The 56,351-nt window shown below is 70.7% G+C and carries 51 protein-coding genes (1 of these 51 running past the window's edge); 20 read left to right on the forward strand and 31 right to left on the reverse strand.

Features of this window, described 5'->3' with window-relative positions:
• Positions 1–52 precede the first annotated feature (52 nt).
• The 4 genes from AB0I71_RS23770 to AB0I71_RS23785 form a co-directional block, all read right to left on the reverse strand.
• Entirely contained in the window at positions 53–1,150 is a 1,098-nt protein-coding gene (locus AB0I71_RS23770) for a lytic polysaccharide monooxygenase (RefSeq protein ID WP_357588093.1), read from the reverse strand.
• Positions 1,151–1,426: 276 nt separating this feature from the next.
• Entirely contained in the window at positions 1,427–2,524 is a 1,098-nt protein-coding gene (locus AB0I71_RS23775) for a lytic polysaccharide monooxygenase (RefSeq protein ID WP_357588096.1), read from the reverse strand.
• 208 nt (positions 2,525–2,732) lie between these two features.
• Positions 2,733–3,173 (reverse strand): GNAT family N-acetyltransferase, encoded by a 441-nt coding sequence (locus tag AB0I71_RS23780; protein WP_357588098.1) that lies wholly within the window; start codon positions 3,171–3,173, stop codon positions 2,733–2,735.
• 98 nt (positions 3,174–3,271) lie between these two features.
• A complete protein-coding gene (locus AB0I71_RS23785) occupies positions 3,272–3,532 on the reverse strand; it encodes a Prokaryotic metallothionein (protein ID WP_357588274.1) in 261 nt (86 codons plus the stop codon).
• Between the two features lie 152 nt (positions 3,533–3,684).
• Here AB0I71_RS23785 and AB0I71_RS23790 point away from each other — a divergent pair, with 152 nt between their 5' ends.
• Both AB0I71_RS23790 and AB0I71_RS23795 read left to right on the forward strand, forming a co-directional pair.
• Complete coding sequence (locus tag AB0I71_RS23790; protein ID WP_357588100.1) at positions 3,685–4,434, forward strand: lytic polysaccharide monooxygenase; 750 nt, start codon at positions 3,685–3,687, stop codon at positions 4,432–4,434.
• 128 nt (positions 4,435–4,562) lie between these two features.
• Positions 4,563–5,222: a DUF305 domain-containing protein gene (locus AB0I71_RS23795; protein WP_357588102.1), complete on the forward strand. Its 660-nt coding sequence runs from the start codon at positions 4,563–4,565 to the stop codon at positions 5,220–5,222.
• A 6-nt stretch (positions 5,223–5,228) separates the two neighbouring features.
• On the opposite strand, the gene msrB is transcribed toward AB0I71_RS23795, so the two are convergent.
• Positions 5,229–5,639, reverse strand: a complete 411-nt coding sequence (gene msrB / locus AB0I71_RS23800) for a peptide-methionine (R)-S-oxide reductase MsrB (protein WP_204011836.1) — start codon at positions 5,637–5,639, stop codon at positions 5,229–5,231.
• A 47-nt stretch (positions 5,640–5,686) separates the two neighbouring features.
• On the opposite strand from msrB, the gene ligD reads away from it, so the two are divergent.
• Positions 5,687–6,712, forward strand: a complete 1,026-nt coding sequence (gene ligD / locus AB0I71_RS23805) for a non-homologous end-joining DNA ligase (RefSeq protein ID WP_357588105.1) — start codon at positions 5,687–5,689, stop codon at positions 6,710–6,712.
• Between the two features lie 3 nt (positions 6,713–6,715).
• On the opposite strand, the gene AB0I71_RS23810 is transcribed toward ligD, so the two are convergent.
• From AB0I71_RS23810 to AB0I71_RS23820, 3 genes are read right to left on the reverse strand one after another with little or no spacing between them, the layout of a single operon-like run.
• Positions 6,716–7,009 carry a hypothetical protein gene (locus tag AB0I71_RS23810; RefSeq protein WP_357588107.1) on the reverse strand — a complete coding sequence of 98 codons (294 nt, stop codon included), beginning with the start codon at positions 7,007–7,009 and terminating at the stop codon, positions 6,716–6,718.
• Positions 7,010–7,067: 58 nt separating this feature from the next.
• On the reverse strand, positions 7,068–7,265 hold the full coding sequence (locus tag AB0I71_RS23815) for a DUF397 domain-containing protein (protein ID WP_357588109.1): 198 nt from the start codon (positions 7,263–7,265) through the stop codon (positions 7,068–7,070).
• Positions 7,258–8,124 carry a helix-turn-helix transcriptional regulator gene (locus AB0I71_RS23820; protein WP_357588111.1) on the reverse strand — a complete coding sequence of 289 codons (867 nt, stop codon included), beginning with the start codon at positions 8,122–8,124 and terminating at the stop codon, positions 7,258–7,260. Before AB0I71_RS23820 ends, AB0I71_RS23815 begins: the two co-directional genes overlap by 8 nt.
• A gap of 178 nt (positions 8,125–8,302) precedes the next feature.
• Between AB0I71_RS23820 and AB0I71_RS23825 the strand changes: the two genes are divergently transcribed.
• On the forward strand, positions 8,303–8,518 hold the full coding sequence (locus tag AB0I71_RS23825) for a hypothetical protein (protein WP_203994452.1): 216 nt from the start codon (positions 8,303–8,305) through the stop codon (positions 8,516–8,518).
• Positions 8,515–8,799 (forward strand): hypothetical protein, encoded by a 285-nt coding sequence (locus AB0I71_RS23830; RefSeq protein ID WP_357588113.1) that lies wholly within the window; start codon positions 8,515–8,517, stop codon positions 8,797–8,799. Before AB0I71_RS23825 ends, AB0I71_RS23830 begins: the two co-directional genes overlap by 4 nt.
• On the opposite strand, the gene AB0I71_RS23835 is transcribed toward AB0I71_RS23830, so the two are convergent.
• On the reverse strand, positions 8,789–9,241 hold the full coding sequence (locus tag AB0I71_RS23835) for a GNAT family N-acetyltransferase (RefSeq protein WP_357588115.1): 453 nt from the start codon (positions 9,239–9,241) through the stop codon (positions 8,789–8,791). The two genes, AB0I71_RS23830 and AB0I71_RS23835, sit on opposite strands and share 11 nt — an antisense overlap.
• 227 nt (positions 9,242–9,468) lie before the next feature.
• Entirely contained in the window at positions 9,469–10,194 is a 726-nt protein-coding gene (locus tag AB0I71_RS23840) for a DUF899 family protein (protein WP_357588117.1), read from the reverse strand.
• 62 nt (positions 10,195–10,256) lie between these two features.
• Between AB0I71_RS23840 and AB0I71_RS23845 the strand changes: the two genes are divergently transcribed.
• Positions 10,257–10,931 (forward strand): helix-turn-helix domain-containing protein, encoded by a 675-nt coding sequence (locus AB0I71_RS23845; RefSeq protein ID WP_357588119.1) that lies wholly within the window; start codon positions 10,257–10,259, stop codon positions 10,929–10,931.
• A gap of 42 nt (positions 10,932–10,973) precedes the next feature.
• Here the strand turns inward: AB0I71_RS23845 and AB0I71_RS23850 are convergent, their stop codons facing one another.
• Positions 10,974–12,536 carry an alpha/beta hydrolase gene (locus AB0I71_RS23850; RefSeq protein WP_357588276.1) on the reverse strand — a complete coding sequence of 521 codons (1,563 nt, stop codon included), beginning with the start codon at positions 12,534–12,536 and terminating at the stop codon, positions 10,974–10,976.
• Between the two features lie 54 nt (positions 12,537–12,590).
• Positions 12,591–13,691: an ATP-dependent DNA ligase gene (locus AB0I71_RS23855; RefSeq protein ID WP_357588121.1), complete on the reverse strand. Its 1,101-nt coding sequence runs from the start codon at positions 13,689–13,691 to the stop codon at positions 12,591–12,593.
• A gap of 136 nt (positions 13,692–13,827) precedes the next feature.
• Between AB0I71_RS23855 and AB0I71_RS23860 the strand changes: the two genes are divergently transcribed.
• Positions 13,828–14,040 carry a hypothetical protein gene (locus AB0I71_RS23860; RefSeq protein ID WP_204011798.1) on the forward strand — a complete coding sequence of 71 codons (213 nt, stop codon included), beginning with the start codon at positions 13,828–13,830 and terminating at the stop codon, positions 14,038–14,040.
• A gap of 9 nt (positions 14,041–14,049) precedes the next feature.
• Here the strand turns inward: AB0I71_RS23860 and AB0I71_RS23865 are convergent, their stop codons facing one another.
• Positions 14,050–14,967: a DNA-3-methyladenine glycosylase 2 family protein gene (locus AB0I71_RS23865; protein WP_357588123.1), complete on the reverse strand. Its 918-nt coding sequence runs from the start codon at positions 14,965–14,967 to the stop codon at positions 14,050–14,052.
• A 450-nt stretch (positions 14,968–15,417) separates the two neighbouring features.
• Here AB0I71_RS23865 and AB0I71_RS23870 point away from each other — a divergent pair, with 450 nt between their 5' ends.
• The 3 genes from AB0I71_RS23870 to AB0I71_RS23880 all read left to right on the forward strand — a co-directional run bounded on the left by AB0I71_RS23870 (position 15,418) and on the right by AB0I71_RS23880 (position 21,856).
• On the forward strand, positions 15,418–17,232 hold the full coding sequence (locus AB0I71_RS23870; protein WP_357588125.1) for a stealth family protein: 1,815 nt from the start codon (positions 15,418–15,420) through the stop codon (positions 17,230–17,232).
• 66 nt (positions 17,233–17,298) lie between these two features.
• Complete coding sequence (locus AB0I71_RS23875) at positions 17,299–20,028, forward strand: CDP-glycerol glycerophosphotransferase family protein (protein ID WP_357588127.1); 2,730 nt, start codon at positions 17,299–17,301, stop codon at positions 20,026–20,028.
• A gap of 61 nt (positions 20,029–20,089) precedes the next feature.
• On the forward strand, positions 20,090–21,856 hold the full coding sequence (locus tag AB0I71_RS23880) for a stealth family protein (RefSeq protein ID WP_357588129.1): 1,767 nt from the start codon (positions 20,090–20,092) through the stop codon (positions 21,854–21,856).
• A gap of 62 nt (positions 21,857–21,918) precedes the next feature.
• Here the strand turns inward: AB0I71_RS23880 and AB0I71_RS23885 are convergent, their stop codons facing one another.
• The 8 genes from AB0I71_RS23885 to AB0I71_RS23920 form a co-directional block, all read right to left on the reverse strand.
• Positions 21,919–22,578: a hypothetical protein gene (locus AB0I71_RS23885; protein WP_357588278.1), complete on the reverse strand. Its 660-nt coding sequence runs from the start codon at positions 22,576–22,578 to the stop codon at positions 21,919–21,921.
• 226 nt (positions 22,579–22,804) lie between these two features.
• The gene (locus AB0I71_RS23890) at positions 22,805–23,581 is read right to left on the reverse strand and encodes a zf-HC2 domain-containing protein (RefSeq protein ID WP_357588131.1); all 777 of its coding nucleotides are present in this window, start codon (positions 23,579–23,581) and stop codon (positions 22,805–22,807) included.
• On the reverse strand, positions 23,578–24,270 hold the full coding sequence (locus tag AB0I71_RS23895; RefSeq protein ID WP_099846938.1) for a sigma-70 family RNA polymerase sigma factor: 693 nt from the start codon (positions 24,268–24,270) through the stop codon (positions 23,578–23,580). Before AB0I71_RS23895 ends, AB0I71_RS23890 begins: the two co-directional genes overlap by 4 nt.
• Positions 24,271–24,353: 83 nt before the next feature.
• Positions 24,354–25,211 carry a fused MFS/spermidine synthase gene (locus AB0I71_RS23900; protein ID WP_357588134.1) on the reverse strand — a complete coding sequence of 286 codons (858 nt, stop codon included), beginning with the start codon at positions 25,209–25,211 and terminating at the stop codon, positions 24,354–24,356.
• Entirely contained in the window at positions 25,211–26,179 is a 969-nt protein-coding gene (locus tag AB0I71_RS23905) for a hypothetical protein (protein ID WP_357588136.1), read from the reverse strand. The genes AB0I71_RS23900 and AB0I71_RS23905 overlap by 1 nt, the downstream gene beginning before the upstream one ends.
• 25 nt (positions 26,180–26,204) lie before the next feature.
• A complete protein-coding gene (locus AB0I71_RS23910) occupies positions 26,205–28,679 on the reverse strand; it encodes an SMC family ATPase (RefSeq protein WP_357588138.1) in 2,475 nt (824 codons plus the stop codon).
• Positions 28,679–29,827, reverse strand: a complete 1,149-nt coding sequence (locus tag AB0I71_RS23915) for an exonuclease SbcCD subunit D (protein ID WP_357588140.1) — start codon at positions 29,825–29,827, stop codon at positions 28,679–28,681. The genes AB0I71_RS23910 and AB0I71_RS23915 overlap by 1 nt, the downstream gene beginning before the upstream one ends.
• Positions 29,828–29,847: 20 nt before the next feature.
• Complete coding sequence (locus AB0I71_RS23920; protein ID WP_357588142.1) at positions 29,848–31,599, reverse strand: ATP-binding protein; 1,752 nt, start codon at positions 31,597–31,599, stop codon at positions 29,848–29,850.
• 224 nt (positions 31,600–31,823) lie between these two features.
• On the opposite strand from AB0I71_RS23920, the gene AB0I71_RS23925 reads away from it, so the two are divergent.
• A complete protein-coding gene (locus AB0I71_RS23925; protein ID WP_357588144.1) occupies positions 31,824–33,473 on the forward strand; it encodes a hypothetical protein in 1,650 nt (549 codons plus the stop codon).
• On the opposite strand, the gene AB0I71_RS23930 is transcribed toward AB0I71_RS23925, so the two are convergent.
• From AB0I71_RS23930 to AB0I71_RS23940, 3 genes are all read right to left on the reverse strand, one after another.
• Positions 33,457–33,912, reverse strand: coding sequence for a hypothetical protein (locus tag AB0I71_RS23930; protein ID WP_357588146.1), 456 nt, complete (start codon positions 33,910–33,912; stop codon positions 33,457–33,459). The genes AB0I71_RS23925 and AB0I71_RS23930 overlap by 17 nt on opposite strands.
• Positions 33,905–36,109: a hypothetical protein gene (locus AB0I71_RS23935; protein WP_357588148.1), complete on the reverse strand. Its 2,205-nt coding sequence runs from the start codon at positions 36,107–36,109 to the stop codon at positions 33,905–33,907. Before AB0I71_RS23935 ends, AB0I71_RS23930 begins: the two co-directional genes overlap by 8 nt.
• 245 nt (positions 36,110–36,354) lie before the next feature.
• Complete coding sequence (locus tag AB0I71_RS23940; protein ID WP_357588150.1) at positions 36,355–37,104, reverse strand: pyrimidine reductase family protein; 750 nt, start codon at positions 37,102–37,104, stop codon at positions 36,355–36,357.
• Between the two features lie 151 nt (positions 37,105–37,255).
• On the opposite strand from AB0I71_RS23940, the gene AB0I71_RS23945 reads away from it, so the two are divergent.
• The 6 genes from AB0I71_RS23945 to AB0I71_RS23970 all read left to right on the forward strand — a co-directional run bounded on the left by AB0I71_RS23945 (position 37,256) and on the right by AB0I71_RS23970 (position 43,865).
• Entirely contained in the window at positions 37,256–37,801 is a 546-nt protein-coding gene (locus AB0I71_RS23945) for a plasmid pRiA4b ORF-3 family protein (RefSeq protein ID WP_357588152.1), read from the forward strand.
• 285 nt (positions 37,802–38,086) lie between these two features.
• Positions 38,087–39,376, forward strand: a complete 1,290-nt coding sequence (locus tag AB0I71_RS23950) for an extracellular solute-binding protein (protein WP_357588154.1) — start codon at positions 38,087–38,089, stop codon at positions 39,374–39,376.
• Positions 39,377–39,485: 109 nt separating this feature from the next.
• The gene (locus tag AB0I71_RS23955; RefSeq protein ID WP_357588156.1) at positions 39,486–40,454 is read left to right on the forward strand and encodes a sugar ABC transporter permease; all 969 of its coding nucleotides are present in this window, start codon (positions 39,486–39,488) and stop codon (positions 40,452–40,454) included.
• 10 nt (positions 40,455–40,464) lie between these two features.
• Complete coding sequence (locus AB0I71_RS23960) at positions 40,465–41,307, forward strand: carbohydrate ABC transporter permease (RefSeq protein ID WP_093402872.1); 843 nt, start codon at positions 40,465–40,467, stop codon at positions 41,305–41,307.
• The gene (locus AB0I71_RS23965; protein WP_357588159.1) at positions 41,304–42,737 is read left to right on the forward strand and encodes a GH1 family beta-glucosidase; all 1,434 of its coding nucleotides are present in this window, start codon (positions 41,304–41,306) and stop codon (positions 42,735–42,737) included. The genes AB0I71_RS23960 and AB0I71_RS23965 overlap by 4 nt, the downstream gene beginning before the upstream one ends.
• Before the next feature lie 81 nt (positions 42,738–42,818).
• Positions 42,819–43,865, forward strand: a complete 1,047-nt coding sequence (locus AB0I71_RS23970) for a LacI family DNA-binding transcriptional regulator (RefSeq protein ID WP_357588161.1) — start codon at positions 42,819–42,821, stop codon at positions 43,863–43,865.
• A 540-nt stretch (positions 43,866–44,405) separates the two neighbouring features.
• Here the strand turns inward: AB0I71_RS23970 and AB0I71_RS23975 are convergent.
• Both AB0I71_RS23975 and AB0I71_RS23980 read right to left on the reverse strand, forming a co-directional pair.
• Entirely contained in the window at positions 44,406–45,626 is a 1,221-nt protein-coding gene (locus tag AB0I71_RS23975) for an acyl-CoA dehydrogenase family protein (RefSeq protein ID WP_357588163.1), read from the reverse strand.
• A complete protein-coding gene (locus AB0I71_RS23980) occupies positions 45,626–46,678 on the reverse strand; it encodes a phosphotransferase family protein (protein ID WP_357588165.1) in 1,053 nt (350 codons plus the stop codon). Before AB0I71_RS23980 ends, AB0I71_RS23975 begins: the two co-directional genes overlap by 1 nt.
• 148 nt (positions 46,679–46,826) lie before the next feature.
• On the opposite strand from AB0I71_RS23980, the gene AB0I71_RS23985 reads away from it, so the two are divergent.
• Together AB0I71_RS23985 and AB0I71_RS23990 are read left to right on the forward strand one after the other, a co-directional pair.
• Positions 46,827–47,528 carry an amino acid-binding protein gene (locus AB0I71_RS23985; RefSeq protein ID WP_357588167.1) on the forward strand — a complete coding sequence of 234 codons (702 nt, stop codon included), beginning with the start codon at positions 46,827–46,829 and terminating at the stop codon, positions 47,526–47,528.
• Between the two features lie 105 nt (positions 47,529–47,633).
• On the forward strand, positions 47,634–48,695 hold the full coding sequence (locus AB0I71_RS23990; protein WP_357588169.1) for a GNAT family N-acetyltransferase: 1,062 nt from the start codon (positions 47,634–47,636) through the stop codon (positions 48,693–48,695).
• Between the two features lie 99 nt (positions 48,696–48,794).
• Here the strand turns inward: AB0I71_RS23990 and AB0I71_RS23995 are convergent, their stop codons facing one another.
• Positions 48,795–50,363 (reverse strand): aldehyde dehydrogenase family protein, encoded by a 1,569-nt coding sequence (locus AB0I71_RS23995; protein WP_357588171.1) that lies wholly within the window; start codon positions 50,361–50,363, stop codon positions 48,795–48,797.
• 341 nt (positions 50,364–50,704) lie between these two features.
• Positions 50,705–51,490, reverse strand: a complete 786-nt coding sequence (locus AB0I71_RS24000; RefSeq protein WP_357588173.1) for an LPXTG cell wall anchor domain-containing protein — start codon at positions 51,488–51,490, stop codon at positions 50,705–50,707.
• Positions 51,491–51,946: 456 nt separating this feature from the next.
• Here AB0I71_RS24000 and AB0I71_RS24005 point away from each other — a divergent pair, with 456 nt between their 5' ends.
• Complete coding sequence (locus AB0I71_RS24005; protein ID WP_357588280.1) at positions 51,947–54,796, forward strand: glycoside hydrolase family 9 protein; 2,850 nt, start codon at positions 51,947–51,949, stop codon at positions 54,794–54,796.
• 487 nt (positions 54,797–55,283) lie between these two features.
• On the opposite strand, the gene AB0I71_RS24010 is transcribed toward AB0I71_RS24005, so the two are convergent.
• The 3 genes in view from AB0I71_RS24010 to bioB are tightly spaced (at most 4 nt apart) and all read right to left on the reverse strand, a layout consistent with a single transcriptional unit that may run on beyond the window.
• Positions 55,284–55,787 (reverse strand): GNAT family protein, encoded by a 504-nt coding sequence (locus tag AB0I71_RS24010; protein ID WP_357588175.1) that lies wholly within the window; start codon positions 55,785–55,787, stop codon positions 55,284–55,286.
• 4 nt (positions 55,788–55,791) lie between these two features.
• Complete coding sequence (locus AB0I71_RS24015; protein WP_357588177.1) at positions 55,792–55,992, reverse strand: hypothetical protein; 201 nt, start codon at positions 55,990–55,992, stop codon at positions 55,792–55,794.
• On the reverse strand, positions 55,989–56,351 hold the 3' end of the coding sequence (gene bioB / locus AB0I71_RS24020) for a biotin synthase BioB (protein WP_357588179.1). 633 nt of this gene lie beyond the right edge of the window; the window shows 363 of its 996 coding nt (coding positions 634–996); its start codon lies beyond the right edge, outside the window — the gene reads right to left on this strand; the stop codon is at positions 55,989–55,991. The genes AB0I71_RS24015 and bioB overlap by 4 nt, the downstream gene beginning before the upstream one ends.

Below are 56,351 nucleotides of genomic sequence, written 5' to 3' on the forward strand. Positions count from 1 at the left end.
CCGAGCCGGGCGGGGCCGCGCCTGAGGGAGTGTGGCGCGGCCCCGGCCGGGGTCAGGTGGTGGCGGTGCAGGTGACCGTCGGTGTGTTGGTGCTGCTGCCGGAGGCCAGGAAGCCGAAGCTGGTGCTGGCGCCGGCACCGAGGTTGCCGTTGTAGCTGACGTTCGTGGCGGTCACCGTGGAGCCGCTGGAGGTCACTGTGGCGTTCCAGGCCTGGCTGACCTGTTGGCCGCTGGCGTTCGTCCAGGTCACCCGCCAGCTGCGGATGGCCGCGTTGCCGGCGGTCACCTGTACCTCGCCCTGGAATCCGCCGGACCAGGTCGAGGTGACCCGGTACGTCGCCGAGCAGGCACCCGTCACCGGCGGGTTGGTGGTGGGCGGGGTAGTGGTCGGCGGGGTGGTGGTGGGTGGCGTGGTGGTCGGCGGCGTGGTCGTGGGCGGCGTGGTGGTCGGCGGGGTGGTGCCGCCACCGAACTGGACGTCGCTGCAGTGGTAGTACGACTGGTCGAAGTGGCTGGCCTGCCAGACGGTGAAGATGATGTGCCGGCCGGTGCGGCCGGGCGCGTTCACCGGAATCTGGATCGACACCCCGTCGACCTCCCGTTGCCACTGCGACGCCGGCGTGTAGCCGATCTGGCCGACCAGTTCCAGGTCGGACCAGGCCAGTGGCTTGGTGAGGGTGTCAACACCCTGCCGGGTGGCGTACACCCGGAGGTAGTCGGCACCATGGCTGGCCTGGTCGAAGAACTTCAACTGGAAGCTGTTGGGGACCGGGGTGGTCCGCCAGGCACCCAGGGTGTCGAGGGCGTTGTAGCGACCGCCCTCGGCACGCCCGCCCGAGCAGAGCTGGCCGTTCGGTACGGCCGCCTGGTGGTTGCCGCCCACCCCCTCGCGGAGTTGGCCGTTCCAGTTCCACATGGCGTTCGGGTTGGCCTGCCAGGCCTGCCAACACATCGGGTCCTCGGTGGCCATCCGCGGGTTCATGTGGTCACCACCCCAGCGCTCCCAGCAGCCGTAGGCGCGGGACCCGGGGTTGACCGTGGCGCCGTGCGCGGAGACGGGGTTTGTCAGCGCGGTGGTGAGCAGCAACAGGGCGACGGCCGCGACGGCCAGCAGCCAGGCAGCGCGTGGTGATCTGAGTACGTTCGACATGGAGCTCCCCAAGGGAATTGTCAGTTCGCGAAAGCGCCCGGACGCTCGGGAGTTGCCTCTCCCGTGCCGACCTGCGTTGCCCCTGTGGTGTTGGCTCCGAGGGAAGCGTGCCACGAAGCATCGGCGTACGTCAACGCGGGAAGCGCTCTCCGGAGCGCGCCTCCGGCAGCACCACCAGACGGGGTGCTGGTGGTGCTGCCGGGTGGCCTGCCGGCTGCCGCTCGCCGAGCCGGGCGGGGCCGCGCCTGAGGGAGTGTGGCGCGGCCCCGGCCGGGGTCAGGTGGTGGCGGTGCAGGTGACCGTCGGTGTGTTCGTGCTGCTGCCGGAGGCCAGGAAGCCGAAGCTGGTGCTGGCACCGGCACCGAGGTTGCCGTTGTAGCTGACGTTCGTGGCGGTCACCGTGGAGCCGCTGGAGGTCACTGTGGCGTTCCAGGCCTGGCTGACCTGTTGGCCGCTGGCGTTCGTCCAGGTCACCCGCCAGCTGCGGATGGCCGCGTTGCCTGCGGTCACCTGTACCTCGCCCTGGAATCCGCCGGACCAGGTCGAGGTGACCCGGTACGTCGCCGAGCAGGCACCCGTCACCGGCGGGTTGGTGGGCGGCGCCGTGGTCGGCGGGGCAGTGGTGGGCGGGGGAGTGGTCGGCGGCGGCGTGGTGGGCGGCGGCGTGGTGGGCGGCGGGGTGGATCCGCCGCCGAACTGCACGTCGCTACAGATGTAGTACGACTGGTCGGAGTGACTGGCCTGCCAGATCGTGTAGATGACGTGCCGGCCGGTGCGGCCCGGGGCGTTGACCGGGATCTCGATGGAGACCCCGCCCGGCTCCTGCTGCCACTGCGAGGCCGGGGTGTTGCCGATCTGACCGACAAGTTCCAGGTGCGACCAGGCCAGCGGCGTGTTCAGCGCGTCGTAGCCCTGGCGGGTGGCGTACACCCGGATGTAGTCGGCACCGTGGCTGGCCTGGTCGTAGAACTTCAGCCGGAAGTTGTTGCCGACCGAGGTGGTCCGCCAGGCGCCCGGCACGTCCATCGCCCGGTAGCGCCCGTTCTCGGTGCGCCCGCCGGAGCAGAGCTGGCCGTTCGGGATGGCGGCCTGGTGGTTACCGGCCACGCCCTCGCGGTAGAGGCCGTTCCAGTTCCACATGGCGTTGGTGTCGGTCTGCCACGCCTGCCAACACATCGGGTCCTCGGTGGCCATCCGCGGGTTCTGGAAGTCACCGCCCCAGCGCTGCCAGCAGCCGTAGTTGCGGGAGACCGGGTTGGCCACCGAGCCGTGCGCGGAGGCGGGTGGCACAAATGCCGTGGTGAGCAGCAGCGTGGCGACGGCCGCGACGGCCAGTAGCCACAGCGCCCTCGATGATCTGAGCGAATTGGACATGGAGCCCCCCAGGGGGAGTCGTCGGATCTATCTCGACATCGCCCGGACGCTCGGGAGTTGCCCTCTCCCGTGCTGTCAGCGTCGCCCTCGTGTACCGGCTCGACCGGAAGGATGGCACGTTCGATCGTCACACGTCAATGAGGAAAGCGATTTCCAGCACGGGGTGCGAGGCGTCGTCGAAGCGCTTCCAACAGTGGATTCAGGTCGTTCACCCGGTCCGGCGCATCGGTGTGTGCGGGATGCCGTCCTCGACGTACTCCGGTCCGCTGACGGTGAAGCCGTGCCGGGTGTAGAAGTCGACCAGATGCGACTGCGCGTCCAGCACGCACGGCCGGTTACCGATCTCCGCGAGCGCCGCCGTCATCAGATGTCCCGCGTGCCCGGCACTGCGGGCCTCCGGCGCCACCACCACCCGCCCGATCCTGGCCACCCCGTCGGGGTCGGCCAGGATCCGCAGGTACGCCACCGGAGCGCCGCCCTGCGCCAGCCACAGGTGTCGGGTGCCGGGTTCGATGTCGCGGCCGTCGAGTTCCGGGTACGCGCACTCCTGCTCGACCACGAAGACGTCCACGCGGAGCCGTGCCAGGTCGTGGAAGGTGCGGGCGTCCAACTCGGCGAAACTGGCGACCCGCAACTGCGTGCTAGACATCCCGCCAGGCTAGTGCGGTGCCCAGGAACCTTGTGCCGGTGCCGGTGCCGGTGCCGGTGCCGGTGCTGCTCGCGCCGCAGTCTGACGGTGCGGGGCGGTCAGGCGGGACGGGCACCTACCGCGTCGCGGATCTCGGCGCCGCGCTCGGCTTCCACCGAGCGGGCGCAGTGCCCGCAGCAGAAGAACCGACCGGAGACCTCGACCCCGTGGCCCGAGATCTTGATGCCGCAGTGCTCGCAGATCGGTGCCAGCTTGTGGATCGCGCACTCGAAGCTGTCGAAGGTGTGCACGTCGCCGCTGACCGTACGCACCTCGAACGCCAGCCAGTAGTCGTTGCCGCAGACCTCGCAGGTAGCCACGCCCCGTACCTCCATCGGTAGACCTTTTGTCCTATCTTGCGGCAAGGTGCCGGGTGGCTCGTCTTTTATCGACAGTGGTCTTTACTGTTAACAAGGTTTAAATTATGTTGGTGGCACCTCACCAGGCATCACGCCGACAAGGAGCTGCCGCCATGCGCCGAAGAATCACCCTTCCGCTCGTCGCGACGGGCGCCATGGTCTCCACCCTGGCCGTCGCCGCCCCTGCCCAGGCCCACGGCTACGTCTCGTCACCACCGAGTCGCCAGGCACTCTGCGCCCAGAACCGGGTGCCCGACTGCGGGCAGATCAGGTGGGAACCGCAGAGCGTCGAAGGCCCCAAGGGGCTGCGCAACTGCCACGCCAACATCTCGCACTTCGCCGTCCTCAACGACGACAACCGTGGCTGGCCGGCCACCTCGGTCGGCACCACCGTGACGTTCACCTGGGTCAACACGGCGATGCACGCCACCCGGGACTGGGAGTACTTCATCGGCAACACCCGCGTCGCGGTCTTCTCCGGCGGTGGACGCCAGCCCGGCGCGACCGTCTCGCACACCGTCAACCTGTCCGGCTACTCGGGCCGGCAGAAGCTGCTGGCGGTGTGGAACATCTCGGACACCGCAAACGCCTTCTACTCCTGCGTGGACCTGCAGATCGGCGGTGGCGGCGGCAACCCGACGCCCAGCCCGAGCCCGACCACGAACCCGCCCGCCCCGTCGCCCACCCCGACTGTCGCCCCGACCACCAACCCGCCGGTCGGCGGCACCTGGACAGCCGGTCGGGCGTACGCCGTCGGGGACCAGGTCACCTACGGCGGCCGTAGCTACCGCTGCCGGCAGGCGCACACCGCCATCGCCGGTTGGGAGCCGCCGAACGTACCGGCGCTGTGGAGCCAGATCTGACCGGCGGGAGGTGCGGCCGGAGCTGGCCGCACCTCCCGCCCGCCGAGCCGTCGCACCCGCCCGCCGTGCTGTGGGCGGGAGCTGGTGTGCTGTCGGCCGGGGCCGGCGTGTCGCGGGTCGGAGCCGGCGTGCTGGGGGCCCGAGTCGTCGTGTCGTCGGCCCGGCCGCCCGAAGGGCGCGCCGTGGTGCGGGCGCGGCGTGCCACGCTGCGGGTGCTGCCGCTGCACCTGCTCGCGGTGCTGCTGGTTGCTGGCTGCGGCGGCTCGCCCGCGCCGTCCGGGCAGCCCGCGCCCAGCGACGCCCCACCGCCGGTGGCCGCCGCCCCCGCCGCGACGCCTGGCGTCACCAGCGAGATGACCGGCATCGACCTGCTGTTCCTGTCGATGATGGCCGGACACACCGAGCAGACCCTCCAGATCGTCCGGCTCGTCCGGGACCGGCTGACCGACAGCGACCTGCGCACCCTGGTCGCCGCCGTCGAGGCGACCGAGTCCGACGAACTGGCCACCGCACGCGGCTGGTTGGCACAGGCCGGGCGCAGCGCCCGCGCCGACGACCACGCCGGACACGGCACCGGCCCCGAACAGTTGGCGCGACTGCGAGATGCTCCGGACGCCGAGGTCGACGCGGTGCTGATCGAGGTGTTCAGCGCGCACCAGCAGGCCGCCGCCGACCTGGCCCGGGCACACCTGGCCGCGGGTACCGACGCACGGGTGCTCGACCTGGCCCGGCGCGTCGAACAGTCGCGTACCGCTCAGGTTGCGCTGATGGCCGCCCGGCCGAGGTGAACCGGGTCAGGCGTCGTTCGGGTCCAGCCGGATGGAGAGCGAGTTCACGCAGTGTCGGGTGTCCTTCGGCGTGAAGCCTTCACCACGGAAGACATGCCCGAGGTGGCTGTCGCAGCGGGCGCAGCGGATCTCGGTGCGGCTCATGCCGAGGGAGTTGTCCTCGATCTCCTTGATCGCGCCCGGGATGGCGTCGTCGAAGCTCGGCCAGCCGCAGTGCGAGTCGAACTTGGTGTCGCTCGGGTACAACTCGGCACCGCAGGCCCGACACCTGTACATGCCGGGCGTCTTGGTGTCGACGTACTCGCCGGTCCACGCCGGTTCGGTGCCGTGCTCGCGCAGCACCCGGAACTCGGCGGGGCTGAGCCGGACCCGCCACTCGTCCTCGGTGCGGGGCAGTTCACTGTCGGGAAGACTCACGGGTCAACGGTACGCCGAAGGTCGGACCCGTCGCATATGGTCGCGCAATGGGTGGCACGAAGGCTGCGGCCGAGCAGATCGAGGTGGCCGGGCACACCGTACGACTGTCGAGCCCCGATCGGGTGATCTTCCCGGAGCGGGGCTTCACCAAGGCCGACGTCTTCCACTACTACGTGAGCGTCGGCGACGGCATCATGCGCGCGCTCGGCGACCGACCGACGACCTTGCAGCGCTTCCCCGACGGCATCGAGGGGGAGATGTTCTTCCAGAAGCGGGTGCCGACCCGGGGCGTGCCGCCCTGGGTGCAGACTGCCGAGATCAGCTTTCCCAGCGGCCGCAAGGCCGCCGAGCTGTGCCCGGCGGACCTGGCCCACGTGGCCTGGGCAGCGCAGATGGGCACCGTGGTGTTCCACCCCTGGCCGGTGCGCGCCGCCGACGTCGACCAGCCCGACGAGCTGCGGGTCGACCTCGATCCGCAGCCCGGCACCGACTTCGCCCACGCCGCGACGGCCGCCGCCGAGCTGCGCGCGATCCTCGACGAGCTGGGGGTGCCGGGCTGGCCGAAGACCTCCGGCGGTCGGGGTGTACACGTCTACCTGCGCATCCAACCGCGCTGGACGTTCGTCGAGGTACGCCGGGCCACAATCGCGCTGGCCCGGGAACTGGCCCGCCGTCGACCCGACCTGGTCACCACCGCCTGGTGGAAGGAGGAGCGCGGCGAGCGGGTCTTCGTGGACTACAACCAGATGGCGCGGGACCGCACCATCGCCTGCGCGTACTCGCTGCGCGCCAACGCCCGGGCGACCGTCTCCACCCCGGTCGCCTGGGACGAGCTGCCCGACGTCGAGCCTGACGACTTCGACCTGCGTACCGTGCCGGAACGGCTGGCCCAGCGCGGCGACCCGCACGCCGGCATCGACGACGCCGGGTGGGACATCACGCCGCTGCTCGAATGGGCCGAGCGGGACGCCGCCGCCGGCGAGGGCGACCTGCCCTACCCGCCGGACCACCCGAAGATGCCCGGCGAGCCGAAGCGCGTACAGCCCTCCAAGGATCGCGACCGCCCCCGCTGACCGTCACCGGCGCGTGTCGCCCGCCTCCACCACGGTCTTGGCGGTCAGCAGGTCCGCACCGGTGATCTTCCGGTACTCCGCGATCGCCTTGATCTTGTTACCTCGGGCGAGGTGCTCCCGGACGACCGGGGGCAGCGGGTCGGTGTCGGCCACGCCGAGGTGATCCATCACCAGGGTCAGCCGCCGCTCCAGCTCGGTCAGCCGGTATGCGGTGCGGGCCACCTCGCGACGGCTCGGCGCCTGCGCGAGCAGAAGGCCGACGACCAGGGCGAGGAGTGTGGCCAGAAGAATCTCCATGCCGGTGATCGAACCAGCCCTGCGCTACGGCGGGCAACGCGCCCGCGCCGATCGAGCGTCAGCTCGGGGCGCCACCCTTCACACCGTTCACGAAGGAGCGCCACTGGCAGGCGTCGAACCGCAGCACCGGCCCGCCGACGTCCTTGCTGTCCCGCACCCCGACCGCGTCGGCCAGATTGTCCGCCACCTCCACGCAGTTGCCTTGATCGCTGCTGCGGCTGGCCTTTCGCCAGATTGCACCGGTCAGATCAGTCATGCTGCCTCTCCTTGATTTGCCGCATCAGCGTCTGGGACGCCTCGACGCTCAACGCTTCGGCGCTGATGTGGTTCCAGAGTTCGGCATACGCGCGGACCTCTTCCAGCCGGTCAAGGTACAGCGCGCCGGTGAGTCCCTCGCAGTACACGGTGGTCGGCTCGGCTGACCGAGCACCCTGTGTGGGAAAGTCCAGGATGACGAAGCTCCCAGCCACGGCAGCACGAGTCAGCTTGCTGCCAAGCGGAGAGATCCTGATCGACACGTTGGGTTTCTCGCTGGCCGCAATCAGTCGGTCAATCTGCTCAGCCATGCCGGTCACGCTCCTGTGCAGAATGCCCTCGTCCAAGATTGCGTCAAGGGTGGGCGCAGCGGGACGCCGCCTGGCGAGAACGCGTTGACGCTCCAACCGCAGCTCAACAAGTTTTGCGACCTCCTCGTCCGTGATGCCCGGTCGAGATCGCGCGACTGCTGCCGTGTACTCGGGAGTCTGTAGGAGTCCGGGAACCAAACCGTGCTCGTAGGTGCGAATGTGGCTTGCGGCCGACTCAAGCCCGACGTACAGCTGGAACCACCGAGGGATCACCGCTCCGTAGGCGTGGTACCAGCCCTTGCCCTTGGACTCCTTGGCGAGGCTGATCAGGACCTCCGATGTCTCTGGCGAGGCACCGTAAAGCCGGCACATCTGTTCGACGTCCAGTGCGCGGATCGGAGTCTGACCAGATTCGATCCGGTACATCTTCGCCCGCGACCATTCAAGATCTGAGGCGGCGGCTTCCAAGCCGATCCCGGCCTGTTCTCGGGTTTGGCGGAGCAGACGGCCCAGTTCCCGACGAGGCACCGTGGAGCCAACTTCAGCCACTGCCGTCCTTCCTGTCTCATCCCGACACGTCATCAGGCTTGCCGTGAGACGGCCCTTGCATCAACAGACGAGATGCGCATCCCTAGATGACTGTCTCACGATGAGTGTTGCGCGGTCCATCGAACCTCCCGGATTGTGGCGATTGAAGGAACTGGCTCCTGGCGTTGGGAGGTCTGAGGTGGCTCGGTGGAAATGGTTTCAGCGGCAGGACGCACCGATCGACGTGGTGCAACGGTCCGCGTACCAAGAGCGGGCCGGTGCGTACCGCGCCCGTCAACCCGAGCGGAACGCGCCGACTGCGGTCCTGCGGCGGCAGCTGCCGTTGCTGCGGCTGGCCCGGCTGTGGCGGTCCCGCCACGCCGTGCGGCGATGCCACCGGCGGAGCTACCGGTGAGCGGGGAGCAGGGGATCGGGTCCGTCGACGTGGCGGACCTGCCCGAGATCGAGGTCGACAGCAAGCCGGAACTGCTGGTGCTCGTGGCGGAGAAGGACATCCCGATCGGCTGGGCGATCGTCCTGCCCGAGGGTGACTTCTGGCTGATCCGGAAGTCCACCCGGTCCTTGACCCACGGGTCGAGTCTGGCGACGCTGACGACCTTCTGGGCCACAATCCTCGGTTGCGACGTGGGGCGACCCAGGCTGGCCGGGCCCTCGTCCGCCGGTGTCAGAGACTGAGCTTCATCCCCTCGTGGCTGGCGACGAAGCCGAGACCGAGATAGAAGCGGTGCGCGTCGTGGCGGGTCTTGTCGGTGGTGAGCTGCACCAGGCCGCAGCCGCGCTGCCGTGCCTGGTCGATCGCCCAGGTCATCATCTGCCGGCCCAGGCCATGTCCGCGCTGGTCCGAGCGGACCCGTACCGATTCGACCAACTGCCGCTCGGTGCCGTGCCGGCCCAGCCCCGGGATGTAGGTGAGCTGCATGCAGCCCAGCAGTTCACCCCCCGCCTCGGCGACGACGAGTTGGTTACGCGGGTCGGCGGTGATGTCCGCGAACGCCTTCTCGTACGTGGCGTCGACCTCGCCGACGTCACGGGTACGCCCCAGCATGTCGTCGGCGAGCAGATCGAGGATGGCCGGCAGGTCGGCCCGGACCGCCTCACGGAAGATCACCTCACTCATCCCGCGAGCGTCCCACAGCGGCGCACCCCGATGTGCGGCAGAGCACCGTCAACTGTCGCTGTGCCGGGTGACGCTTCCGATCACCGCTACGGCGGTGCCAGCGGATCCGCACCCGACGGGCATGGGCGGCAGGTGTCCCGGCGTCCCTGGGCGCACCGTAGGCGGCCCAGGGACGTCGTTGAGGCCCAGTTGGCCTCAGGCGGGCGGCAACCGCTCGACTGTGGTGTTCAGTGGCAGTGGTGCTGGTCCGACTGGACGGGCGTGGCGCCGGGGCGGGTCCACTGGGCTACTGGGCGGCCGTCCTTGCGCCACCAGCTGTACGTCGGGTCGGCCTGCGGCCAGCCGTCGGGGGAGTCCTCCCAGGCTTCCTGCCGTCCGTAGGCCGTCATGTCGAGCAGCTTGAGCGATCCCATGATCGCCTCGACGCCGCGTCCGGTCGTCTCGTAGGTGAGGAACACCTGGTCACCCCGGCGCAGGTAGCAGGCGATGTTGCCGCCGCCGGCCACTGCGGGCTCGTCGATGCCGTACGTCGAGTACCACGGGTGGAGGTAGCCCATGAACTCGCGGAACGGTGCGATCTCCTCGTATGGTCCCTCGGCGAAGACCGCGAACCTGATGCCCCGTGCCTCCAGGTAGCTAGCCTCGTGGAAGTTCCAGATGCTGATGGTGCAGCCCTCGCACTGCTCCTCGAACGGCTTGCCGAGGTGCCACATGTGCTTGTAGACCACGAGTTGGTCTCGTCCGTCGAAGATGTCGACCAATGAGATCGAGCCCTGCTCGCCGATCAGCTTGACCGGGTTGACCTCGGTCATCGGCAGGCGGCGGCGGGCGGCCGCGATGGCATCACCCGCCCGGGTGTGCTCCTTTTCCCGTACGAGCAGTGCGTTGCGTTCCCGGAGCCAGGTGTCGCGGTCGACCACTGGAGGTGCTGGCTGGGTATCCATACTCGACATGCCGCTACTATAAGCATAGCGTCTACTCGTGTGAAAGAAGTTGATGAGGATTGCCTGCCAAGTTGACCTACGCGCACCACGGTGACGCCTGCCGGGCCGCCAACGCCCTCGACCTGGTGGGCGACAGGTGGACGCTCATCGTCGTCCGCGAACTGCTCCTCGGCCCCAAACGCTTCGCCGACCTCCAGGAGTCCGTCCGTGGCATCACCCCGGCCGTCCTCAGTGACCGGCTCAGATCCCTGCGTCAGGCCGGCATCGTCGACCAGGTGACGCTTACCGACCTGGCGCGCACCCGCGCGTACGCCGTCACCGAGTGGGGCCGCGGCCTGGAGTCGGTCCTCGCGTCGCTGGGCCGGTGGTACTCGTCCGGGCCGGACCCCCGCACCAGCGGTGGCATGACCCCCGACGCCATGGCCCTCGCCATGCGCACCATGGCGCCCCCCGTCCCCGAGGGCCTGCCGCCGACCGCCCTGCGCTTCTACGACGCCCGCCAGCCCGATCCAGCGGTCCGCGACTACCGGCTGACCACCGTCGACGGGCTGCTGGACGTCCGGCCCGGTGCCGCCGTCGACCCGGTGGCGACCGTGACCGCCGAGTCGACGGCCTGGAGCGGGGTGCTATTCGGCGGCCTGCCGCTCACCGACGCTGAACGCGCCGGGACCGTACGCGTCGAGGGCGACCGCGACACCGTCACCCGCGTCGTACGCCTTTACCTCGGCGCGAGCCTGAGCCGTTGACCGGACGCCCCGCCGCCAGCACGGCGAACGACCGCCGCCCGGTCAACGGGCTGGGCAGCGCTTGCCCTCGGGCGGGACGGTCAAATCGATCAGGTATGCGTCGACCGCCTCGGTGACGCAGGTCGTCTGCGGGTAGGCGGTGTGGCCCTCGCCCTCCCAGGTGAGCACCCGTCCCACGCCCAGCATCTCGGCCAGCGCCGGGGTCTGTTCGTACGGCGTGGCGGGGTCGCCTGTGGTGCCGACGACAAGGATCGGCGGGGCGCCCTCGGCGCGGCCGGTCGGGTAGGGGTCACTTCCGCCTGGCCATTCGGTGCAGGAGACCAGACCGGAGGCGAGCGGTGCGCCGAAGAGCGGGTACCGGGTCCGCCACTCGGACTGGAGCTGGCGGATCCGCTCCAGGCCGGGGCGTTCCTCCTCGTCGGCGCAGTTGATGGCCAGGTTCGCGTCGAACAGGTTGCTGTAACGGCCGTCGTCGTCGCGGTCGGTGTAGTTGTCGGCGAGCCGGAACACGTCTGTCGGGTTGCCCTCGTTCAGCCTGTCGATGGCCTGGGCGAGCTGCTGCCAGCCGGACTCCGAGTACAGCGACGAGACGATCGCGTAGAAGATCCAGCCGGCGGTGGCTTCCCGCCCGTCGGCCGAGCGGACGGGGGAGACCTCTGCCTTGTCGATCGCCGAGGTGACAGCCGCCCGGGCATCCGGGGCGATCGGGCACCGACCCGCGTTTGCCGCGCACCACCTGGTGAAGTTGTCGAAGGCCCGTTCGAAGCCCTTCGCCTGGCTCTCCGAACCCTCGATCAACCCCTGCCGTGGGTCGACCGCGCCGTCGAGCACAAGCGCCCGCACCCGCTGCGGGAACAACTGGGCGTACGTGGCCCCCAGCAGGGTGCCGTAGGAGTAGCCGAGGTAGGTCAGCTTCTCGTCGCCGACGGCGGCCCGGATCGCGTCGATGTCGCGGGCGGCCTGCTCGGTGCCGTACAGCGGCAGTTGGTCGCCGTACTTGGCGCCGCAGCCCTGGCCGATGCGCTTGTTGAGCGCGACGAAGTCGTCGAACGACGCCTGGCTCTCCGGGTCGGGGTTGTAACCGAAGACGGCGTCGAGGTCGGCGTCCGGGATGCACTCGACAGGGCTGGACCGGGCCACGCCGCGCGGGTCGAAACCGACGATGTCGAAGCGTTCGAGGATCGCGTCGGGCAGGCCGCCGTACTGCTCGCCGAAGGTGAGGTAGACGGCGGTGTCGACGCCCGAGCCGCCGGGGCCGCCCGGGTTGAGCAGCAGGGACCCGATCCGGTCGCGCTGGTTCGTGGAGCGGGCCCGGAGCAGCGCGATCTCGAAGGTCTCACCGGCACCGGGGCCGGTCGTGGCGGCGCTGCCGCCCGTCCAGTCCCGGGGCACCTGGATGCGGGTGCACTCGTACCTGATGTCCGGAGCGCGCCGCCCGACCACCTCGTCGGCCACCTCCGGGCAGGACCGCCAGGTGGGTGCGGCTCCCGGCGCCGCAGCCTGGCCGTCGACGTCGGTGCGCGGCGCGAACGCCGGTAGCGTGCAGCCGGCGGTGACCACGACGGCGGCGGTCAGGCCGGCCACGGTGAGCCGGAAACGGCGGATCCGGTCGGGCGTACGGGTCACGAACGAGCCTCCGTGATCAGATCGACGGCCAAGCTACGCGGGCCCGGCCGACACCGCCGGGTCACCCCGCAGCACCTGGTCCACGTCGAACCGGACCGGCCGGTCAAGTTGATCGTATCGGCAGGAGAGCGGGTCACGGTCGGGTCGCCAGCGGACGAAGCGCGCGGTGTGCCGGAACCGGTCACCCTCCATCGCGTCGTACGCCACCTCGACCACCAGCTGCGGGCGCAGCGGCTCCCATTCCAGGTTCTTCGTGCCGGTCCACCGGCTGACCCCGCCCGGGATGCGTTGTCCACGCTCGTGGTCACCGTGCACCCAGGGGTGCTCGGGCCCGGCGTCCCGGTAGGGGGCCAGCTCCTCCAGCAGCTCGGCGCGGCGGGCCATGGTGAACGAGGCGCTTACCCCGACGTGGTGCAGCACCCCGGCGTCGTCGTAGAGGCCGAGCAGCAGCGACCCGACCACCGGGCCGGACTTGTGCCAGCGGAACCCGGCCACCACCACGTCGGCGGTGCGGGCGTGCTTGACCTTGGCCATGAGCCGTTTGCCCGGCTCGTACGGCAGGTCGGCGGGCTTGGCGATCAGACCGTCCAGGCCGGCGCCCTCGAAAACGTCGAACCAGCGACGCGCCACCTCGGCGTCGGTGGTGATCTGGGTGACGTGCACCGGGGGTCGCACCCCGGCCAACGCCTGCTCCAGCCGGGCCCGACGGGTCGGGTAGGGGGCGTCGAGCAGGCTCTCGTCGCCGAGTGCGAGCAGGTCGAAGGCGACGAAGTCGGCGGGGGTCGTCTCGGCGAGCAGCTTCACCCGGGAGGCCGCCGGGTGGATGCGCTGGGCCAGCAGCTCGAAGTCGAGCCGGGGTTGCCCGTCCGGGCCGTCGCGGCGGATCACGATCAGCTCGCCGTCGACCGCGCAGCGTGGCGGCAGTTGCCGGCGGGCCTGCTCGACCACCTCGGGGAAGTAGCGGGTCATCGTCTTGCCGCCCCGGCTGGCCAGCTCCACCTCGTCACCGTCGCGGAAGACGATGCAGCGGAAGCCGTCCCACTTGGGCTCGTAGGTCATCCCCGGGCTGGTGGGGATCGAGCTGACACTGCGGGCGAGCATCGGCTCCACCGGCGGGTTGATCGGCAGGTCCACGGCGATCAGTCAACCAGACGGCACCGACAGTGGTGAGCCGGATCACGGCGGCCCGGTGGGCGGCGTGTCCGCCTCAGGCCCGTCACGTCCCACCCGGGCGAATCGTAAAAGCGCAGGTCAGAGCTACTTTCGCGAGGTGGTGGAGTGGGTGTGCGGGTGCTGCGGACGGTGGCGGGTGAGCGTCGAGCTGATCCACGGCCGGTACGTGTACCGGCTGGTGCACCACTACCCCCGGCGCTTCGGTGGCGGCAAGAACGTGCTCGGCGAGGTGGGCTCGGTGGACGAGCTGGCGGAGCTGCTACGTCGGCGTACCCCTGTCGACCTGGCCGACCTGCGCGAGGCCGCCTGATACCGGCGGTCAGTAGTGGGCGAAGGAGCGGATCGGGGCGCGCGGGCCGAACTTCGGTGCCTGCACGGCGGCGGCCTCCAGCAGCCGGCAGACCCGGCCCCGGTGGCCCCGGAACGGCTCCAGCAGCTCCAGCATCCGGGCGTCGTCGCCGCGCGACTCGCCGGCCAGGGCCCAGGCGACCGTGTTGGGTACGTGATAGTCGCCGACGCTCACCGCGTCCGCGTCGCCGTAGGCGACCCGGACCACCTCGGCGGCGGTCCACGGCCCGACGCCCGGGATCGACCGCAGCAACCGGGTGGCCTGGGCCGAGTCGGCGCATCGTTGCAGGCGGTCGGCCACCCGCGCGGCCCGCGTCAACGTCTCGGCCCGGCGCTGCTCCACCCCGAACGGATGGAAGACCCAGTACGGCGCGGCCGCGACAGCCGCCGGGTCGGGTGGCAGCAGCAGCCGCACCGGCCCGGGCGCCGGCTCGGCGAAATGGCGCACTGTCGCCGCGTACCCCCGGTAGGCCTCCTTGCCGGTGACCTTCTGTTCCAGCACGGCCCGCAGCACCCGGGGGAAGATCAGCCCGGTGGCCGGCATCCGCAGCCCCGCCTGCTGACTGGCCAGTTGGGCGACCACGGGGTGGGAGGCGGCGAGGTCCGCGAATCCGGTCAGGTCGTCGCGGAGCCCGGCCACCGAGTCGGCGTGCTCGACCACCCAGCCGGCGCCCGGGCCGTGACCCTCGGCGACCAGATCACCGCCCTCGGGCCGCAGGGCGAGGGTGGCCGGTCCGTCGGGCGTGCGCGCCGCCCACCAGAAGACGCCCGCGACGATGCGCGCACACGGGTCGTACGGGCTGAAGCTGAGCGGGCGCACCGAAGCGGCGAAGCGGTAGCCGGGCGGTGTGCGCAGCACCCGGCGCAGGTTCGGTTCCGTCCCGGTCACCACGTCACTGTGTCACCTCGCCCGGGCAGGTCGTCGCGGACCCACCCGGACGTGATGGATAGACGTTGCTCGGTCAATTCTCGGCAGCCGTCCGTGCGGTCTTCGGGCCACCTGATCGGCCAGGATTCTTAGGGCAAATCCCACATCAGCGGACCTATCCGGCTTGCTGCCTGTCGACACGGTGGCCATCCGGCGGAGCGCAACTGTCCCGCAGGTGAACACGCTGCTATGGTCCGACCTGCGCAGGGTCAGATCCGTCCGGAAACGGCACGGTGCGCCGGATGCACGATCGACCGGTTGCCCTTCGCGTGCCACGGGGAGCTGTGCAGAAGGGTAACGGGGATGGTTGCCGCAGCGGTTGTTCATACAGGGCGCCTGGCGCACGGGTTTCGCTTCGGCGTCCCTCGGCGCTGATCGTGCCGTGACCGTCCATACTGAACGGCCGGCCGAATGATTGCGCTGCGCGCCTACCGTCTCCTGCCGCCCGCTCTCCGGCGGCGGCTGCTCCACCTGCTTCCCGAGCATCGGCGGCTCGGCCTGGTGCGTACCTTCACCCGGCCGCGCGGCAGTGACGCCCTGCACCCGGTGGGCGCGCGGGTGACGGTGACCGACGACGGTTCCCGTACCGAGGCCGAGGTGGTGGCCGCGGCGACGCCACTGGAGATGTGGCACCGCAACCTGACGGCGGTCACCGCAGCCCTGGAGGCCGCCGGCATCGAGTACCACTGCCTGCGGAACGACGACTACCTGCGCAGTTCCGTGGCGATTCTGGTGGACCAGCGGGACGCGGTCCGCCGGCTGGTCCGGTCGGCACCGGCGCTGTCCGGCGCGCACGTACGCACCGTCGAGGTACGCCCCGGGCGCAACCAGCCGGACCTGGCGCCCACCGAGGTGATCCAGGTGTGGTTCCCGGTGACCGATGTCCGGGCCGGTGTGGTGCTCGGTGCCCAGTTCGCCTGCGAGATCGAGTTCTGGAGCCGGGTGGGCGACGTCGTCCGCGCCCCCCGGCACAACGCGGTGATCGACGAGGCGCCGGCCCGGGCCGAGCCGGTCCGGGTCGCCGCGGCGCTGCTCAGCCACTTCGTACCGGAGGCCGACGACCACACCTACGGCACCCGTCGCGACCTCACGGTCCGCGCCCCGGACCGGGTGGGGTTCCCGATCGACGCGGTCTACACCTGGGTGGACGGTTCGGATCCGGAATGGCTGGAGCGCAAGCGGGCCGCGCTGGGCAGCCCGGGCGGTGAGCTGCACGCGATCGCGGCCAACTCGTCGCGCTACCAGAACCGGGACGAGCTGCGGTACTCGATGCGCTCGCTGCACAGCTTCGCCCCCTGGCTGCGGAAGATCTTCCTGGTCACCGACGGTCAGCTGCCCAGCTGGCTCGATCCGAGCCATCCGATGATCACCGTCGTGTCGCACGCCGAACTCTTCGCCGATCTCGGCGGGCTGTCGTCGTTCAACTCGCACGCCATCGAGTCCCGGCTGCACCGCATCGAAGGGCTGGCGGAACACTTCCTCTATCTGAACGACGACGTCTTCCTGGGTCGTCCGCTGCTGCCGACCCACTTCTTCCACGCCAACGGGATCGCCAAGTTCTTCCTCTCACCCGCCCAGTTCGGGCTCGGCGAGGCGAAGCCCACCGACCCGCCGGTGAACGCCGCCGGGAAGAACAACCGCCGGCACATCCAGCGGCAGTTCGGCGTGACCATCACGCAGAAGCTGAAGCACACGCCGTTCGCCCTGCGCCGCAGCATCATGCACCAGATCGAGGCGGTGTTGCAGGCCGACGTGACGGCCACCGCGCAGCACCGGTTCCGCCACCACGAGGACCTGTCGATCCCGTCGTCGTTGCACCAGTACTGGGCGTACCTGACCGCGCAGGCGGTCCCGGCCGACATCGAGTACGAGTACGCGGACCTCGGCCATCCCTCGACCCCGGCCCGCCTCGCCGAGCTGCTCGCGCGGCGGCACCGTGACGTGTTCTGCCTCAACGACACCGACTCGGATCCTCGTGCGCTGGCGGAGCAGGAGCGGATGCTCGCTGACTTCCTGCCCCGCTACCTGCCCTTCCCGGCACCGTTCGAACTGCCCGAGGAAGCGGTGGCCGAGCGCCGCAAGCAGGGCGCCAGCGCCCTGTGGCGCCGCTCCCGGCAGAGCGCCCCGGTCACCCGGCAGCCCAACCAGATCGACGCACCGACCCTGCCCAACACGAGATTCAGGACAGCTGGCGGCCCCAACGTTCTCACCAGGCCAGACGGCTGATCCAGGCGCGCATATGTGCACCTGTCAACGCGTACTCCCCGCACACCATCCTCACTGGAGCTCCGAGTGGTAGGCCCTGTCCCCCAGGTCACGATCATCGTCCCGGTCTACAACGTCGAGGACTACCTGCCCGAGACTCTTGACTCGATCGCGGCACAGACCGCATTCGCACAATGCCGCGTGATTCTGGTCGATGACGGCAGCACCGACGGGTCCGATCTGCTGGCCAAGCAGTTCGCCGCGGAGCATCCGAACGTGACGGCGGTCCGGCAGAACAACAGCGGGCCGGGCGCCGCGCGGAACCTGGCGCTGGACATGGCGGACACGCCGTACGTCGCCTTCGTCGACTCGGACGACATCCTGCCACCGCGCGCCATCGAGGTGCTGCTGAAGGCGATCGTGACGCATCAGGCGAGTATCGCGATCGGTGACATGGACACCTTTCCGAAGCGCACCGCCTTCCTGTGGAAGAAGCCGTTCGGGAAGGGCGACCGGCTGCTCCAGTCGGTCGTCGACGCGCCGGAGCTGATCTTCGACGCCGGACCGTGTCACAAACTCTACGACCTGACCCAGCTGCGGCAGCACGGCTTCCGTTTCCGGGAGGGTGTCCACTTCGAGGACGCGTTCCTCGCCATTCCGATGCTGCTGAAGGCAGAGCGGATCGCCCTCGTTGACGAGGTGGTCTACCAGTACCGCCGCCGGGTGAGCGCGAACTCCATCATGGACAACCTGTTCACTCGGGAGCAGAACTACTGGGATCACCTGGACCTGTGTGAGACCCTCGCCGAGATGCGTCCGGAACTCGACGTCTTTCGGCGAGAGGTGCTTGAGCGCTTCCTGGTCCGCAGTTACCAGGGTTTCGCCATGCGGGCACACACTCTCTTCGAGGACAAGGACCTGTGGCGGATCTTCGAGCGGTGCAGCCGGATCTACCAGGACATCGATCCCTCCTTCATCGCCCAGTGGACCGCTGACACCCGGCACCGGGTGGCCTACCTGGCCTTCAAGTCGTACGACTTCGACCTGTTCGCCCGCCCCTGGGAGCGGGTGCAGGGGGTGGTGGCGTGCGGGGGAGAGCTGTTCCTGGGCTATCCGATCCCGCCGGCGTTCCTCCCGCTGACGAAGGTGAGCACTGTCTCCGCCCGGCTTGAACAGGTGCGACTGAGCGACTCGGGCGAGAAGCTCAAGGTGTCGGGGCACGTGCAGATCAGCGGATTGCCGATGAATCGTCCGATCTCGACCCCGCTCGGGTTGCGGGTGCGGGGCAGTGGCGTGACGGTGCCGGCAACGCTGGAGCGTCGTGCCGACCTGAAGTCGCCGGACAACAACCGTGAGTGGGCCGGCTTCACGGCTGAGATCCCCGTCGCCGAGCTGCGTAGCGGCCACCACAGTCTGCGGCTGGTTTTCATGACCGAGACCGGCCAGGCATCCCGGCAGTGCCTGATCTCCGCCGCGTTCCTGCGCGACGCGCCGTTGAAGGTCGCCGGCGACACGCGAATCCTGCCCGGCTTCAGCGGGCGGGAGGACGCCACCTTGCAGGTCCTCAAGGCGGGTGGGGCCGCAGGCCGCCGCCGGTGGCAGCGCATGCTGCTACGCAAGGACCTGCGACACGCCGCCTCGCGCCAGCCGTTCTGGAAGCAGCGTCTGCTGCGCACGCTCACCGAACCGTTCATGCGGAGACGGGACATCTGGCTGGTCGGCGAGCGTAAGGACACCGCACAGGACAACTCCTGGCACCTGTTCCGCTACCTGCGGGGCACCGAGCGTCGGCGGAACGCCTACTACGTCATCGCCAAGGACAGCCCTGACCGGGAACGGTTGCGCGGGCTGGGCAACGTCGTCACGTACGACTCGTTCCGACACAAGTTCCTGCTGCTGCACGCCACCAAGCTGATCAACTCCTACGACATCGACTCGTACATGCTTCCGTCCCGGTGGGAGCGCACCGCCTTCCTGAAGCACCTGAACTGGCGCATCGGTCCGGCTCGCGTCTTCCTCCAGCACGGCGTGACGGACAAGGACGTCAGCGGCGGACTGCACCGCGCCAAGACCGGAGTCGACCTGTTCGTGGCTGCCGCAGGGCAGGAGGCCGAGTATGTGGCGAACCATTTCGACTACGGCAGCGCCGCGCAACGGCTCGGGTTCCCCCGCTTCGACGCACTGCTCCCGGATCGCGGACACCGTCGGATCCTGCTGATGCCCACCTGGCGCAGCTACCTGGTGAGCCCGTCCTACAACCCCTCGCTGCGCCCGCGATTTCCGTTTGAGTCGTCGCGATACGCGGAGTTCCTCCGGGAGCTTTTCGGTAGCGACGAGCTGAAGCAGAGCCTCCAACGTCACGGTTACGTCCTCGAATTCCTGCCGCACTACGAAATGCGCTCCATGTCGACGAGCATGGTGCCCGCGGAATCCTGCTTCGCCGTGGTGGATCAGACACAGCGCAGCGTGCAGGACGCGCTTCGGCAGTGCGACCTGTTCATTACCGACTACTCCTCCACGGCCTTCGACGTGGCCTATCTGGGCACCCCGCTGATCTACGCCCACTTCGACAGTGACGAGTACTTCTCCATCGGCGGTTACCGTCGGGGCTACTTCGAACACCGGAAGCATGGTTTCGGCCCGGTCTGCGAGTCGGCGACGGAGACGGTCAAGGCCATCGTCAGCTATCTGGAGAAGGGCTGCGCCCGCGAGGAGGAGTACTCAAGGCGCGCCGCTGAGTTCTTCGAGGTGCAGGATCAGCAGAACTGCAAGCGGGTGGCCGCCGCTATCGCTGCGCTGCCGGGGCCGCAGCGATGAGCAGCGGCGTGCGCCATTTCGCTCCGCGGCGGGCAACCGTGGCTGGGTGGGGAGACGGCGGATGACCGACGGGAAAACCAGCGAATCGGAGACGCCGCGTGCCCTCGCGGAGCCGACCGGGCTGGTGGATGTCTATCGGCGGGTGCTGAGCCCGCAGACCCGGCGGGCCATCGCCAGGAAGGTGAGCCCGCGGACCCGGCACCAGTTGAAGCAGTGGGTCGCCAAGGCATCCCGGGACACCCAGCTCGCGAGCCGTCGGGGTGAGTGGTTGGCGCGGCGGCAGCCGGAACTGCTCGCCGGCGGCGACCGTGCGGTCGTCGTCGCGGACCAGTCGCCCCGGGTGGCCCGGATCACGGGGGACAGCACGCCGTTGCGCGCCCGGACGGAGAATCTGGCGGCGGTGATCACCGCGCTCGACGCGGCCGGGGTGGAGTACTTCCGGGTCCGTGGTCGATCGCACCTGTCGTCGGTGGTCGCGGTGGACGCCGCGGACCAGGAGCGGGCGTACGCCGCTCTCGCGGCTGCCTGCGCGCGGGTGCCGGGCTATGTGGCGGCGGTGCGCGACGGCAGCGAACAGCCTCCGCTTCCGGGCTTCGAGGCGAAGTCGTGGAAGCGTCTCGCCGACGCCACGGTGATCCGACTGACCTGGTACTGGACGGACCCCCGGCAACGCCTCGTCCTGGGCCAGGCGTACGGGTGCGAGGTCGAGTTCTGGAATCGGCGGGAGACGGCGCTGGTGGCGCCCCGACGCAATCCGGTGGCCGAGGAGGTCGTGGTCGACACGCCAGCGGTCGCCGTGTCCGAGTCGCGGTTCACCGCGCTCGTGCCCGAGACGGCCCCCGCAACCGCCCGGACCAGGCCGGAGTTCGCGGGCCGACGTCCCGACGACGTCGCGTTCCCGATCGACGTTGTCTACACCTGGGTCGACGGTACCGATCCGGAATGGCTGCGGCGTCGTGCCGCCGCGACCGGCAGCCCGTATCACAGCGAGGCGGCCAGTGCGGCCAGGTTCCTCAGCCGGGACGAGCTGCGTTACTCGCTCCGGTCGCTGCACCTGTTCGCACCGTGGGTGCGCAACGTGTATCTGGTCACCGACGACCAGGTGCCGCCCTGGCTGGATCCGTCCGTACCCGGAATCCAGGTGATCAGCCACCGGGAGATCTTCGCCGACCGGTCGGTGCTGCCCACCTACAACTCACACGCCATCGAGAGTCAGTTGCACCACATCGACGGGCTCTCCGAGCAGTTCCTCTACTTCAACGACGACGTCTTCCTCGGCTGCGAGGTGCTGCCCAGCGATTTCTTCCTGGCGAACGGGATCTCCCGGTTCTTCCCGTCGCCTGCCCTGGTGCCGCCCGGCCCATCCTCCGCCGGGGACATTCCGTCCTCGGCCGCGGGGAAGAACAACCGAGAGTTGATCGCCGAGCGGTTCGGCACCGTGCTCACCCAGAAGATGAAGCACATGCCCCATGCCCTGCGACGCAGTGTGCTGTACGAGATCGAGGAAACCTTCGCCGCCGAGCACGGCCGTACCGCCGCAAGCCGCTTCCGGAGCCTCACCGACATCTCGATCGCCTCGTCGCTGCACCACTACTACGCGTTCCACACCGGCCGGGCGGTACCGGGTGCGCTGGAGTACACGATCGCGGAGCTGTCCCATCCGGACACGCCCGCCCGTCTCGCGCACCTGTTGGCCAAGCGGGACCGGCACGTGTTCTGCCTGAACGACGCCTTCTCGACCGAGGACGACCTGGCCGCTCAACTCAAGGTCGTCACGCCGTTCCTCGACACCTACTTCCCGGTGCCCAGCCCCTGGGAGCGCGGCTGACAGACGCCGGTGGCCGGCCGCGCCATCGCTGGCTGCGGCCGGCCACCCGGCGTGCTGACGGATCAGTAGTCGTAGTCGGAGCCGGAGTCGTTCGACTCGGTCTTCGACGGCGGGGCGACCGCCTTCGGGGTGCCCTTGGGCAGGCACTCCAGGTTCTTGCTGCCGTCCGGGTTGACCACGAACCAGGTGCCACCGACGCCCTGGCCCTTCCAGGCGCCCGGCTTCTTGTCACCGATGTAGGTGTAGAGCGGCCAACCGTCCAGGGTGATCTGGCGGGTGCCGTCCTCCCGGGTGATGGTGCCGACGGCGTCGTCGGAGACACCCTTGAGCTCCGGGTTCCCGTCGGTCAGTGCGGCCGGCCACACTTCGAGGCACTGGCCTTCGCAGTTGGACGACGGCGGGTCGTTGGTGTCGCGGTCAAAGCGGTACAGGATGAATCCGTCCTGGTTGACCACCGCGCTGCCCATCCGGGGGAACTTCTTGCCGGTCAGGCTCTCGGTCAGTTCGACCCCGTCGGGCAGGGGAGCGTCGGTCTCGGCCTCCGCGCCCGGAGACGCCGAGGCGCCCGGTTCCGCGCTGGCCTCGGGGTCGGCGGTCACGGTGGGCTCGGCCGCGGCGACGGCGACCGGCTCGGCCGCGCCGCCGTCCGCCCCGCCGTAACCCGCGGGAGCGCAGGCCGTAAGTGCGAACATGGCGCCCACGGCGATGACGGTCCGCTTCATCTGTGCCACGTGCCCTCCTCATACTTGACAAGTTCACCGGGAAATACGGGACGAGCGCTGTCAAGGTTGAATCCGAAAGGGTGGGCAAGTTCACAAGAATCCGTTGAACCGTCTGGGCCAGCTGTGCGTGTGAGTCCGTATCCCCAGGTCGCTGTGCCTGCCCGGTGGGGGTGAACCTGGACGACGAAGGCCCGCCTCGACCGAGGCGGGCCTTCGTCGATGCGGATCAGGCCGTGGGGACGGTCACCAGAGTGTCGGTGGCTCCCCGCGAGTCGATCTCCTGCACCTCGAAGTGCTTGATGTCGTCCAGCTTCGTCGACGTGGCCGCCGACAGGGCGAGCAACTGCGGGTTGGCGTTCGTGCCGTACCCGCCGTCCGGCACCAACCAGGTGGAGACGACCTCGGTGGAGCCGTCGTCGCGGACCACCACCAGGCGGCAGGTGCGTGGCCCCGGCAACTTGCTGAGGCTGAAGTCCATCTTGGTGCCGAAGTCCTTCGAGATCAGCCAGAACGTCGCATCGACGCCGGTGGCCGGGTCGGTGACGTCGACCTGTTCACCCTCCTGCTCGTTGCCACCCACGTTCGGACCGCTGGGGTTGCCGGGGCGGTTGGTCGGCGTGTCGACCGGTGCCGTGGTAGGCCCGGCGAGCGGCGGTGCGGTGCTGCTGTCGGTGAGATTGCTGAACACCACACCGGTCAGCCCACCGAAGACCACCACGGCCGCCGCGGTCGCCAGGACCTGCCGGAACCGGGCCCGCCGACGGTGCGTACGCAGCGCCACCAGCGTCCGGTCCAACAGGACCGGATCCGAGTGGGTCTGCTCCAGCGCCGTGATCGACTCCTCGTCGATGTCGGAGAGCAGCCCGACCACCGGCACCATCGTTTCCAACTCGCCGGCACACGCCCAGCAGGTCGCGAGGTGTTCCTCGAACCGCTCCATGTCCTGTTCGTCAAGCACGCCGAGCGCGTACGCGGCGACGTCCATGTGGTCAACCCGGCTCATTCCGTCACCCCCCTCTCCTGCAGAGCTGTGCGCAGCGCGCGCAGCGCGTAGTAGACCCGCGACTTCGCGGTGCCAAGTGGCAGACCGAGCTCCTCGGCCGCCTCCGGCACCGTCCGGCCCCGGAAGTACGTCGCCACCAGGATCTCCCGGTGCGACTGACTCAACGTTCGCAGCGCGTCCGCCACAGTCATCGACCGCAGCACCCGGTCGGTGCTGTCGGCCTCAGCGAACGCGGTCAGGTCCCGGTCGTACGTCTCGGCCGGCCGGGCCTGCTCGCTGCGGTGCTCGTCGATGGCGATCCGTCGCGCCACCGTCACCAGCCATGGCCGTAGCGACCCCTGTCCCTGCGTGCCCAGCCGATGAGCGTTGCGCCAGGCCCGCAGCAGCGTCTCCTGGACGATGTCCTCGGCCCGTTGCCGGTCGCCGCCGGTCAACCGCATCACGAACATCAGCAGCGGTCCGGCGTGTTCCGCGTAGAGCGTGCGGACCAACTGGTCGGAGTGGGCGGCTTCGGTGGTGGAAGCCTGGTGGCGGCCAGGGGTGGGTCGCGGCGTCACCGGGCTATTCTGGCGAGACGCCGCGCGAGAGTCGACCCCACGGGTGGACGTGGTCGGCCGCGACTGGGACCGGGCGGACATCCAGTCCACCCGCACCCGGTCGCCCTGCCAACCGACCGCCAGTGCGTGCATGCAGACCTCCGACGTCCATGGACAGAAAGCCGTCCCCCCACGGGCATGGCTGCTGACTGGTACGGAGGGCGGCACCGAACGGATCAACGTCGGACGGAAAAAATCCCCGGCGGAGGTGGCGTCGAGTCGATGGCACCGTCGTCGTGCACCACCGCGGCACCGCCGGTGAAGCGGTCAAGTTCCGCCCCGGCCAGCACCCGGCCGGGAAACCAGTCACCTGCGGCGCGGCGGGTCAGCGCGGCCACCGGCGGGTCCTGACGTCCGGCGACGAGCACCAGATTGCCGTAGCGCCGGCCGCGCAGCACCGCGGCGTCGGCGACCAGACACGCCCGGGGCAGCACCGTCCGCACGGTGGCCACCTGGCCCCGGGCGTGGCGCAGCGGTGGGCCGTCGGCGACATTCGCCAGGTACCAGCCCGCCGGGTGCAGCACCCGGGCCGCCTCGGCGGCGTACTCCACCGAGGTCAGCCGGGCCGGTGTCCGGGCACCCGCGAAGACGTCGGCGACCACCACGTCGTAACTGGCCTCCCGGCACGAGGCGAGCACCGCCCGTGCGTCACCCACGCGTACCTTCAGTCGCGGGTCGGCCCGCCACGGCAACGCCCGCCGAACCAGCTCGACGAGCGCCCCGTCCACCTCGACCACCCGCTGCGTCGAGCCCGGGCGGGTGGCGGCGACGTACCGGGGCAGGGTCAGCGCACCGCCGCCCAGATGCAGCACCCGCAGCGGCGCACCCGCAGGTGCCACCAGGTCGATCGCGGCGGCCAGCCGACGGACGTACTCGAACTCCAGGTGCGTCGGGTCGGTCAGGTCCACATGCGACTGCGGTGCCCCGTCGAGCAGCAGCGTCCAGGAGCCGGACCGGTCCGGATCCGGCACCAACTCGGCGAGCCCGGTGTCGACCGGCTCGGTGATCCGGTCGGCGTCGCGCCGCCGGCCCATCAGCGGCCGGCCCGGGCAGCGGCGTTGCGGGCGGCGAGGGTCAGCGCGCGATGCAGCAGCCGCGCGTCGCCCAGCCGGGAGCGCAGCAGTCGCTCCAGCCCGGCGATCGGGACCAGGTTCTGCGGGGCCCGGGGATCCTTGTACGGGCTCGACGCGAACCGGGGCAGGGTGACAAGCGACAGGTCGGCCAACCGTACCGCCTCGGCGATCTCCAGGTCGGCGGAGCACTCCAGCCGTACGATTCCCGCCCACGGCGCCCCCGCCGCCACCGGCAGCCGCAGATACCACGACCAGCCGCCCCAGGCGGTGCCGAGCCGGAACACCGGCGAGCGGTGGCCCGGCGGCAGGCCGGTGACCACGGCGGTGAGTCGGGCGTCGAGGTACTGGCTGTGCTGGGTCTTGATGTACCCGAGCGTGCGGGGCAGCTGCCGCCGGTTACGCAACGGCCCGTCCACCACCAGCAGGTCGTCGTCGGTACGCGCGGCGGCCGACACCTGCACCTCCAGGGCGGTCAACGGCCCCTGCACCGCAGCCGGCAGCTTGGCCAGCTCACCGGTGCCACTGACCCGGTGCACCGGGTAACGGACGTTGCCGGCCATCACGTCGGTCGCCGAGGGGCTGGCGGTGAACAGGCCGCGCCCCACCGTGGCACCGGCCAGCTGCGCGGCACCGCGATCCAGGTCGCAGCGCACCACCCCGGCGGCGTACGAGGCGGCCAGCCCGGGGAACGAACCGCCGTCCTCCTCGGCTGTCCAGATGCTGGCGTCGATCCGGCGTACCCCGTCGACGAGCAGCACCACGTCGGGTGCCCGGACCCCCGGACGGGGCCCGATCGCCCGCCAGTCCACCACCGGCAGCTCGTGCTCCGCCTCGACCTGGGCGCTGCTCGGCGCGGCCGGACCGGCCGGCGACGCCTCGAACGACGCCCCGTAGCCCGGATCCCAGGCGTCGACGAAGAACCGGTTCACCGCCGCATCACCGGCACCCCTCGGCTCACCGGCCGGTCCGTTCCACCCGGGCCGAGCGGGCGTCCTTGTGCACCTCGAAGCGGACCGGGATGCGCTCGGCCAGCGCCGGTACGTGGGTGACCACGCCGACCATCCGGTCGCCCCGGGCGGCGAGATTTTCCAGGGTGGCGGCGACGGTGTCGAGGGTGGCCGCGTCGAGGGTGCCGAAGCCCTCGTCCAGCACTATCGACTCCAGGCTGGCCGCGGTGGTGGACATGCCGGCCAACTGCTCCGACAGCGCCAACGCCAACGCCAGCGACGCCTGGAACGTCTCACCGCCGGAGAGCGTCCGAACGCCGCGACGCAGCCCGGCGTCGTGGTGGTCGACCACGAAGAACTCGCCCTTGTCGTGGACCAGGTCGTACTGGCCGCCGGAGAGTTCCCGCAGGATCCCCGACGCGCCGTCGACAAGCAGATCCAGCGCCTCGGCCAGCAGCCACCGTTCGAAGTTGTTGGCCCGCAGGTGCCCCGCCAACGCCCGAGCCACCTGCGCCTCGCGTTCGTGCCCGGCCCGCTGCTCCCGCAGCGCCCCGGCCTGCTCGCGCCGCTCGGTCAGTCGGCGGCTGTCGGCTTCGGCCCGCTCCACGGCGACGGTGGCGGCGCGGACCGGATCGTCCGGGGCGGGCAGCCCGGCGTCGGCGAAGATGCCGGCGATCCGGTCCGCCGCCGCGCCGGCCGCCGTCTCGGCCTCGACCACGGCCCTGGCCAGCCCGGCCCGCTCCGACCGGCGACGCTGCGCCTGATCCTGCGCCCACCCGGCCAACGTGGCCCAGGCAGCGGCGACATCGTCGCGGTCGGTGGCCGGCGGGCCGAACCGGGCCACCGCGTCGCGGGCACCGTCGAAGCGTCGCCACGCCGTCCGGAGCCGCTCCTGCGCCGCTTCCACCGCTGCCCGGGCCTGCCGGGCGGCGTCCCGGCCGGCGCGGACCGACGTGGTCGCCTCCTCCAGGCCCTGCCGCAGCCGGGCCAGCTCCGCGAGCCGCGCCCGCAGCGCCTCGGGGGTGGCCGCACCGGCGAGCTGTTCGTCCAGCCCGGCCAGGCGGGCCCGGAGCCCGTCATGTTCGGTGCGGGCGCGCAGCAGCACCCGCTCCAGCTCACGCGCGGCAGCGTCCCGCTCGGCGACGACCTTCCTGGCCGCCTCGCTCGCCGCCCGGGCCGTCTTGCCGGCCGCCACCGCCCTGGACACCGCCGAGCCGCCAGGAATCGCCGGCACCCGGGCCACCGTCTGCTCGCAGACCGGGCAGGCGTCCCCGTCGGTCAGGTGGGCCCGCAACGCCGTCGCCTGGTCGGCGGTCTTCGCCTCCTCGTGCGCCTGGAAGGCCGCCGCCAGCTCCGCCTCGGCACGCTCGGCCGCCGCCTGCGCCCCGGTCAGCGCCCGGACCGCCGTGTCGTGCTCGACGCCGGCCGCCTCCATCACGGCCCGCACCCGCTCCGCCTGATCGGAGAGCTGCTCCCGGTCGGCGTACGCCCGTAGCAGCATCCGCAGGGCGCTCTCGTCGCCAGCGGCGGTCAACTCGCCGCGCAGCTTCTCCTCGCGCTCCTCGGCCAGCGACACCGCAGCCGCCGCCGCGTCCGACTCGGCCCGCGCCGCGGCCACCGCTCGGGCCACCTCGGCGACCCCGGCCGGCGCCCGGACCTCGTCCAACTCGGCCAGCTCGGCGTCGAGCGTGGCCAGCGCCGCGTTGGCCTCCCGCACGGTCGTGCGCGCCGCCTCCAGCTCCGGTACGGCGGCGGTCACCGACCCGGCCAGCTCCCGCATCCGCTCGACCTGACCGGCGGCCCGTTCCAGCGCGGCATCGTCGACGTCGGCCAGCCCGGCGAGCAGCTGGTCGACCGCCTCCAGCTTCGCCTCCGCCTGCCCGGCCCGGGTCGTGGCCCGCTGTTGCACCTGCTCGTACACGCCGAGCCCGAGCAGGTTGACCAGGATCTGCTGCCGGGTGGCCGGGCGGGCGTGCAGGAAGTCGGCGAACTGGCCCTGCGGCAGCACCACACAGCTGGTGAACTGTTCGTACGGCAGGCCGACCGCCGCCAGCACGGCGGCGTCCATCTCCGCCGGGGTGCCGGCGACCACCTCGCCGAGATCCTCCGGACTGAGCCCGGTGTCCAGCTTGGTGACGTCGAAACCCTCCGGCATCAGCTGCAACCCGGCACCGGCGGTCTTGACGTTGCCCCGGCTGTCCCGACGCACCACCCGGGTGGCGACGTAGCGGGCACCGCCGGACTCGAAGACCAGCCGGACCCGAGCTTCGGTGGTCGACGGAGCGAGCGCGTTGCCCAGCCCTCGGGTGCCGCCCCACCTGGGCACCGTGCCGTACAGCGCGAAGCAGATCGCGTCGAGCACCGTCGACTTGCCCGAACCGGTCGGCCCGACGAGGGCGAAGAAGTCGGCGTCGGTGAAGTCGATGGTGGTGGCGTCGCGGAAGACGGTGAAGCCGGCCAGGTCCAGCCGCATCGGCCGCATCAGTGATCAACCTCCTCGAGCAGCTCGTCGAAGAGTTCCCGGACGCCCTCGTCGGCATGGCCCCGGCTGTCCAGGTAGTCGGCGAACAACTGCCGGGGTGAACGGCCGGACCGTTGGGCCACCCGGGTGCCGGTGCCCGGTGCCGGCACCAGCTCCGGATCGATCCGGATCTCCAGGGCGCGGGGCAGCAGCTGCTGCACCTCCTCCCGCAGGCCGGCGCGGGGCTGCTCGCGCACGTACACCCGCAGCCAACCCTCGGGCGGGGTGATCTCGGCGAGCTGGGCGAGGGTGCCGCGTACGGTGCGCAGCGCGGTCGCCGCCGTCACCGGTTCCTCGCGGATCCGCGCCGCCGTCGTCGCGGTGACCTCGACCAGGGTCACCGCCGGGACGTTCTCCTGCTCGCCGAAGTCGACAGCGAGCGGGGCGCCGCTGTAGCGGATCGGGCACGGCCCCTGCACCCGCTGCGCCCGGTGCAGGTGCCCGAGCGCCACGTAGTGCGCGGTGCCGGGAAAGATCGAGGCGGGCACCGCGTAACCCATGATGGTGTGCGCGTCCCGTTCGCCGCCGCCGGTGGCCGCCCCGACCACCGTGAGATGGGCGGTGACCAGGTGCACCCGGTCCGGCTCGTCGAAACCCTCGGTCAGCCGGGCCAGGATGCGGCCCAGATGGTCGGCGTACGTCTGGGTGGTCTCGGCGGCGGTCAGCTCGTACATCTCCACCGCCCGGACCGCGTACCGCTGGGACAGAAACGGCAACGCGGCCAGCCGCCAGCGCTCCCCGCCGGCGGTGGTGCCGTCGATGACGTGCTCGGCCGGATCCTCCCGCACGCCGCCGCGCAGGGTGATGCCGGCGGCCTCGGCCCACGGACGCAGCGCGTCCAGGGCCGGGCCGTTGTCGTGGTTGCCGCCGATCGCCACCACGTCCGCGCCGGTGCGGCGCAGCGCGGTCAACGCCCGGGTGACCAGGCGGGTCGCCTCCGGGGTCGGTGCCGCGGTGTCGTAGAGGTCACCGGCGATGACGACCAGGTCGGGCCGTTCCCGCCGGGCGATCTCGATGACCCCGGCCAGCACCTGCTTGTGCTCCTCGGCCCGCGACTGCCCCTTGAGGACCTTGCCCACGTGCCAGTCGGAGGTGTGCAGGATCTTCATGCTGTCACCCAACCCCCGGGTCAGAACGGAATGTCGTCGTCGGTGCCGCCGCCGGACCCGACCACCGCGAACGGATCGGCGGACTGGGTGATCGAACGCAGGGTCTGCGACGGCGCGGCTCCCGCCTCGGACACCCGGGTCGCCCAGGCGGGGAACGGGAACTCCAGACAGAGCGGCACCGGGATGTCCGGCTGGTTGACGAACATCGTGCCCGGCTTGGCCAGCAGCGCGCGCTGCCGCTGGGCCGGTGGGAGGAAACCGTACTCCGGGCGGGACGCCTCGGCCGGGTCCAGCCGGCCCACCACCCGGATGGCGGAGTTGGTGACGATGCGCCGCTCCACCTCGCTCGCGGTCTGCTGCGCGCCGATCAGGATCACCCCTAGTGACCGGCCCCGCTCGGCGATGTCGAGCAGCACCTCCTTGATCGGGGAGGACCCCTCGCGGGGGGCGTACTTGTTCAGCTCGTCGAGCACCACGAACAGCAACGGTTTGGCGGTGCCGGACTTCTCCTTGCGCTCGAACTCGCTCTTGAGCGTCACACCGACCACGAAGCGCTGCGCCCGGTCCGGCAGGTTGTGCAGGTCGACCACTGTGACCTGGGCGGACTCGGCGGTGTTGATGCTGTGCGGGCGGCGGGTGGCCAGGTCCCCGCGGATCAGCCGGGACAGGTCCTTCTTGCTGCCGATCAGCCGGCGGGCGAACGCGTTCACCGTGCCCAGACCCACCGCGCTGCCCGCCCAGTCGCCGCGCGTCTCGTCGTCGCTGAGCTGCTCGACGACGTGGTCCACCAGGTCGCCGTAGCTGCCCAGGCGGACGCCGTCGATGCTGACGCCGCCGTCGGCTGGCTGGGCGTACCGGGCCAGGTGGGCGGCGACGGAATGGACCACCATCGTGTACTGCTGCCGCTCGTCGTCGGCGTCGGCGAAGACGTACGGCAGCAGGCGGTCGGCGCAGAACTCGGTGAGCGTCCAGTAGAAGCTGTCCACGCCGGTGAGTCGGCTGCTCACGTCCGGCGTGCCGGACGAGTCACCGACCCGGGGCGGCGCGTAGACCCGGACGTCGGGGAAGGCGTCCGCGACCAGGCCGAGCCGGGCGTACGCGGCCCGGGTCGGATCGTCGAGCCGGGCGTTCGGATGGTCGAGGAAGAGCAGGTCCTCGCCCTTCACGTTGAAGATCAGGGCCTTGGCGTTCACCGCGTCGCCGCCGAGCTGGCCGGAGCGGAACACCGAGTAGAGGAGGAAGGTGGCGAAGCTGGTCTTGGTGGCCACCCCGGAGATGCCGGAGATCGACACGTGGGCGCCCCGGCTGCCGTCGAGGAAGTCGGCGTTCAGGTAGACCGGCACACCGTCCCGGCCGGTGCCCATCGGGATCCGCCGTTCCATCCGGTCGAAGTGCAGCGCCCGGGCCCGTGCGTCGCCCTCCGCCCGGTGCACCACGGCACCCGGCTGCGGCGGCACGTAGAACTCGGGATCGACCCGGGTGGTGGTGATCTCGGCGGCCTCCTGCACCTGCGCGGGCAGCGTGCCGTCGGCGATGGCGAAGACGTCCGAGTCGAACTGCGCGCCCTCGTGCCGCGCCCGGACCTGGGTGACCACCCCGGCGATGGTCACCGGCTCCCGGTCGGGCAGTTCCCGCCGGGTCACCACCACGTCATCGAGCTGGAGATAGCTGCCCGGGGCGACCGCCGTCCAGAACTGCAGGGGAGTGGCGTCGGCGGTGCCCAGCACCCGGCCCACCCCCTCGCCTGGGCCGTCGAACCCCTGGTCGGTCATCAAGCAACTCCGCTCGGCTGGTCGTCGCGGTCGGCACACACGCCCTGCATCCTGCCGGAGGAGTACGACAGGCCGCCACGCGACGCGGCGCAGAGCACGTCGCGGTCTGCCGTCGACCGCGTACGGCGACGACGCGCTGACGTGGCGTGCGGACCGTCTCGGTGGATCGGCTCCGCGCACCGCCGATTCGGGGGATCCTGCGAGTGGCGAGGACGGAGGGGGCCGTGGAGGAGAGGCGCAGACTGACCCGGCTGCTCGCGCTCGCCACCGTCCCGGCGGTCGCGGAATCGGCGCTCCTGGTCGGGGTCGGCCTCCAGTCCGCCCGGCCGCTCGCGCCGCAGGTCACCGCCGTCTGGCCGTACGACTCCTACCACGACCTGCGGTGGCTGCTGGTCTACCACGACTCGTGGTCGACCTTCCTGCTCGGGCTGCTGGCGGTGGTCGCGTTACGCGGCGTGCTCTCCGCCGGCCTGACCGCCCTGGCCTGGCCGGCCGAGGTGCCCCGACCGTCATGGCGCTGGCTGGTCCGGCGCAACGTGGAGGTCGCGGCGCTCGCCGCCGTGATCATCTCGCCGTGGGCGGCGCTGTCGGTGGCGTTCTCCGTGGTGTCGCTCTCCTGGTACCTGCTCGCCTCACTGCTGCCGATGCTGCTTGTCGCACCGTTCCTGCAACGCGCCGGTGTGGCGCAGCACTGGTGGCGTGGCCTGCCGTCGGCGGCGCTGCTCGGCTGGTCCTCGCTGAACTTCGTCGTGCTCACCCTCACCGCTGCGCTGATCGCGGCGACCCCCGGCTGGGCGGACATCATCCTCGCCGGTCTCGCCGGAGCGGTGAACGGGCTGCTGTGGCGGCAGACCGTGCGCGCGGCGACGCTGCCGGTCCGGATCCGGTGGGCCCGGGTGCCGGTGGCACCGCTGGTGATCGTCCTCGTGATCTTCGGGTCGGTGGCGGCGCAGGGTGCGGTCGGCATGGCGGTGGGCGGTCACCGGCAGTGGGATCCGCCGGTGGTCACCCAGCGACTGCCCGACCGGGTCCGGCACACGGTGATCGTCCTCGCCGGTCACGATTCGAGCTGGGACGGTACGCCACCGGCCGACCCCCGGGTGGTGCGCTTCTCCTACCTCGGGCTGGACGAGCGGGGGCAGCCCCGGCCGTACGGGCCGCAGGCCACCCACCGCACGCTGGGCTCCAGCGCGGCGTTGCTGGCTCAACATATCGACGAGGTGCACCGCCGGACCCGCCGGCCGGTGGCGCTTGTCGGGCAGAGCGAGGGCGCGATGGTGATCAGCACCTACCTGGAGAAGTGGCCACAGCCGTCACCGGTGGACACCGCGCTGCTGTTCAGCCCGCTGGTCCGACCGGGGCGGGCCTACTATCCGCCGCCCGGGCACTCCGGGTGGGGCGTGGCGGCCGGCTGGGAGCTGCGCCTGCTCTCCGGCGCGTCGAACCTCTTCCGCGAGATCGACAGCAATCCGGACGAGCCGTTCGTCCGGTCGGTGCTCGCCGAGGCGCCCTTCTACCGCAACCGCACGCTCTGCCCGGTGGCCGGGGTACGGATGATCGCCTTCCTGCCGACCGTCAGCGCCGTCGAGGCGCCACCCGGCGAGTACGCCCGCATCCCGGTCTACGAGCGGCCCGCCTTCCATGGCGGCCTGCTCGGTCGGCAGAGCGTCCAGGACCGGCTTGTCGACTTCATCGCCGGTGACCCGGTGAACGAGCCGCGCCGCGAGTACGACGTGCTGCAACGGATGGGTGCGGCCTGGCAGGCGCCCGAGTTGCTGCTGTCGCTGAACCCGATCTGGTCCACCAACCGGGAGGCCGACCCGGCCCGCACCGGCCGGATCTGCGAGGGCCGTTCGACTACGGTGGGGCGGTGACTGGGCCGTCCTCCGGTCGCCCCGCCCGGCGGTGGCGCACCAGCAGGCGGAGGGCGGCGGCGTAGAGCGCCACGGTGAGCACCGCCCGGACCGGCAGGTACGGCAGGACGACCACCCCGATGGCGATCCCGACGGTGGCACAGCCGATGCCGACCAGGGTCCAGAACCGCCGTCCGGTCAGCACCGCCAGTCCCGCCAGCAGGGCGGCGGCGCCGACGACCAGGTGAGCCCAGGCCCACCCGGTCACGTCGAGGTGGTACGTGCCCTCCTCGGCGATGATCACGTAGTGGTCGGTGACCGTGTTGCCGTACGCGGTGAGCACGTCGACCAGGCCCGCCCCGGCCAGCAACGTGCCGGCCAACCGAGGCCGTGCGGGACCCGCGCCGCCGGCTCGCCCCAGTTCGCCACCGGGTGGCACCGGTGCCCGCAGGTCAGGCATCTTGTGCCACCGCGGCAGCGGATCCGCTGCCGGCACCTGGTTCGAGCCGCCCGGCCAGTTCCCGCACGGCCGCCTCGTACGCCTCGTCCGTGTGGTACGGCCAGTGCCTGTTGATCGGCGGCGGGACGGTGTCGTCGGGCGGCACGGTGATGCCACGCGGGTCGCGCAGCCGGCGGTCGACAGTGCCGGCGGGTCCCGCGACGTGCGGCCGCTGTCCGGGGCGGTGGGCCGAGAAGATCGGCCCGCCGACCGAGTCGGTGTCCCGCCACAGGTTCACCCACCGCCACCCGATCCGGTCGCCCAGTTCGGTGAGGGTCGGGTCGCCGAAGAAGGCCGGGCACAGGCGTGCGTACACCCGGTGCAGCGGGCTGCCGTGGGTCAGCAGCGCCACCCGGGGCAGCACCCGGGACGGCAACTGGAGCAGGGTGGCGGCGGCCAGCACCGAGCCGTGGCTGTGCCCGGAGAGGATCACCCCACCGTGGTCGGCGAGCGCCGCGACCCGCTTGGCCAGTTCCGGCACGGCCCGCTCGGCGTAGCAGGGCGGCGCGAAGGGGTGCACGGTGCGCGGCCAGAACGTGCCGAGGTCCCAGATCACCGCCACCGTGCGCCGGGTCTCGTCGGAGCGGTAGGAGAACAACCCGAGCACCACGATGCCGAGCCCGACCAGGCCGATGACGTACATCCCGACATCGGTGGCGAGGGCCAGGTTCGTGGCCGCCATGCCGTCGGTGCCGGCCAGCCGTCGGCTCAGCTCCGACGGCCCGATCCCGACCACGTCCAACGCGACGACGGCGACGCCGACCACCGACAGCGCCAGGAACACGGTGAAGACCGGCCCCAGGTGCTCGGCGATCGCGGCCCGCGCGATGATCTCCCGGACGTCCTCGCGTCGGGACCGGGCCTCCGGCGGCGGGTCGGGGAAGTCCCGCCGGACGATCTCCTCGGCCATCCGGCGTCGCTGCCGGCGGGTCACCGCGATCCGCCAGAGCACCGTGGCGGCGACGACCAGGACCGTGACCAATCCGGCCAGGGCCGCCCAGCGGTAGGAGACCGGTGGTTCCAACGGCGGCGCGCCAGGGGGGTTCTGTCGGGCCGGGTTCGGGATCTCCCCCCGGTCGAGCAGGTCCGCGACCCGGTAGACGAGGGCGGCCGCGAAACCGTACGAGACGGCGACCGCCATCGCGGCGAAGACCGGGCTGGCGAGCCCACCCAGCCACGAGGTCCTGGCGGTCGGGCTGTGTCGGCGCTGGAGCAGGGTCACCGCGACGAGCGCGCCGAGCAGCGCGGCCTGGGTCGCCACCAGCGCGGCCACCGCGCCTGCGTGACCGGGCAACTGCCCGTGTGGCGGCTCCGGCTCCAACGGCACCGCGCTGTAGGCGAGAGCCAGCACGGTGAGCGTGATGGCACCGATCCGCAGCGGTAGGACGCCGCGCAGGTCGACCGGCCCTCGACCCGCTCCGTCCGGTGCGACCCGTGCCGGCCGGAGAAGCAGCACGGCACAGGCCGCCAGCAGCACCCAGGCAGCGCCGAAGAGCAGGTGACCAACCGCGGTGGGATAGAGATAGGTCAGGGCGCCGAGCAGGCTGACGTCGAGTACGCCCAGCCCGACCGCGACGTGGATGGCGCGCAGCCTGCGTACCACCAGCTCGTCGTTCCAGAATCCGGGGCTGTCGACCCGATCCTCGCCGCCGACGGTGCGGTCCTGTCCACGGGCGGCCGGAAACGCCTCGAACACCCGGGCGGAGCGTTCGCCGAGCCACCAGAGCAGCCGCAAGGCAGCGATCGGTATCAGAGCGAGCAGCGCCAGACGGGGTCCGAGCGGTAGGTCGCCAAGCCACGACAGGTAGCCGCGACCGCGCACACAGGGCTGGTAGGGAATGCACTGCCAGCCGATGATGTCGATGGTCACGCCCACCATGGAGAGCGTGAACGCGGCGGTCAGGGTCGCGGCGAGCAGCCGGCACAGCGGGCCGATCACACCACCGGCCCCGCCGGTCGCCGGCCGCGTCCAGACCGCGAGGTTGACGAGCATGAACGGCAGCAGGAACAGCAGCGACAAGGTACGCACCGCGCCACCGGCGGTCAGCGCTCCCCAGCGGTACGCCTCAACCCGCAGTGCCTGCGGCCGGTCGCTCTCGCCGAAGCCGGGCCGGGGGCGGTAGAACCCGGCGTTGTCGTCGCCGGCGACCCTGGTCACGACGGGATGGTCCAGCAGTGTTTCGGCGGACGCTCCGGAAACCCCGTGGACCCGTAGCTCGACCACCTCGCGCGTCAACGTTCCCCGCCTTCCGGCAGCCGCCGATACCGGTTCACCGTAGTGAGCTGACCTGCGTCTTTGCGGGTATTTGGGCAACTTGACGGGCCTGCGCCGCCGGTGCGCGGACCGGTCCGGCGCCGGCCAGGTCGAGTGCTCGCGGCGCGGCGGTGCCGGCTGCGGTCCGGTCAGTTCCGGGCGTGGCGCAGCAGCAGGGTGCCGTCGTCGGCGAGCAGCACGTGACGCAGCGGCAGGCTCCGGGCGGCCAGGCTCGGAACACCGGCGGTGATCCGACCGGGTCCGGCCCCGGCGAGCAGGGGCGCGACGGAGAGGCACACCTCGTCGACCAGGTCGGCGGCGGTGAGCGCACCGAACAGCTGCGGACCGCCCTCGCAGAGCAGTTGACCGAGTCCGCGACGGCGTAGTTCGGCCAGCCCGGCGACCAGGTCGACCCGGTCGTCACCGCAGCGCACCAGGTCGGCCACGGCGGACAGGCCGGGGGGTGCCGCCGCGTCCGGGCGGGTGAGCACCACGGGGCGGACGGGTGCGTCGGCGAAGGCGGCCTGGGCCGGGTCGAGGTCCAGGGAGCCGGAGACCACGACCAGGGTCGGGTACTCGGTCAGCCCGTGCGTGCGTCGCCAGGCCCGGCGTCGTTCGTCGAGCCGGATCGCCCGGTAGCCCTCGTGGCGCAGCGTGCCGGCCGCCACCAGCAGTGCGTCGCAGAGCATCCGGAGCAGCCCGAAGACCCGCTTGTCAGGTGCGCCGGACAGCCCGGCCGAGTAGCCGTCGAGACTGACCGCGCCGTCGACACTCGTCACGAAGTTCATCCGCAGATGCGGTCGGTCGGTCCGGCCGTACCGGGCGATGAGCGTGTCGTCGTCCACCGGATCGGCTGACGGATCCGGCCAGAGAACGGAAATCGGTGCTCGGTCGCTCATTCGCCGGCCGGACCGGTGACGGGAGGGGTGGGTCGGGGGGTACGGTGCTGGCAGTCGCACCAGTTCCGGCCCGGGCAGTCGTCGTGCCGCCGCGCCCGGCACGCTCGGCAGATCATGCTCGCAGCCTATGCCGAGGGAGGATGGGACACCCATGCCGCGTCAGATCTTCCAGCTGAGGATGTCCCTGTCCGGGGTTCGTCCGGCGATCTGGCGCCGGGTGCTGGTACCCGGCGGATACACCCTGGATCGACTGCACCGGGTGGTGCAGCACGCGATGGGCTGGCGCGACTGTCACCTGCACTCGTTCGAGATCGACGGTGTGCAGTACGGCGAGCCCGACCCGGACGGCGAGCTTGCCCTGCACGACGAGCTGGACGTCCGGTTGGACGCGGTGGTCGGCAAGGGCAGCCGGTTCCACTACACGTACGACTTCGGCGACTGGTGGGAGCACGACCTGCTGGTGGAGGACGCCTTCACCGCCGACGTGGACGAGCGCTATCCGAGCTGCCTCGACGGGGAGCGGGCCTGCCCGCCGGAGGACGTCGGTGGGCCGCAGGGTTATCTGGTGATGCTCGCCGCGCTGGCCGAGCCGGATCATCCGGAGCATCGGACGATGCGGGACTGGGTGGGTGCCGGGTTCGATCCGGCGGCCTTCGACGCCGGTCGGGTCGACACCCTGCTGCGTCGTTTCTGCTGACGGTCGTTTCCGAACCCGGAATTGCTTGCGAGCGCGCAACCTATCTGCGGTTCCCGATTGTTTGCCGGGTCAAACGAGCTGCGTGGTAACGATCTGGGATCGCTCCCACTGGACTATTGACACTCCCGACACCTGCCGGCAATCTCATGGGAGCGTTCCCAAGAGGCGTGGATCACATGTCGCGCCCGTGGGCGCCGACGCCGGCTGACCGAGTCGGTGCCGGCAGGCGCTGCGGCACCCCCCACCACAGACAAAAGCAGCCTCACCATCGAAAGAGGGGTCAGGATGAGCCTCACCACGCGGCGTTCCCGCATGGCGGCAGCCACCCTGGCCGCGATCACCGCCATCGGCGGGCTCGCGGCCTGCGGCAATGACGACGACACGCCGGCCGAGGGCGAGAAGCCCGCGAAGCTGGTTGTCGACACCTTCGGCGAGTTCGGCTACGACGAACTGGTCAAGCAGTACGAGCAGCAGACCGGTATCAAGGTCGAGCTGCGCAAGACCGCCCAGCTCGGCGAGTACCGGCCCAAGCTGGTTCGTTACCTCGCCACCGGCAAGGGCGCGGCTGACGTGACCGCCCTGGAAGAGGGCATCCTCAACGAGTTCAAGGCCAACCCGCGCAACTGGGCTGACCTCACTCCGCTGGTGTCGTCCGAAATCTCCGACGACTACCTGCCCTGGAAGTGGGAGCTGGGCAAGGCGCCGGACGGTCGGCTGATCGGCCTGCCGACCGACGTCGGCAGCCTCGCCGTCTGCTACCGCAAGGACCTGTTCGAGGCGGCCGGGCTGCCCACCGAGCGGGACGCGGTCTCGGCGCTCTGGCCGGACTGGAACGGCTTCCACCAGACTGGCCAGAAGTACAAGCAGGCCACCGGCAAGGCGTTCGTCGACTCGATCACCGCAGTCTCGAACGGCGTGCTGTTCCAGCAGGGCAGCGACCTGTTCTACGACAAGGAAAACAACATCATCGCGGACACCAGCCCCGCGGTGAAGGCCGCCTGGGACACCGCGACCTCGATGGTCGACATCTCCGCCAAGGCGTCCACCTGGTCGCCTGAGTGGTCCGGTGGCTTCAAGCAGGGCACCTTCGCGGCCACCTTCTGCCCGTCCTGGATGCTCGGCATCGTCGCGGACAACTCCGGCGAGGCCAACAAGGGCAAGTGGGACGTGGCGGCGGTGCCGGGTGGCGGCGGCAACTGGGGCGGCTCCTGGCTGGCCGTGCCGGAGCAGAGCAAGTACCCGGCCGAGGCGGCGAAGCTCGCCGAGTTCCTGACCAACGCCACCAACCAGGTGGAGGCCTTCAAGGCCAAGGGCCCGCTGCCCACCAACCTGGAGGCGCTGAAGAACGAGGCCTTCCTCAGCTACACCAACGAGTACTTCAGCAACGCGCCGACCGGCAAGATCTTCGGTGAGAGCGTCGCCAAGATCGAGCCGGTGCACCTGGGCCCGAAGCACCAGGCGGTGAAGGAGAACGCGTTCGAGCCGGCGATGCGGGCTTTCGAGAACGGGCAGGCCAGCAAGGACAAGGCCTGGGAGCAGTTCACGAATGACGCGAAGACTCAGGGTGTCTTCTGAGTGATTCCCCTCCGGTGGCGTTCGGGACTCCCCGGACGCCACCGGTCGGTCCCCACCGCGCAGCATCCTGCGCGAGGACCCCCGTGCCTCGCTGGAAAAGGAAATTCGCATGAGCCTGTCGGCCACGACGGCGCCGCCGTCGCCAGCAGCACCACCCCCCGATCCCCCCTCCCACCGCCGCCGGGGATATCTCTTCAACCGCCTGGATCTCAAGTACTCCCCGTACCTCTACATCGCGCCGTTCTTCCTGATCTTCGGGACCTTCGGGTTGTACCCGATGCTGCGCACCGCCTGGATGTCGCTGCACGACTGGGACATGATCGGCGAGCACACGTTCATCGGGTTCGACAACTACACCGAGTTGCTCTCCGATAGCTACTTCTGGAACGCGCTGGTCAACACGTTCGGCATCTTCGCCCTGTCGACCATCCCGCAGCTGCTGATGGCGCTCTTCCTGGCGAACCTGCTCAACCAGACCTTCCTGCGCGCCAAGACCTTCTTCCGGATGGCCATCTTCGTGCCGAACGTGGTGTCGGTGGCCGCCGTCGCGATCGTCTTCGGCATGCTCTTCCAGCGCGACTTCGGCCTGTTCAACTGGCTGCTCAGCCTCGTCGGGGTGGACCAGATCGACTGGCGCGCCCAGGAGTGGAGTTCCTGGACCGCGATCGCCACGATGGTCAACTGGCGATGGACCGGCTACAACACCCTGATCCTGCTCGCCGGCATGCAGGCCATCCCGAAGGACCTGTACGAGGCGGCCGCGATCGACGGTGCCAGCCAGTGGCGGCAGTTCTGGCAGATCACCCTGCCGATGCTCAAGCCCACCTTCATCTTCGTGGTCATCCTCTCCACGATCGGCGGCATGCAGCTCTTCACCGAGCCGCTGCTCTTCGCCAACGGCAGCATCATCGGCGGCAACCAGCGGGAGTACCAGACGCTGGCCATGTACATGTACGAGAAGGGCATCTACAACCTGAGTACCGCAGGTTACGGGGCCGCGGTCGCCTGGGCGATCTTCATGATCATCGTCTTCGTGTCGTTGATCAACTTCGTACTCGTCCGCCGCGCGGCCAAGTGAGGAGAGATCGATGATCTCGGCTTCAAAGCGCCTGTGGCGCACCAGTCCCCTTACCTACATGGCGCTCGTCCTGGCGGCGCTGCTGTCGATCTACCCCTTCTACTACATGATCGTGATCGGCACCCGCAGCCTGGAGTCGATCAATGACGTGCCACCGCCGATGACCCCGGCTGGCGCGTTCGGTGACAACTTCGGGCGGGTGCTCGACAACGACGCGGCCAACTTCCTCAAGGGCCTGATGAACTCGATCATCGTCTCGTCGGTGGTCACCGTGTCGGTGGTGCTCACCGGCTCGCTCGCCGGCTTCGCCTTCGCGAAGCTGCGCTTCCGCGGTCGCAACGTGCTGCTGCTGGCGATCATCGTCACCATGATGATCCCGACCCAGATGGGCCTCATCCCGCTCTGGAGCATGATGCAGTCGCTGGGGTGGTACGACACCCTCTACGCGGTGACCGTGCCGTTCCTGGTCAGCGCATTTGGCGTGTTCATGATGCGGCAGTACGCCAGCCAGGCGATCTCCGATGAGCTGATCGAGGCCGGTCGCGTCGACGGTGCGAGCACGTTCCGGATCTACTGGAACATCGTGCTGCCCGCGTTGCGTCCGGCGGCCGGCGTGCTCGGTCTGCTCACCTTCATGGAGACCTGGAACTCCTTCCTCTGGCCGTACGCGATCCTCACCCCGGAGAACCCGACCCTCCAGGTCTCGCTCTCCTTCCTGTCGTACGCCTACTACACGGACTACTCCCAGGTCTTCGCCGCCACGGCGGTCGGCACCATCCCGCTGGTGCTCGTCTTTCTTCTCTTCGGCCGCCAGATCATCGGCGGGATCATGGAAGGTGCAGTCAAGTCGTGAGCAACCCCGCCACCCCGCCCGCCGTCGGCGTCCTCGACGAACGTCCGCCGCTGACCTTCCCGCCCGGCTTCCTCTGGGGCGCGGCGACCGCCGCGTACCAGATCGAGGGCGCGGCGAACGAGGGCGGCCGGACCGCGTCGATCTGGGACACCTTCAGCCACACCGAGGGTCGGACGGTTGCCGGGCACACCGGCGACGTCGCCTGCGACCACTACCACCGGCTCGGCGACGACGTCCGGCTGATGGCCGAGCTGGGGTTGAAGTCGTACCGGTTCTCGGTCTCCTGGCCCCGGGTGCAACCGGGCGGGTCGGGTCCGGCGAACGCCGCAGGGCTCGACTTCTACCAGCGGCTGGTCGACGAGCTGTTGGCCAACGGGATCGAGCCCTGGCTCACCCTCTACCACTGGGATCTGCCGCAGGAGTTGGAGGATGCCGGGGGCTGGCCGGCCCGGGACACCGCCGCCCGGTTCGCCGACTACGCCCTGCTGATGGCGGACGCGCTCGGCGATCGGGTGAAGTACTGGACGACCCTCAACGAGCCCTGGTGCTCGGCCTTCCTCGGCTACGGTTCCGGGGTGCACGCCCCGGGCCGTTCCGACGGGGCCGACGCGGTCCGTGCCGGACACCACCTGATGCTCGGGCACGGGCTGGCCGTGCAGGCGCTGCGTACGGCGGTGCCCGGGGCGCAGCTCGGGGTGACCGTGAACCTGTACCCGGTCACTCCGGCCAGCGACGCGCCGGGCGACGTCGACGCGGCCCGGCGGATCGACGCGCTGGCCAACCGGTTCTTCCTCGACCCGATCCTGCGCGGCGCGTACCCCGACGATCTGGTCGACGACCTGGCGAAGGTGACCGACTTCAGCCACGTTCACGAGGGCGACCTGGCCACCATCGCCACGCCGCTGGACGTGGTGGGGGTCAACTACTACAGCCGGCACGTGGTGGCCGCGCCGATCCCCGGTGAGCAGCCGGAAGCCTACTGGCGGGCCCAGGCCTGCTGGCCGGGGAGCGAGGATGTCCGGTTCGTCACCCGGGGCGTGCCGGTGACCGACATGGGGTGGGAGATCGACGCCCCCGGTCTGGTGGAGACGCTGCGCCGGGTGCACGAGGAGTACACGGACCTTCCGCTCTACGTCACCGAGAACGGGTCGGCCTTCGTCGACGAGGTGGTCGACGGTCAGGTCGACGACGTCGACAGGCTTGCCTATTTCGACGCCCACCTGCGCGCCTGCCACGAGGCGATCAGCGCGGGCGTCCCCCTGCGTGGATACTTCGCCTGGTCGCTGATGGATAATTTCGAGTGGGCCTGGGGCTACACGAAGCGGTTCGGCATGATCTACGTCGACTACGACAAGCAGACGCGCATCCCCAAGTCCAGTGCCAGGTGGTACGCGGAGGTGATCCGACGCAACGGTCTGGCCGCACAATAGGGCGATGGCCAGCCAGTAACGGGCGGCCCGGCACCGACGCTGGTGAAGGTGCCGGGGCCGCCTGATGTCGGAGGAGAGACGATGACAACGCAGCGCACCCGGTCGCTCGGGCGGCCGACGCTTGACGCGGTCGCCGCCCGTGCCGGAGTCGGCCGCGGCACGGTCTCCCGCGTGGTCAACGGCTCTCCGCAGGTGAGTCCGGAGGCCCGGGCCGCCGTGCAACAGGCCATCGCCGAACTGGGGTACGTGCCGAACCGTGCCGCGCGGGCGTTGGTCACCCAGCGGACCGACTCGGTGGCCCTGGTGGTGAGCGAGTCCGGTGAGCGGATCTTCGCCGAGCCGTTCTTCGCCGGCATCGTCCGGGGGATCAGCTCCGCCCTGCTGGAGACGCCGTTGCAGCTGTGGCTGGCCATGGCCCAGTCGCCGCTGGAGCGGGAACGCGTCGAGCACCACCTCACCAACCAGCACGTCGACGGGGTACTGCTGCTGTCGCTGCACGACGACGACCCGCTGCCCACCCTGCTGGAGGAGCGGGACCTGCCCACCGTGCTCGGCGGGCGGCCCGCGCGGATGCTGCACCCCGAGGCGCAGCCCGTCTCATTCGTCGACGTCGACAACGCCGGCGGGGCCCGGCAGGCCGTCGAGTATCTCGCCGGACGGGGCCGGCGGCGCATCGCCACCATCGCCGGTCCGCAGGACATGGGCGCCGGCCTGGCCCGGCTGTCCGGCTACCGGGACGCGGTCCGTACCGCCGGGTTCGGCGTCGACCCCGACCTGATCGCGTACGGCGACTTCAGTGAGGAGAGCGGGGCGACGGCCATGCGGCAGCTGCTGGAGCGCTGCCCCAACCTGGACGCCGTGTTCGTGGCCGCCGACCTGATGGCCTTCGGCGCCCTGCGGACACTGCGCGAGGCCGGCTGCCGAGTGCCGCAGGATGTGGCCGTGGTCGGCTTCGGCGACGAGCCGATCGCCCGGCAGGCCGAGCCGCCGCTGACGTCGGTGTTCCAGCCCGTGGAGGAGATGGGCCGGCAGATGGCGCGGCTGCTTGTCGCCCGCATCCGCGGCGACGAGATCCCCGCCCCACACGTCGTCCTGGACACCCAGTTCGTCGAACGCGCCTCCGCCTGAGCCCGAGCTCGGCCGCCGGGCCGGACGCCGACCGGATCAACGCGCCGGCCCACGAACACACGGAGCCCCGGATCGGTCCTGGCCTGCCCGTCGGGCGAAGAATTCGTGCGTGCCGCACCCAGGTTGCCCACACCACACCGAGCAGCCGACAACTCTCCGTGCATCTGACGCCGTGTGACTCCCCGCCCGCGGTCCCACCTGCCACCTCGCACGCTTTGCTCTGCTTCAACCTACGCACTGGCGTATGACCAGCGGCAACGGCGAGACGAGATTCAGCTATCGGACTACCGAGGACACTCAGCGTGACCGTTGCGTCGGTTGAAGCAGAGCAAAGGCGTCAGACACCACCTTAGGCGGCAGGCTCGATGGACACGGAAAGTGACTTCCGGGGGCGGTGGTGGTGTAGTCCTTCGACTCTTGGCAGCACCTGCGACTAGGGATGGTCCGACAAGTCCTGCGCAGCCACATCCACGTGCGGGCGTGGCGACGCTGACGCGGGGACGGTCGGGCCGCACTCAGATGGGGGCGGGCGGGCCGTGCTCAGGTAGGGGTGGTCCAGCGGCGTAGCTCGCGCTTGGCGAGGCTGTTGCGGTGCACCTCGTCGGGGCCGTCAGCGAGGCGTAGCGTGCGGGCCTGGGCCCAGAGCGCGGCGAGGGGGGTGTCCTGGCTGACTCCGGCTGCCCCGTACGCCTGGATGGCCTTGTCGATCACCCACTCGGCCATCGCGGGGGTGGCGATCTTGATGGCCTGGATCTCGGCGTGCGCACCCTTGTTGCCGACGGTGTCCATCAGCCAGGCCGTCTTGAGGACCAGCAGCCGGGCCTGTTCGATGCGGACCCGGGCCTCGGCGATCCATTCGCGTACCACGCCCTGCTCGGCGAGGGGGCGGCCGAAGGCGACCCGCTCGATGGCCCGGTGGCAGAGCAGCTCCAGTGCCCGCTCGGCCATCCCGATCAGGCGCATGCAGTGGTGGATCCGGCCGGGGCCGAGCCGGGCCTGGGCGATGGCGAAACCGGTGCCCTCGGCGCCGACCAGGTTTTCCGCCGGCACGCGTACGTCCTCGAAGTCGATCTCGGCGTGACCGCCGTGCGAGGCGTCGCTGTAGCCGAAGACCCGCATGCCCCGGCGGACCGTGACCCCGGGGGTGTCGCGGGGGACCAGGATCATGCTCTGCTGCCGGTGCCGGTCGGCGTCCGGGTCGGTCTTGCCCATCACGATGAGGATCTCGCAGGCCGGGTCCATCGCGCCGGAGGACCACCACTTGCGGCCGTCGATGACGTAGTGGTCACCGTCGCGCCTGATCGACGTGGCGATGTTCGTCGCGTCGGAGGAGGCCACGTCGGGCTCGGTCATGCAGAACGCGGAGCGGATCTCGCCAGCCAGCAGCGGGGTGAGCCAGCGCTCCTGTTGCGCGGGAGAGCCGAACTCGGCGAGCAGTTCCATGTTGCCGGTGTCCGGCGCGGCGCAGTTCAGCGCCTCCGGGGCGAGATGCGGGCTGCGCCCGGTCAGCTCGGCCAGCGGAGCGTACTGGAGGTTGGTCAGCCCGGCACCGTGGCGCGGATCGGGCAGGAAGAGGTTCCACAGGCCGCGCCGGCGTGCCTCGGCCTTCAGCTCGCCCAGCACGGCGGGGCGGGCCCACGGGTCACCGGCGGCGGCCACCTGGGCGGCGTGCACCCCCTCGGCCGGGTACACGTGCTGCTCCAGGAAATCGGTCAGCTCCGCGCGCAGCTGCTCGGTCCGTGCGTCGTACGCGAAGTCCATCAGGCCTCCTTCACCGCGGTCAGTCCGTGTGCGACAAGCGGGGCAACGAGGCCGCCGATGGTGTCGAAGCCCTCGCCGAGGGTCTGGCCGAGGGTGTGCCGGTAGTGGATGCCCTCGCAGATGACTGCGAGTTTGAAGCAGCCCAGCGCGATGTGCCAGTGCAGGGGACCGACGTCGACGTCGCTGCGGCCGGCGTACCTGTCGATCAGCTCGGCACCGTCGGGGAAACCGGCTCGCGGGCCGAGGCCGTCGGCGACCGGGTTGCCGTCGGAGACCTCGCTGCCGCCGAGCACGTCCCAGTAGGTCAGCAGCAGCCCCAGGTCGGCAAGTGGATCGCCGAGGGTGGCCATCTCCCAGTCCAGCACCGCCGTCACCGTCACCGGTTCCACGGCGGCGAGCAGATTGTCCAGCCGGAAGTCACCGTGCACGATCCGGCCGGCGTTGGCACCGTCGGGTGCGGTGGCGGCGAGCCGGTCGCGCAGTTCGTCGATGCCCGGCAACGGTCGGCTGCGGGACCGGTCGAGCTGGCCCGACCAGCGGCGGACCTGCCGGGCCAGGAACCCCTCCGGGCGGCCGAAGTCGGCCAGGTCGACAGCAGCCGGCTCGACCGTGTGCAGCGCCGCCAGGGTGTCCATCATCGCCATGGCCAGCCCGTGTCGCTGCTCGGCGGTGAGCTGGTCGGTCCGGGAGCGGCTGCGGAACACCTCGCCCCGCACCCGTTCCATCAGGTAGAACGGCGCGCCCAGCACGTCCGGCTCCGAACAGAGCAGCAGGGCGCCGGGCACCGGGACATCGGTCGGGGCGAGCGCCGAGATGACCCGGAACTCCCGGGCCATGTCGTGCGCGGTGGCCAGCACATGCCCGAGCGGTGGGCGGCGCAGCACCACGTCCCGCCCGCCGGCGTGCACCAGGTAGGTCAGGTTCGACCGGCCCCCGGCGATCAGCTCGGCCCGTAACGGGCCGGTGGCCAGCTCGGGGTGGTGCGCCGCCAGGTAGCCGTGGAGTCGGTCGAGATCCAGACCGGCGGGCGAGCCGGCGGTCGGTTCGGTCATCCGGACAGTCCATGGCAGCTCCGGCGGGTTGTCAAGGTCAGGTTTGACCCTCGGGACATGCCGCCGCAACAGGGACGAAATGGTCAACTGCCAGGCTGGGACCAGCCTGCCGGCCAGTGTGCCGGCCCGCCGAGCGGAGGGGTTTGAAATGTTGCTGCGCGTTCGGGTCACCCTGCCGGACCGTCCAGGCACGCTCGGTCAGGTGGCGCGCACCCTCGGCGTGTCGGGGGCGGACATCGTCCAGGTGGTCGTGCTGGAACGCCTCGGCGGGCGGGCGGTCGACGACTTCACAGTGGTGTGGCCGGGCGCCGCCCGGGTGGAGCGGCTGCTGGCCGGTCTGGCGGCGATCCCCGGCGTACGGGTGGACGGGGTCTGGCGGGCGATCGGCGCGCCCACCACCACCGGTCAGGACGCCGAGCTGCTGGCCCAGGTCGCGGCCAACCCGGCCGACGGCCTGGCCACCCTTGTCGACGCGGTACCGGGGCTGCTCGCCGCCGACTGGGCGGTCGCCGCGGTGGTGCCGGTCGACTGGGCGTCCCGTACCGGCGGTGGCGGTGCGACGGTGGGGCACGCCAGCTGGCGTACCCCGGTGCCGCCGCCGCTGCCGGAGGTGACCCCGCTGCGCGCCCGGTCGATGACCGCGCCCGACGGCGGTCATTTCGCGGTCGCGCCGTTCGGCCGGGCCGGGCTGGTCCTGGTGGTGTCCCGCGAGCACAGCGAGGCCCTCACGCCGGCAGCCTTCCACTCCACCGAGGTGGACCGGCTCGCCCAGCTGGTCCGTGCCTGCGCGGTGATCCTCGGCGACCGGCTCGACCTGGTGGGTGCGCCGCCGGTCAGCGCCAACCCCTGACCGGGTGGCTGTGACGCATACCGCAGGGCCGGTCGCGGCTGGACACGGTGAGGCAACCGACCGGCAACAGCCGCGGACGACTGTGGCACGGGAAGGGAGGCAACGATGACGCTGTGGCGGATCCGAGCCACCGTGGACGACCGGCCGGGCTACCTGTCGGTGCTCACGGCGAGCCTCGCGTTGCGTGGAGTCAACATCCTCACCGTGCAGGTGCACACCACCGAGCGCGGTGCCGTCGACGACTTCCTCGTCGACGCGCCGGACACCCTCGACGAGGCGGATCTGCTCGCCGCCGTCGAACGCGGGCGGGGGCGGGACTGCTGGGTGGCGCGCAGCGAGGCGCGTGGCCTGGCCGACCAGCCGACCCGGGTACTCGGGCTGGCGACCCGGCTGGTGCACGACCCGGACGCGACAGGTGAGGTGCTGCGGGCCCTGCTCGGCGCCGACGAGGTGACCTGGCGGGCGGCACCGGCCCTGACCCGCCCGGGGATCGACGGGCTGACGATGGTGCTCGCCGACCCGAACGGCGGGTCGTACGCCCTGCGCCGGGTCGCGCCGAGCTTCACCCCGGCCGAGTACGCCCGGGCCCAGGCGCTGCTCGAACTGGGGGCCACGGCGGCCCGCCGCAGCGCCGAGCAGGTCACCGTGGTCCTGCCGGACGGTGCCGAACTGACCGTACGCCCGGCCGTCGCGGACGACCTGACGGCGGTGGTCGAGTTGCATCAGGCCTGCTCGGCGCGGAGCCGGCAGCGCCGTTACCTGGGGGGTGCGGGTCTGCCCTCACCGGCCCGACTGCGTCGGCTCCTGGAGCCGGCCCGCGGGCTGACCCTGGTCGCCGCGACGACCGGCTCCGGCGGGGCGGCGGAGTCGGTCGTCGCGATGGCGAACCTGCTGGCCGAGGGTGACGAGGCCGAGCTGGCGCTGTTGGTACGCGACGACTGGCAGCGCCGTGGGCTGGGCTCGGCCTTGCTGCGTCGGCTGACCCGGCAGGCCGAGTCGGCCGGTTACGCGGCAATGGTGCTGCACATCCAGGGGGACAACGCGCCGATGCTGCGGACGCTGCGCCGGTTGTCCCGGCCGACCACCGTCGAGCGGGACGGCGCCCTGCTGACCATGACCGTGCCGCTGGCCGCCGCGGCGCCGGCACGGGCGGAGAGCGCCGGCTGACGGCTCAGACGACCGACCTCCGATGCGGAGGACGGTGAGGTGGGCAGGACTCCCGGTGCGGGGGTCCTGCCCACCGCGTTTTCCCTGGCCGGGAGTCGGTCAGATGTTCGGGGGAAGGGCGGTGCGGTCCTGGAAGTTGCCGTAGAGGTGGTCGTCGTCGCCGACGGTGACGGCTTGGACGAGCAGGTCACCGCCGACGAAGGCGCCCTTCCAGGAGGCGCCCCGCCCGCCGAACGGCTCTTGGCGGTCGCCCCGGGACCGGGGCTTGTTGATGCCCACCTTGAACGCTTGCAGGTCGACCGCCAGCTTCGCCGCCTCGTCGGTGTCGTCGCAGGCGAGGGAGGCCACAAGCGCGCCGTTGGAGGCGTTCATCTGGGCCAGCAACTCGTCCGTGGTGTCCACCACGACTATCGTGTCGACCGGACCGAACGGCTCGGCGTGCATCAGCCGGGACCGACCGGGTGGGGCGAGCAGCACCGACGGTGCGACGTACGCCGAGGTGTCCTGCCCGGGCAGGAACGGCGCACCGTCGAGTTTGCCCCGGTACAGCGGGACGGCGCCGCCGCGTACCGCCTCGTCGACCTTGCGGTGCAACTCGTCGGCCTTGACGGCACTGATCAACGGACCGAAGTCCAGCTCCGGCAGCGGGTCTCCGGCACGCCAGGTCTCGTCGACCGCGAGCGGGTGCCCGAACCTGACCGAGCGGACCACCGGAAGGTACATGTCGAGGAACTCGTCGACCAGGTCCCGCTGGACCACGAACCGTGGGTACGCGGTGCAGCGCTGCTTGCCGTACTCGAAGCCCTTCTTGAGGTGGGCGGCGAGCAGGTCCCACTGGGAGAAGTTCCAGATGCCCCAGGCGTTGAGACCTTCCTGCTCGATGAAGTGGCGCTTGTTCGAGTCGAGCAGCGCGGCGGCCACCTTGCCCCCGTTGGAGCGACCACCCACGAACGCCACCGCGCCGATCTCCGGTGCCCGTACCAGCACCTCGGACAACGCCTCGCCGCTGCCGGAGAGCAGGGTGGCCGGCAGCCCGGCGCGGTGCAGCAGGGCGTGGGCGACGGTCAGGCAGACCGCGCCGCCCTGGGACGGTGTCTTGGCGATCACCGCGTTGCCGGCGAGCAGCTGCACCAGCTCGGCGTGCACGAGCACGCTCATCGGGTAGTTCCACGAGGCGATGTTGCTGACCGGGCCGGGCAGTGGGGTGCGACCGTCGGCGAGCATCCGCTCGATCTCGTCCACGTACCACCGCACCCCGTCGAGCGCGCGGTCCACGTCGGCGCAGGCCAGCCGCCATGGTTTGCCGATCTCCCAGACCAGCAGCAGGGCCAGCAGGTCGCGGTGGGCGGTGAGGGCGTCCAGGGCGTCGGTGACCCGCGACCTGCGTTCGGCCAACGGGGTGTCGGCCCAGATGGCGTGTGCCGCGGCGGCGTGGGCGACCGCCTCGCGGGCGGTCGCCGCGTCCAGCCGCGGCAGGTCGACAAGCACGCTGTTGTCTACCGGGGTACGCGTCGGCGTCGGCGCGCCACCGGTCCGCCACTCGCCGCTGACCAGGTTCCGCAGCACCGTGGTGCCGTCGGCCCGCCGGTCGAAGGCTTCACCGGTGGCGGCCACCGCCCGGGCAAGGGTGTCGGACCAGGAGGTTCCGTCGGCCAGTCGTAGAGCCATCGCGATCTCCTCAGGAGGGCGGGGAGCGGTCGTCCACGGGCGCCGCCAGGTGCCGCGTACTGTCGCGCGCCGCCCAGCGCGACGGCAACAGTACGTTCCGTATCGCAGGACAGCAGGTTGCCTTCACTCCTCAGTGGAGGATCTGTCCCCATGCCGGATCAGTCGCTCTGGCCTGCTGATTCGTCGTCTCAGTATCGATCTAATTCGATGGTGTGATGAACCCCCTTTTGTTACTGGTCAGTACGAAGATGGCTACCCGGCGGTAGCAACGAGCCGAACCGTGCTCCACGACGAGAACGGCCGCCGGAGGGACACCGGCGGCCGTTCTCGAACTGGTGGTGTCAGCTGGTGAAGGTGATGCCGTCACGCCGACGTCGCAGCGCGACCAGGGCGACACCGCCACCGATCAGGCCGACGCCGACCAGGGCCATGGTCGTCGCAGCCGCGCCGGTGACCGGCAGATTGCCGCCGCCACCGCCGGTGCCGTCCGACGGGCTGGCCGACGGGCTGGCCGACGGCGTGTCTGACGGCGTGTCTGACGGGACCGGCGACTCCGGGGTGGTGGGCGTCGGCGTCGGGGACTCCGGGTTGGGTGATTCCGGAGTGGTGGGCGTCGGCGTCGGCGACTCCGGGCTGGTCGGCGTGGGGGTCGGCGACTCCGGGGTCGGCTGGCCGGCGCAGGTGTGGCTGAGGTTGAACGCGCTGGACTGGCCGCTGATCGTGGCCTTGCCGTCGCTGAGGGTCCAGCCGGCAGGGGTGAACAGGTATGCGTGGATCACCCGACCGTTGGCCGAGTAGAAGGCATCCGGGTAGGGGTCGCTGGCGTCGGGGATGGTCACGGTGACCGGGTCTCCGCCGCTGGTGGCGAAGGTCAGTTCGATGCTCTGGAAGCTGCCCGCAGACGGGCCGCCGGGCAGGACGAAGTGCCAGCCGTCCTGATCCGCCTTGAGTCCCTCGAACCGGTTGTCGTTGCAGTTCTGCGTGCCGAAGCCGGCGGCGGTGGACCCCTTGTGGGGCGAGTGGAGTGGAATGGTGCTGCTCGCCCAGGCCGGGGCGGCGAGGGCGATGAGGGCCGCGGCGGCGGTGCCGGAAACGGCCGCACGCGCCACGTGCCGACGCTGTGGCATGAGAATTCCTCCGGATCTCAGCGGGATGACGGCACATGCTCGCATCCGGACGGCTGGTTCTGATCTCGGGCGAACGGTCTGACCTGGGCGAACCTGAGGCCGCGATGTGTCCGCGAGGGTGTTTCGTGAGTTGTTTCCGCGCGTGTCGGTGTAACGCTGCGCGGTCTCCTGACGCCCGGCGTCGCCGCCGAGCGGGCTTCCCAACTCCCGGCGGCCAGATTACATTGTCAGTCATCCATGGGAGCGCTCCCGGTCCTGTTGGAGCCACCTCGCCACCACCACCGCCGGCAGCCGTCCACACCGACGCGGCCACGCGTCGATCGATGCCGTCGGGCACGCATCGACAGGAGCAGTCGCATGCACCAACCCCCACGGTCGGGACGCCTCCGCGGCGACCGACCTCTGCCGGATCAGCCCTGGCCGCACCGCCGTACCGACCAGCCCTGGCCCCGCCGGATGCTGACCATCGTCACCGCGCTCGCCACCGGTCTCGCGCTCGCGGCCGGCGTACCCGCGACCGGTGCCGTCGCCGCACCTACCGACGGGGCTGTGGCCGCCGCGGCGCCGGCCTTCAACTACGCCGAGGCGCTACAGAAGTCCCTGCTGTTCTACGAGGCACAGCAGTCCGGGAAGCTGCCGGACTGGAACCGGGTCTCCTGGCGCGGCGACTCCGCCCTGCGTGACGGCTCGGACGTCGGGGTCGATCTCACCGGTGGCTGGTACGACGCCGGGGACCACGTCAAGTTTGGCTTCCCGATGGCGTTCAGCGCCACGATGCTGGCCTGGGGCGCGGTCGAGTACCGGTCCGGGTACGCCGCCTCCGGCCAGCTCACCCACCTGCTGAACAATCTGCGCTTCGTCAACGACTACTTCGTCAAGGCGCACCCGTCGCCGAACGTCCTCTACGGACAGGTGGGCAAGGGCGACGACGACCACAAGTGGTGGGGACCGGCCGAGGTGATGCCGATGGCGCGGCCCGCGTACAAGATCGACGCGAGCTGTGGCGGCGCGGACCTGGCGGGGGAGACGGCCGCCGCGATGGCCGCCTCGTCCATGGTGTTCCGGCCCACCGACGCCGCGTACGCCGACAAGCTGCTCACCCACGCGCGGCAGCTCTACACCTTCGCCGACACGGTGCGGAAGAACTACCACGAGTGCATCACCGACGCGACCAGCTTCTACCGGTCCTGGAGCGGCTACCAGGACGAACTGGTCTGGGGCGCGATCTGGCTGTACCGGGCCACCGGCGACGCCGCGTACCTGGCCAAGGCGGAGAGCGAGTACGACAAGCTCGGCACCGAGCCGCAGACCACCACCCGCTCGTACAAGTGGACAGTCGCCTGGGACAACAAGCAGTTCGGGGCGTACGTGCTGCTGGCCAACCTGACCGGCAAGCAGAAGTACGTCGACGACGCCAACCGGTGGCTGGACTTCTGGACCGTCGGCGTCAACGGCGAGCGGGTCCGGTACTCGCCCGGCGGGATGGCGGTGCTCGATTCGTGGGGCGCGCTGCGCTACGCCGCCAACACCGCGTTCGCCGCGCTCGTCTACAGCGACAAGACCACCGACGCGACCCGTAAGGCGCGCTACAAGGACTTCGCCGTCCGGCAGATCAACTACGCGCTCGGCGACAACCCGCGCAACTCCAGCTACGTGATCGGCTTCGGCGCCAACCCGCCGAAGAACCCGCATCACCGCACCGCGCACGGTTCCTGGTGGGACAGCATGACCGTACCCACCGAGACCCGGCACACCCTCTACGGCGCGCTTGTCGGCGGACCCTCCTCGCCGAACGACGCGTACACCGACAACCGGTCGGACTACGTGATGAACGAGGTCGCCACCGACTACAACGCCGGCTTCACCTCCGCGCTGGCCCGGCTGTCCCAGGAGTACGGCGGCACCCCGCTGGCCAACTTCCCGGTCCCCGAGCAGCCCGACATCGACGAGCTCACCGTGGAGACCACGGTGATGCAGAACGAGACCCGGGCCACCGGCATCAAGGCGATCGTCTACAACAAGTCGGCCTTCCCGGCGCGGGCACTCACCGACGCCAGGTTCCGCTACTACTTCCGAGCCCCTGGTCTGGGCCTGGAGCCGATTGTGGTCACGCCCGGCTACACCCAGGGTTGCCCGGCGCCCACGACCGCCAGGAACGTCAGCGGCGATCTCTTTTACGTCGAGGTCGACTGCACCGGACACACCATCGCCCCCGCCGGCCAGTCGCAGCACCGGATGGAGGTGCAGTTCAAGATCGGAGTGCGGGAGGGCGTCGCCTGGGATCCGAGCGACGACCCGTCGTACCAGGCCACCGCCGGACCGAACCGGAACGTCCCGCTCTACGTCGGCGGCACCCGGGTGTGGGGCGCGGAGCCGGCGTCCAGTACGGACACCACGCCGCCGACCACCCCCGGCACGCCGGTGGCGACCTCGGTCACCTCCCGTTCGGTGAACCTGACCTGGGCGCCGTCCACCGACGCGGGCAGCGGGATCGACGTCTACATCGTCAACACCCACGTGGTCGGCAGCGACACCTACAGCTGGTATCCCTCCGCCACGAACTCGCTGGTGCTCAACGTGTCCCCGGCGCGCACCTACGAGATCACCGTGCAGGCCCGGGACAAGGCCGGCAACACCTCACCCGCGTCGCCGAAGCTGACCGTGACCGTGCCGGCGGTCGACGACGGTGACACCGTCCCGCCGAGCGCGCCCGGTACGCCGACGGTGTCGGCGATCACCACTACCGGTGCCACGCTGAGCTGGGCCCCGTCGACCGACAACGTGGGCGTGACCGGGTACCGGATCTACCGGGGGCCGGCGCTGGGTGACGTGCTTGTCGCCACGGTCACCGGGACCACGTACGCGGTGACCGGCCTGCAACCCGAGAACACGTACTCGTTCTACGTGGTCGCGGTCGACGCCGCGGGCAACGCCTCGCCGCCGTCGGAACGGGTGACGGTGACCACCTCGGCGCCGCTACCCACCTCACCCTGCCGGATCTCCTACGGCAGCAACGACTGGAGCACCGGCTTCACCGCCAACATCACCATCACCAACACCGGCACCACCGCGATCAACGGTTGGACCCTGGCGTTCAGCTTCCCGAACAGCGGGCAGCGGGTCGGCCAGGGCTGGTCGGCCACCTACGCCCAGACCGGCGCGGCGGTGACCGCCACCAACCTGTCGTACAACGGCAACCTGGCGTCGGGCGCGTCGGTAGGCATCGGCTTCAACGGCACCCACACCGGCAGCAACCCGAAGCCCACCTCGTTCACGCTCAACGGCGCCACCTGCACCATCGGCTGACACGAATACCCGGTTCCCCGGTCGCAGCCGGGCCGGCCGGTGTAACGCTCCGTGCTGGCATGTCACACAGGAACGATCGCGCCTGCGTGACATGCCAGCACACAGCGGCGTCCGCTCGGGACCACTGCTGCGGCCGGGCGTGCTGTGCGGCAAAGGCCGACCTGTGGCTGGTGGCGGGCGCTTCCCGACAGGTCGAACACGGCGAGCAATGCTCACTCTGCGTGGCATAGGCGGCGTCAGACCTTTGCCGCACCTCGCACGCTTTGCTCTGCTTCAACCCACGCAATAGCGCCTGAGCAGGGGCTCCGCATCGGCCGGGTGGCCAAGCAGGCGACGATTGCCGCCACTGTCGGTGAGTGTTGCGTTGGTTGAAGCAGAGCAAAGGGCGTGGAGTGGAGTGGCTGGAGGGGGCAGACGTCACGGTCTGTCAGGAGCAGTGCGTCGGTAAGGAGGGCAGGCTCCGCCGGACGAGTCCGCCCGGGCGGCGTCAGCGCAGGTCGTCGGCGAGGAGGTCCATCAGCAGGCCGTCGTGCCAGCGGCCGTCCTCGCCACGCTCGTAGCGGCGCATCACGCCGACCGTCCGGAAACCCACCTTCGCGTACGCCCGGATGGCGGCGGTGTTCGCCGCCGCCGGGTCGATGGTGAAGCGGTGGTGGCCGTGGGCGTCGATCAGGTGCCGGATCAGGACGCGGATGGCGTCCCCGGCGAGCCCGGCGCCGCGTACCGAGGGATCGAGGAAGATGTCGATGCCGGCGTGCCGGTAGTCCGGGTCGTCCTCGGCGTGCCACTGGATCGCGCCGACCACCCGGTCGCCGTGCTCGATGGCGTACACCGAGAGGCTCTCCTCGGCGAGGTCCTCCTCGACGGCGGCGACCAGGTCGTCGCCGCCGCGCCACCAGCGGCGTACCTCGGGCTCGGCGCGGATCCTCGCCAGGGCGGGCACGTCGGCGGCCGTCGCCGCTCGTAGGGTCACCGCCTTGCCGCGCAGCATCAGCTCAGCTCCGAATCTCGCCGTGCTCGACGCAGACCGCCGACCAGCCGACCGGCAGCACCTGCACCTTCATCCGGCGCCGGCACCGGGCGCAGTACCGGGGCGGCTCCAGGGCCCGGGCCGCCGCGCACTCCACGTGCACGCCGGCCGCCGCTGCCTCCCCGCACCTGTCACACCAGGCCTGACCTGCCACAGCCACCGTCACAGGGTCGCCGAGAGCGCCTTGACCGGCATCTTCAGCTCGTCGAGCAGCTTGAGGTCGTCGGTGGCCGGTCGACCGAGGGTGGTCAGGTAGTTGCCGACGATCACGGCGTTGATGCCGCCGAGCAGCCCGTCGCGGGTGCCGAGATCACCCAGGGTGATCTCCCGGCCGCCCGCGTACCGCAGGATGGTGCGCGGCATGGCCAGCCGGAAGGCGGCGATGGCCCGCAGCGCGTCCTTGCCTTCCACCACCGGACGGTCACCCAGCGGCGTGCCGGGCCGGGGATTGAGGAAGTTCAGCGGCACCTCGTGCGGATCCAGCTCGGCGAGCTGCGCGGCGAACTCGGCCCGCTGCTCGATTGT

The organism is Micromonospora sp. NPDC049891 (assembly GCF_040660295.1).
GTDB lineage: Bacteria > Actinomycetota > Actinomycetes > Mycobacteriales > Micromonosporaceae > Micromonospora.

What these genes read in the sequence shown, in the direction of transcription:
- AB0I71_RS23930 (WP_357588146.1), bottom strand. Translation starts at nt 33,912, where the DNA reads ATGCCTGACCTGCGGGCACCGGTGCCACCCGGTGGCGAACTGGGGCGA.
- AB0I71_RS23950 (WP_357588154.1), top strand. Translation starts at nt 38,087, where the DNA reads ATGAGCCTCACCACGCGGCGTTCCCGCATGGCGGCAGCCACCCTGGCC.
- AB0I71_RS23900 (WP_357588134.1), bottom strand. Translation starts at nt 25,211, where the DNA reads ATGGGCCGGCGGCGCGACGCCGACCGGATCACCGAGCCGGTCGACACC.
- AB0I71_RS23960 (WP_093402872.1), top strand. Translation starts at nt 40,465, where the DNA reads ATGATCTCGGCTTCAAAGCGCCTGTGGCGCACCAGTCCCCTTACCTAC.
- AB0I71_RS23790 (WP_357588100.1), top strand. Translation starts at nt 3,685, where the DNA reads ATGCGCCGAAGAATCACCCTTCCGCTCGTCGCGACGGGCGCCATGGTC.
- AB0I71_RS23775 (WP_357588096.1), bottom strand. Translation starts at nt 2,524, where the DNA reads ATGTCCAATTCGCTCAGATCATCGAGGGCGCTGTGGCTACTGGCCGTC.
- AB0I71_RS24010 (WP_357588175.1), bottom strand. Translation starts at nt 55,787, where the DNA reads ATGCTGCGCGGCAAGGCGGTGACCCTACGAGCGGCGACGGCCGCCGAC.
- AB0I71_RS23810 (WP_357588107.1), bottom strand. Translation starts at nt 7,009, where the DNA reads ATGGAGATTCTTCTGGCCACACTCCTCGCCCTGGTCGTCGGCCTTCTG.
- AB0I71_RS23880 (WP_357588129.1), top strand. Translation starts at nt 20,090, where the DNA reads ATGACCGACGGGAAAACCAGCGAATCGGAGACGCCGCGTGCCCTCGCG.
- AB0I71_RS23980 (WP_357588165.1), bottom strand. Translation starts at nt 46,678, where the DNA reads ATGACCGAACCGACCGCCGGCTCGCCCGCCGGTCTGGATCTCGACCGA.
- AB0I71_RS23970 (WP_357588161.1), top strand. Translation starts at nt 42,819, where the DNA reads ATGACAACGCAGCGCACCCGGTCGCTCGGGCGGCCGACGCTTGACGCG.
- AB0I71_RS23780 (WP_357588098.1), bottom strand. Translation starts at nt 3,173, where the DNA reads ATGTCTAGCACGCAGTTGCGGGTCGCCAGTTTCGCCGAGTTGGACGCC.
- AB0I71_RS23915 (WP_357588140.1), bottom strand. Translation starts at nt 29,827, where the DNA reads ATGAAGATCCTGCACACCTCCGACTGGCACGTGGGCAAGGTCCTCAAG.
- AB0I71_RS23885 (WP_357588278.1), bottom strand. Translation starts at nt 22,578, where the DNA reads ATGAAGCGGACCGTCATCGCCGTGGGCGCCATGTTCGCACTTACGGCC.
- AB0I71_RS23940 (WP_357588150.1), bottom strand. Translation starts at nt 37,104, where the DNA reads ATGAGCGACCGAGCACCGATTTCCGTTCTCTGGCCGGATCCGTCAGCC.
- AB0I71_RS24000 (WP_357588173.1), bottom strand. Translation starts at nt 51,490, where the DNA reads ATGCCACAGCGTCGGCACGTGGCGCGTGCGGCCGTTTCCGGCACCGCC.
- AB0I71_RS23835 (WP_357588115.1), bottom strand. Translation starts at nt 9,241, where the DNA reads ATGAGTGAGGTGATCTTCCGTGAGGCGGTCCGGGCCGACCTGCCGGCC.
- AB0I71_RS23895 (WP_099846938.1), bottom strand. Translation starts at nt 24,270, where the DNA reads ATGCACGCACTGGCGGTCGGTTGGCAGGGCGACCGGGTGCGGGTGGAC.
- AB0I71_RS24005 (WP_357588280.1), top strand. Translation starts at nt 51,947, where the DNA reads ATGCTGACCATCGTCACCGCGCTCGCCACCGGTCTCGCGCTCGCGGCC.
- AB0I71_RS23910 (WP_357588138.1), bottom strand. Translation starts at nt 28,679, where the DNA reads ATGCGGCCGATGCGGCTGGACCTGGCCGGCTTCACCGTCTTCCGCGAC.
- AB0I71_RS23945 (WP_357588152.1), top strand. Translation starts at nt 37,256, where the DNA reads ATGCCGCGTCAGATCTTCCAGCTGAGGATGTCCCTGTCCGGGGTTCGT.
- ligD (WP_357588105.1), top strand. Translation starts at nt 5,687, where the DNA reads ATGGGTGGCACGAAGGCTGCGGCCGAGCAGATCGAGGTGGCCGGGCAC.
- AB0I71_RS23990 (WP_357588169.1), top strand. Translation starts at nt 47,634, where the DNA reads ATGACGCTGTGGCGGATCCGAGCCACCGTGGACGACCGGCCGGGCTAC.
- AB0I71_RS23920 (WP_357588142.1), bottom strand. Translation starts at nt 31,599, where the DNA reads ATGACCGACCAGGGGTTCGACGGCCCAGGCGAGGGGGTGGGCCGGGTG.
- AB0I71_RS23870 (WP_357588125.1), top strand. Translation starts at nt 15,418, where the DNA reads ATGATTGCGCTGCGCGCCTACCGTCTCCTGCCGCCCGCTCTCCGGCGG.
- AB0I71_RS23815 (WP_357588109.1), bottom strand. Translation starts at nt 7,265, where the DNA reads ATGACTGATCTGACCGGTGCAATCTGGCGAAAGGCCAGCCGCAGCAGC.
- AB0I71_RS23995 (WP_357588171.1), bottom strand. Translation starts at nt 50,363, where the DNA reads ATGGCTCTACGACTGGCCGACGGAACCTCCTGGTCCGACACCCTTGCC.
- AB0I71_RS23890 (WP_357588131.1), bottom strand. Translation starts at nt 23,581, where the DNA reads ATGAGCCGGGTTGACCACATGGACGTCGCCGCGTACGCGCTCGGCGTG.
- AB0I71_RS23975 (WP_357588163.1), bottom strand. Translation starts at nt 45,626, where the DNA reads ATGGACTTCGCGTACGACGCACGGACCGAGCAGCTGCGCGCGGAGCTG.
- AB0I71_RS23840 (WP_357588117.1), bottom strand. Translation starts at nt 10,194, where the DNA reads ATGTCGAGTATGGATACCCAGCCAGCACCTCCAGTGGTCGACCGCGAC.
- AB0I71_RS23955 (WP_357588156.1), top strand. Translation starts at nt 39,486, where the DNA reads ATGAGCCTGTCGGCCACGACGGCGCCGCCGTCGCCAGCAGCACCACCC.
- AB0I71_RS23770 (WP_357588093.1), bottom strand. Translation starts at nt 1,150, where the DNA reads ATGTCGAACGTACTCAGATCACCACGCGCTGCCTGGCTGCTGGCCGTC.
- AB0I71_RS23985 (WP_357588167.1), top strand. Translation starts at nt 46,827, where the DNA reads ATGTTGCTGCGCGTTCGGGTCACCCTGCCGGACCGTCCAGGCACGCTC.